Annotated in this window: 50 protein-coding genes (2 of these 50 only partly in view); 27 read left to right on the top strand and 23 right to left on the bottom strand. The window is 70.7% G+C overall.

The annotated features are described in order from the left end of the window. Positions 1-302 carry the start of a tyrosine--tRNA ligase gene (gene tyrS, locus LMH63_RS15915; protein WP_109678935.1) on the bottom strand. It extends 919 nt beyond the left edge of the window, so 302 of the gene's 1,221 nt are visible here — the first part of the coding sequence; it begins with the start codon at positions 300-302; its stop codon lies beyond the left edge, outside the window. Positions 303-531: 229 nt separating this feature from the next. Between tyrS and LMH63_RS15920 the strand changes: the two genes are divergently transcribed. Next, positions 532-2,142 (top strand): OapA family protein, encoded by a 1,611-nt coding sequence (locus tag LMH63_RS15920; protein WP_109678936.1) that lies wholly within the window; start codon positions 532-534, stop codon positions 2,140-2,142. 5 nt (positions 2,143-2,147) lie between these two features. Beyond that, complete coding sequence (locus LMH63_RS15925; RefSeq protein ID WP_109678937.1) at positions 2,148-3,248, top strand: anhydro-N-acetylmuramic acid kinase; 1,101 nt, start codon at positions 2,148-2,150, stop codon at positions 3,246-3,248. A gap of 144 nt (positions 3,249-3,392) precedes the next feature. Here LMH63_RS15925 and erpA read toward each other — a convergent pair whose 3' ends face one another. Beyond that, entirely contained in the window at positions 3,393-3,743 is a 351-nt protein-coding gene (gene erpA / locus LMH63_RS15930) for an iron-sulfur cluster insertion protein ErpA (RefSeq protein ID WP_109678938.1), read from the bottom strand. A 94-nt stretch (positions 3,744-3,837) separates the two neighbouring features. Further along, positions 3,838-4,869: an N-acetyl-gamma-glutamyl-phosphate reductase gene (gene argC / locus LMH63_RS15935; protein ID WP_109678939.1), complete on the bottom strand. Its 1,032-nt coding sequence runs from the start codon at positions 4,867-4,869 to the stop codon at positions 3,838-3,840. A 234-nt stretch (positions 4,870-5,103) separates the two neighbouring features. On the opposite strand from argC, the gene LMH63_RS15940 reads away from it, so the two are divergent. From LMH63_RS15940 to ltrA, 5 genes are all read left to right on the top strand, one after another. Further along, the gene (locus LMH63_RS15940; protein WP_109678940.1) at positions 5,104-6,861 is read left to right on the top strand and encodes a chloride channel protein; all 1,758 of its coding nucleotides are present in this window, start codon (positions 5,104-5,106) and stop codon (positions 6,859-6,861) included. 118 nt (positions 6,862-6,979) lie between these two features. Further along, positions 6,980-7,495 carry a TlpA disulfide reductase family protein gene (locus LMH63_RS15945; protein ID WP_109678941.1) on the top strand — a complete coding sequence of 172 codons (516 nt, stop codon included), beginning with the start codon at positions 6,980-6,982 and terminating at the stop codon, positions 7,493-7,495. Positions 7,496-7,497: 2 nt separating this feature from the next. Further along, positions 7,498-7,917 carry a protoporphyrinogen oxidase HemJ gene (hemJ, locus tag LMH63_RS15950; RefSeq protein WP_109678945.1) on the top strand — a complete coding sequence of 140 codons (420 nt, stop codon included), beginning with the start codon at positions 7,498-7,500 and terminating at the stop codon, positions 7,915-7,917. A gap of 61 nt (positions 7,918-7,978) precedes the next feature. Then, entirely contained in the window at positions 7,979-8,416 is a 438-nt protein-coding gene (gene irrA, locus LMH63_RS15955) for an iron response transcriptional regulator IrrA (protein WP_199225674.1), read from the top strand. 685 nt (positions 8,417-9,101) lie between these two features. After that, the gene (gene ltrA, locus LMH63_RS15960) at positions 9,102-10,328 is read left to right on the top strand and encodes a group II intron reverse transcriptase/maturase (protein WP_229332588.1); all 1,227 of its coding nucleotides are present in this window, start codon (positions 9,102-9,104) and stop codon (positions 10,326-10,328) included. Positions 10,329-10,748: 420 nt separating this feature from the next. On the opposite strand, the gene bfr is transcribed toward ltrA, so the two are convergent. The 4 genes from bfr to LMH63_RS15980 form a co-directional block, all read right to left on the bottom strand. Further along, on the bottom strand, positions 10,749-11,237 hold the full coding sequence (gene bfr, locus LMH63_RS15965; RefSeq protein WP_109680325.1) for a bacterioferritin: 489 nt from the start codon (positions 11,235-11,237) through the stop codon (positions 10,749-10,751). A 174-nt stretch (positions 11,238-11,411) separates the two neighbouring features. After that, positions 11,412-11,618 (bottom strand): (2Fe-2S)-binding protein, encoded by a 207-nt coding sequence (locus LMH63_RS15970; protein WP_109680324.1) that lies wholly within the window; start codon positions 11,616-11,618, stop codon positions 11,412-11,414. A 204-nt stretch (positions 11,619-11,822) separates the two neighbouring features. Next, positions 11,823-14,090: a phosphoenolpyruvate--protein phosphotransferase gene (gene ptsP, locus LMH63_RS15975; RefSeq protein WP_109680323.1), complete on the bottom strand. Its 2,268-nt coding sequence runs from the start codon at positions 14,088-14,090 to the stop codon at positions 11,823-11,825. A 66-nt stretch (positions 14,091-14,156) separates the two neighbouring features. Then, positions 14,157-14,702 carry an RNA pyrophosphohydrolase gene (locus tag LMH63_RS15980; protein ID WP_109680322.1) on the bottom strand — a complete coding sequence of 182 codons (546 nt, stop codon included), beginning with the start codon at positions 14,700-14,702 and terminating at the stop codon, positions 14,157-14,159. Positions 14,703-14,802: 100 nt separating this feature from the next. On the opposite strand from LMH63_RS15980, the gene LMH63_RS15985 reads away from it, so the two are divergent. Together LMH63_RS15985 and LMH63_RS15990 are read left to right on the top strand one after the other, a co-directional pair. Next, positions 14,803-15,483, top strand: a complete 681-nt coding sequence (locus tag LMH63_RS15985) for a histidinol-phosphatase (protein ID WP_109680321.1) — start codon at positions 14,803-14,805, stop codon at positions 15,481-15,483. 164 nt (positions 15,484-15,647) lie between these two features. Next, positions 15,648-16,466, top strand: a complete 819-nt coding sequence (locus LMH63_RS15990; protein WP_109680320.1) for an alpha/beta fold hydrolase — start codon at positions 15,648-15,650, stop codon at positions 16,464-16,466. 20 nt (positions 16,467-16,486) lie between these two features. Here LMH63_RS15990 and ribA read toward each other — a convergent pair whose 3' ends face one another. The 3 genes from ribA to wrbA form a co-directional block, all read right to left on the bottom strand. Then, the gene (gene ribA / locus LMH63_RS15995) at positions 16,487-17,101 is read right to left on the bottom strand and encodes a GTP cyclohydrolase II (protein WP_255414648.1); all 615 of its coding nucleotides are present in this window, start codon (positions 17,099-17,101) and stop codon (positions 16,487-16,489) included. A 46-nt stretch (positions 17,102-17,147) separates the two neighbouring features. After that, on the bottom strand, positions 17,148-18,101 hold the full coding sequence (locus tag LMH63_RS16000; RefSeq protein WP_109680319.1) for a glutathione S-transferase family protein: 954 nt from the start codon (positions 18,099-18,101) through the stop codon (positions 17,148-17,150). A 143-nt stretch (positions 18,102-18,244) separates the two neighbouring features. After that, complete coding sequence (wrbA, locus tag LMH63_RS16005) at positions 18,245-18,847, bottom strand: NAD(P)H:quinone oxidoreductase (RefSeq protein WP_109680318.1); 603 nt, start codon at positions 18,845-18,847, stop codon at positions 18,245-18,247. A gap of 131 nt (positions 18,848-18,978) precedes the next feature. Between wrbA and LMH63_RS16010 the strand changes: the two genes are divergently transcribed. After that, positions 18,979-19,893 (top strand): LysR family transcriptional regulator, encoded by a 915-nt coding sequence (locus LMH63_RS16010; protein ID WP_109680317.1) that lies wholly within the window; start codon positions 18,979-18,981, stop codon positions 19,891-19,893. Between the two features lie 52 nt (positions 19,894-19,945). Here the strand turns inward: LMH63_RS16010 and LMH63_RS16015 are convergent, their stop codons facing one another. From LMH63_RS16015 to LMH63_RS16035, 5 genes are all read right to left on the bottom strand, one after another. Beyond that, positions 19,946-20,758 (bottom strand): nucleotidyl transferase AbiEii/AbiGii toxin family protein, encoded by an 813-nt coding sequence (locus LMH63_RS16015; RefSeq protein WP_199225768.1) that lies wholly within the window; start codon positions 20,756-20,758, stop codon positions 19,946-19,948. Beyond that, on the bottom strand, positions 20,755-21,558 hold the full coding sequence (locus LMH63_RS16020) for a type IV toxin-antitoxin system AbiEi family antitoxin (protein ID WP_199225767.1): 804 nt from the start codon (positions 21,556-21,558) through the stop codon (positions 20,755-20,757). Before LMH63_RS16020 ends, LMH63_RS16015 begins: the two co-directional genes overlap by 4 nt. Positions 21,559-21,625: 67 nt before the next feature. After that, positions 21,626-22,912, bottom strand: coding sequence for a glycosyltransferase (locus LMH63_RS16025; protein WP_109680315.1), 1,287 nt, complete (start codon positions 22,910-22,912; stop codon positions 21,626-21,628). Next, entirely contained in the window at positions 22,909-25,161 is a 2,253-nt protein-coding gene (locus tag LMH63_RS16030) for a glycoside hydrolase family 15 protein (RefSeq protein ID WP_229332625.1), read from the bottom strand. The genes LMH63_RS16025 and LMH63_RS16030 overlap by 4 nt, the downstream gene beginning before the upstream one ends. Positions 25,162-25,635: 474 nt before the next feature. Continuing rightward, positions 25,636-26,232 carry a nitroreductase family protein gene (locus LMH63_RS16035; RefSeq protein WP_109678666.1) on the bottom strand — a complete coding sequence of 199 codons (597 nt, stop codon included), beginning with the start codon at positions 26,230-26,232 and terminating at the stop codon, positions 25,636-25,638. Between the two features lie 188 nt (positions 26,233-26,420). Between LMH63_RS16035 and LMH63_RS16040 the strand changes: the two genes are divergently transcribed. From LMH63_RS16040 to folX, 3 genes are all read left to right on the top strand, one after another. Beyond that, positions 26,421-26,882: a hypothetical protein gene (locus LMH63_RS16040; protein ID WP_109678667.1), complete on the top strand. Its 462-nt coding sequence runs from the start codon at positions 26,421-26,423 to the stop codon at positions 26,880-26,882. 131 nt (positions 26,883-27,013) lie between these two features. Beyond that, on the top strand, positions 27,014-27,568 hold the full coding sequence (folE, locus tag LMH63_RS16045; protein WP_109678668.1) for a GTP cyclohydrolase I FolE: 555 nt from the start codon (positions 27,014-27,016) through the stop codon (positions 27,566-27,568). 7 nt (positions 27,569-27,575) lie between these two features. Continuing rightward, positions 27,576-27,959, top strand: a complete 384-nt coding sequence (gene folX, locus LMH63_RS16050; protein ID WP_229332626.1) for a dihydroneopterin triphosphate 2'-epimerase — start codon at positions 27,576-27,578, stop codon at positions 27,957-27,959. 16 nt (positions 27,960-27,975) lie between these two features. Here the strand turns inward: folX and LMH63_RS16055 are convergent, their stop codons facing one another. Further along, a complete protein-coding gene (locus LMH63_RS16055) occupies positions 27,976-28,611 on the bottom strand; it encodes a LysE family translocator (RefSeq protein ID WP_109678669.1) in 636 nt (211 codons plus the stop codon). A 41-nt stretch (positions 28,612-28,652) separates the two neighbouring features. Then, the gene (locus tag LMH63_RS16060) at positions 28,653-29,495 is read right to left on the bottom strand and encodes a universal stress protein (protein ID WP_109678670.1); all 843 of its coding nucleotides are present in this window, start codon (positions 29,493-29,495) and stop codon (positions 28,653-28,655) included. 144 nt (positions 29,496-29,639) lie between these two features. Between LMH63_RS16060 and LMH63_RS16065 the strand changes: the two genes are divergently transcribed. The 3 genes from LMH63_RS16065 (at position 29,640) to LMH63_RS16075 (ending at position 34,082) form a co-directional block, all read left to right on the top strand. After that, entirely contained in the window at positions 29,640-29,819 is a 180-nt protein-coding gene (locus LMH63_RS16065; RefSeq protein WP_109678671.1) for a PLDc N-terminal domain-containing protein, read from the top strand. Between the two features lie 112 nt (positions 29,820-29,931). Further along, positions 29,932-31,035, top strand: a complete 1,104-nt coding sequence (locus LMH63_RS16070) for an efflux RND transporter periplasmic adaptor subunit (RefSeq protein WP_109678672.1) — start codon at positions 29,932-29,934, stop codon at positions 31,033-31,035. Next, entirely contained in the window at positions 31,032-34,082 is a 3,051-nt protein-coding gene (locus tag LMH63_RS16075) for an efflux RND transporter permease subunit (RefSeq protein ID WP_109678673.1), read from the top strand. Before LMH63_RS16070 ends, LMH63_RS16075 begins: the two co-directional genes overlap by 4 nt. A 369-nt stretch (positions 34,083-34,451) precedes the next feature. On the opposite strand, the gene LMH63_RS16080 is transcribed toward LMH63_RS16075, so the two are convergent. Next, complete coding sequence (locus tag LMH63_RS16080; RefSeq protein ID WP_109678674.1) at positions 34,452-35,006, bottom strand: TAXI family TRAP transporter solute-binding subunit; 555 nt, start codon at positions 35,004-35,006, stop codon at positions 34,452-34,454. An 18-nt stretch (positions 35,007-35,024) separates the two neighbouring features. Beyond that, positions 35,025-36,272, bottom strand: a complete 1,248-nt coding sequence (locus tag LMH63_RS16085) for an acetamidase/formamidase family protein (RefSeq protein ID WP_109678675.1) — start codon at positions 36,270-36,272, stop codon at positions 35,025-35,027. A gap of 537 nt (positions 36,273-36,809) precedes the next feature. On the opposite strand from LMH63_RS16085, the gene LMH63_RS16090 reads away from it, so the two are divergent. The 9 genes from LMH63_RS16090 to LMH63_RS16130 all read left to right on the top strand — a co-directional run bounded on the left by LMH63_RS16090 (position 36,810) and on the right by LMH63_RS16130 (position 48,806). Continuing rightward, the gene (locus tag LMH63_RS16090) at positions 36,810-37,868 is read left to right on the top strand and encodes a GSU2403 family nucleotidyltransferase fold protein (protein ID WP_109678676.1); all 1,059 of its coding nucleotides are present in this window, start codon (positions 36,810-36,812) and stop codon (positions 37,866-37,868) included. Positions 37,869-38,190: 322 nt separating this feature from the next. After that, positions 38,191-39,159 carry a TRAP transporter substrate-binding protein gene (locus LMH63_RS16095; RefSeq protein ID WP_109678677.1) on the top strand — a complete coding sequence of 323 codons (969 nt, stop codon included), beginning with the start codon at positions 38,191-38,193 and terminating at the stop codon, positions 39,157-39,159. A 55-nt stretch (positions 39,160-39,214) separates the two neighbouring features. After that, on the top strand, positions 39,215-39,739 hold the full coding sequence (locus tag LMH63_RS16100; RefSeq protein ID WP_109678678.1) for a TRAP transporter small permease: 525 nt from the start codon (positions 39,215-39,217) through the stop codon (positions 39,737-39,739). Continuing rightward, entirely contained in the window at positions 39,736-41,040 is a 1,305-nt protein-coding gene (locus LMH63_RS16105; RefSeq protein WP_109678679.1) for a TRAP transporter large permease, read from the top strand. The genes LMH63_RS16100 and LMH63_RS16105 overlap by 4 nt, the downstream gene beginning before the upstream one ends. Continuing rightward, the gene (locus LMH63_RS16110) at positions 41,040-44,636 is read left to right on the top strand and encodes a hydantoinase B/oxoprolinase family protein (protein WP_109678680.1); all 3,597 of its coding nucleotides are present in this window, start codon (positions 41,040-41,042) and stop codon (positions 44,634-44,636) included. The genes LMH63_RS16105 and LMH63_RS16110 overlap by 1 nt, the downstream gene beginning before the upstream one ends. 512 nt (positions 44,637-45,148) lie before the next feature. After that, entirely contained in the window at positions 45,149-45,913 is a 765-nt protein-coding gene (locus LMH63_RS16115; protein WP_109678681.1) for a transporter substrate-binding domain-containing protein, read from the top strand. A 68-nt stretch (positions 45,914-45,981) separates the two neighbouring features. After that, positions 45,982-46,656 (top strand): amino acid ABC transporter permease, encoded by a 675-nt coding sequence (locus LMH63_RS16120; protein WP_109678682.1) that lies wholly within the window; start codon positions 45,982-45,984, stop codon positions 46,654-46,656. Positions 46,657-46,674: 18 nt separating this feature from the next. Next, positions 46,675-47,436 carry an amino acid ABC transporter ATP-binding protein gene (locus LMH63_RS16125; RefSeq protein WP_439654545.1) on the top strand — a complete coding sequence of 254 codons (762 nt, stop codon included), beginning with the start codon at positions 46,675-46,677 and terminating at the stop codon, positions 47,434-47,436. A gap of 407 nt (positions 47,437-47,843) precedes the next feature. Then, positions 47,844-48,806 carry an ATP-binding cassette domain-containing protein gene (locus LMH63_RS16130; protein ID WP_109678683.1) on the top strand — a complete coding sequence of 321 codons (963 nt, stop codon included), beginning with the start codon at positions 47,844-47,846 and terminating at the stop codon, positions 48,804-48,806. 141 nt (positions 48,807-48,947) lie between these two features. Here LMH63_RS16130 and LMH63_RS16135 read toward each other — a convergent pair whose 3' ends face one another. The 3 genes from LMH63_RS16135 to ampD form a co-directional block, all read right to left on the bottom strand. Beyond that, entirely contained in the window at positions 48,948-49,376 is a 429-nt protein-coding gene (locus LMH63_RS16135) for a DUF3617 domain-containing protein (protein WP_158280369.1), read from the bottom strand. 183 nt (positions 49,377-49,559) lie between these two features. Next, the gene (gene ampE, locus LMH63_RS16140) at positions 49,560-50,420 is read right to left on the bottom strand and encodes a regulatory signaling modulator protein AmpE (protein WP_109678685.1); all 861 of its coding nucleotides are present in this window, start codon (positions 50,418-50,420) and stop codon (positions 49,560-49,562) included. Beyond that, positions 50,417-51,007 (bottom strand): 1,6-anhydro-N-acetylmuramyl-L-alanine amidase AmpD, encoded by a 591-nt coding sequence (gene ampD / locus LMH63_RS16145; RefSeq protein ID WP_255414631.1) that lies wholly within the window; start codon positions 51,005-51,007, stop codon positions 50,417-50,419. Before ampD ends, ampE begins: the two co-directional genes overlap by 4 nt. Before the next feature lie 81 nt (positions 51,008-51,088). Between ampD and LMH63_RS16150 the strand changes: the two genes are divergently transcribed. Further along, positions 51,089-53,140, top strand: a complete 2,052-nt coding sequence (locus tag LMH63_RS16150) for a thioredoxin domain-containing protein (RefSeq protein ID WP_109678686.1) — start codon at positions 51,089-51,091, stop codon at positions 53,138-53,140. Positions 53,141-53,357: 217 nt separating this feature from the next. Here the strand turns inward: LMH63_RS16150 and LMH63_RS16155 are convergent, their stop codons facing one another. Then, entirely contained in the window at positions 53,358-56,597 is a 3,240-nt protein-coding gene (locus LMH63_RS16155) for a DEAD/DEAH box helicase (protein WP_229332627.1), read from the bottom strand. Positions 56,598-56,757: 160 nt separating this feature from the next. Between LMH63_RS16155 and LMH63_RS16160 the strand changes: the two genes are divergently transcribed. Continuing rightward, positions 56,758-56,938: the start of an ElyC/SanA/YdcF family protein gene (locus tag LMH63_RS16160; RefSeq protein WP_158280370.1), read on the top strand. The gene runs 602 nt beyond the window's last position; the window shows 181 of its 783 coding nt (coding positions 1-181); its start codon is at positions 56,758-56,760; its stop codon lies off the right edge, out of view.

Raw genomic sequence — 56,938 nt, forward strand, 5'->3', positions numbered from 1 at the left:
GCGTTGCGGGCGATGTCCTCGGGGGTGAGCGCGGGGCGGGTGGCGCTGCGGCCGCTCGGGTCGCCGATCATGCCGGTGAAGTCGCCGATCAGGAACAGCACGTGGTGGCCGAGATCCTGGAAGTGGCGCAGCTTGTTGATCAGCACGGTGTGCCCGAGGTGCAGATCCGGCGCGGTGGGGTCGAACCCGGCCTTGACGCGCAGGGGCCGGCCGGCCGCAAGGCGCTCCCGCAGCTCGTCCTCGCGGATGATCTCCTCCGCCCCTCGGCGCAGGATCGCCAGGGCGTCGTCGGTCGACGTCATTGCCAGTCATCCCTCCCGATTGCCGCACCGCCGGACGGGGCGCAAGGGCCGGGATTCTAGCGGAAACGTGGCGCGCCACACAGCACGGGGAGAAATGTCGCCTATCCTGAGAGGTTACGGGTAAGCCTTCAGACCGCGTGTCAGCAGATTGACCACCCCTGGGGTTGCGGCTAAGGTTCCGCCCTTGATCCGAAGGCTAGCGGGCACTGGCATGGCACGTCGCGCAGGCATGGCGAGAAGCGTTTTCAGCGAGCGGCCGCCCCGGCGTGGCAGGCTTCGGCGTGGCGCGCTCGTGCTCGGCATTGCGGCCGCGGCGGGCGGCATCGGGCTGTTCCTCGCGGGCGGCAATGCCCCGGAGGCCAACGCTCCGACGCCGGTGGCGGACTCGGGGCAGCGCCAGGAGGTCACGCTGACGCTACCCGGCCAGTCGCCCAGAGAGGCGCCGGCGCCCCGGCGCGACGGCGCCTCCGAAGCAGAAGCCGATACCCCGGCCCCCGCCCCCACGCGGCTGACGCCCGCGCCCGATGCACAGACCACTCCGGACGAGGGCCGCCTGGTTCCCGCCGCCGTGCGCGCCAGCGTGCCCGCGGCGGAGGACGGCGCCGCCAGCGCGGAGGCCGACGTCGCCAGCCCCGCGAACCACCCCGGCGAGGCCGTTCGCGCCGCCGCCGAGCAGGTGGAGGAGGCCCTGCTCGCCGCCGCGGAGCAGGCCGCCGGCAGCGACCTGCCGGGCGAGTGGCAGGCGCTCGAGGTGCGCTCCGGCGACAACCTCGCCGCCGTGTTCAAGCGTGCGGGGCTTGGCCCGCGGGACGTGCACGAAGTGGTCAATGCCGGCGGCCGCGCCGGTGAGCTGGTGCGACTGTTCCCCGGCGACACCGTCGAGCTGCGCCTGGACGAGGCCGGCACGCTGCACGGCGTGCGCTACGAGCTGAACGAGACCGAAACCCTGCTGGTGACCCGCAGCGCCGAGGACGAGTTCACCAGCGAAGTGCAGACGCGGGCGCTGGAGCGGCGCGTCGCCGAGGCCCACGGCAGCATCGACAGCTCCCTGTACATGGCCGGCCTCAACGCCGGGCTGGACGACCGGCTGATCATGGAGCTCGCCGGCATCTTCGGCTGGGACGTGGACTTCGCCCTGGACCTGCGCAAGGGCGACAGCTTCGTGGTCATCTACGAGGAGCTGTACCGGGACGGCGAGAAGCTGCGCAACGGCAACATCCTGGCGGCCGAATTCATCAACCGGGGCGAGCGCTACCGCGCCATCCGCTTCACCGAGCCGGACGGCGACAGCGACTACTACGCCCCGGACGGCCGCAGCATGCGCAAGGCCTTCCTGCGCACGCCGGTGAACTTCGCCCGGGTGAGCTCGAACTTCAACCCGAGCCGACTGCACCCGATCCACGGTACCCGCCGCCCGCACCTCGGTACGGACTACGCCGCGCCCCCGGGCACCCCGATCAAGGCCGCCGGCGATGGCAAGATCATCCACCGCGGTCGCAAGGGCGGGTACGGGCATACGGTGATCATCCAGCACGGCACCCGCTATACCACGCTCTACGCGCATATGCGCGGCTACCGGCAGGGCCTCTCGGTGGGTGACCGCGTGCAGCAGGGTGATGTCATCGGCTATGTCGGGAGCACCGGACTCTCCACCGGCCCGCACCTGCACTACGAGTTCCGCGTCGACGGCACCCACCGCAACCCGCGCACCGTGGACCTGCCGGAGGCCACACCCATCGCCGCCGAATACCGGGACGAATTCGAGACCCATAGCCGGGACTACATCGCCAGGCTCGACACCCTGAGCCGGACGCTGCTCGCCCAGATCGAAACGGACTGATCGGCATGCCCGGGGCGACCCGCGCCGTCGGCCTGATGTCCGGCACCAGCATGGACGGCGTCGACGCCGCCCTGGTGCGCCTTGCCGATGGCGCTCCACCCCGCCTCGAGGCCTTCCTGGCGGAGCCCTATCCCGAGACCCTCGCCGACCGCCTGCGCGCCGTGGATGCCGGCACGCCACTGGCCGAGGTGCTGGCGCTGGATGCCGAGCTGGCGGCGGTGTTCGCCGGGGCCGTGGGTGCCCTGCTGGCGTCTGCGGGTTGCAAGGCCGCGGAGGTCGACGTCATCGGCTGCCATGGCCAGACCGTCTGGCACGCCCCAAATGCAACGCCGCCGGTAACCTGCCAGCTCGGCGACCCGAGCCGCCTCGCCGAGGCCACCGGATGCACCGTGGTGGCCGATTTCCGCCAGCGGGACATGGCCGCCGGCGGCGAGGCTGCGCCGCTGGCGCCTCTCTTCCACGCAGCCCTGTTCGGGGGCGACGCCCCTCGCGCGGTGCTCAACCTCGGCGGCATCGGCAACCTCACCGTCCTCGGTGCCGGTGCCCGGGTGCGCCAGGGCTTTGACTGCGGCCCCGCCAATACGCTGCTGGACGCCTGGGCCCGCCGCCATCTGGGCCGACCCATGGACGAGGATGGCCACTGGGCGGCGGCGGGTCGCGTGGACGAGGCCCTGCTCGCGCGGCTGCTGGCCGACCCCTACTTCCAGCGCCCGCCTCCGCGCAGCACGGGGCCGGAGCATTTCAATCTGGGCTGGTTGGAACACCACCTTGCCGGCGGGGAGGCCCCCGCCGACGTGCAGGCGACCCTGGCCGAGCTCACTGCCCGCAGCGTGGCCGACGCCGTGAATCAGTGGGCGCCGGAGGCCGGAGAGGTGCTGGTCTGCGGTGGCGGGGCCAACAATGGCGAGCTGATGCGGCGGCTTGCTGCCGCCTTACCCGGCTGCCGGGTGGCGAGCACCGCCAGCGCCGGGGTGCCGCCGGAGGCGGTGGAAGCGGTCGGTTTCGCCTGGCTTGCGGGGGAAACGCTGGCGGGACGGGCGGTGGATCTGCGGCGCGTTACCGGCTCAAGGCATCCGGTAAGGCTCGGCGGCATTTACCCGGCTTAAATCCCCCTTCACGTAGGTCGTGCGCGGCGAATGCCGCGTGCGACATCGGGGTACACGGAGGACGGGAATGTCGCACGCCTGCGGCGCACGACCTACGGCGAGGCGCCCGTAGCACCGGCGCCCTCGCCGCGAATCCCGCGAACGTCAGACGCCGAAGGAGCTGCCGCAGCCGCAGGTGGTGGCCGCGTTGGGGTTGCGGATGACGAACTGGGCGCCCTCGATGCCCTCGACGTAGTCGATCTCCGCGCCCTCCAGGTAGGCGCCGCTCATGGGGTCGACAAGCAGCGTCACGCCGCCCTTCTCGATCACCGCGTCGCCGTCTTCCTGGTTCTCGTCGAACATGAAGCCGTACTGAAACCCGGAACAGCCGCCGCCGGTGATGTACACGCGCAGCTTGAGCTCCTCGTTCTGCTCCTCGTCCAGGAGCTGGCGCACCTTGGTGGCCGCGTTGTCGGTGAAGATCAGCAGCTCTTCCTGCTCGGCGACTTCGGTCATGGTCATTGCCTCCGGCAATGGGAATCGATAGCTACGCTGATTGTCCGCCTGCCTGGCCTGGGGGTCAATCTGGGGGCGGGTGACGCGTCGCACGTCACGGCAACACCGCCACGTGCTTCAGGCCTGCCGTCTCGTCCAGGCCGAACATCAGGTTCATGTTCTGCACGGCCTGGCCGGCGGCGCCCTTGACGAGGTTGTCCTCCACCGCGAGCACCAGCGCCATGTCGCCCCCCTGGGGGCGGTGGACGGCGATGCGGACCATGTTGCCGCCGCGGACGCTGCGGGTCTCCGGCTGGCTGCCGGGCGGCAGGACGTCCACGAAGGGCTCGGCGGCGTAGCGCTCCTCGTAGAGCCCCTGCAGGTCGGCGGCCGGATCGCGCAGGCGGGCGTAAAGGGTGGCGTGGATGCCGCGGATCATCGGCACCAGGTGCGGGACGAAGGTCAGCCCCACCTCGCGACCGGCGGCCTCGGCCAGGCCCTGGCGGATCTCCGGCAGGTGCCGGTGACCGGCGGCGCCGTAGGCGTGGAAGTTCTCGGCGGCCTCGCAGAGCAGGGTGTGCTGCTTCGGCTGCCGGCCGGCACCGCTGGCCCCGGACTTGGCGTCGGCGATCAGATGCTCGATGTCCACCAGGCCCGACTCCACCAGCGGCAGGAAACCGAGCTGCACCGCCGTGGGGTAGCAGCCGGGGTTGGCCACCAGGCGCGCATCGCGGATCGCCTCGCGGTGCATCTCCGGCAGGCCGTAGACGGACTCCGCGGCGAGTTCCGGGCAGCTGTGGGGCATGCCGTACCACTCGCTGAACACGGCGAGGTCCCGCAGGCGGAAGTCGGCGCCGAGGTCGATGACCCGGCAGCCCCGCTCGATCAGCTCCGGCGCCATGGCCATGCAGGTGCCGTTGGGCGTGGCGAAGAAGACGACGTCGCAGGCGCCGAGGCGCCCGGCGTCGGGCTCGGTGAAGCTGAGATCCAGCACGCCTCGTAGGTTGGGGAAGAGCTCGTCCACCCGCGTGCCCGCGTTGCCGCGGGAGGTGATGACCTCGAGGCGCACCTCCGGGTGGGCGGCCAGCAGCCGCAGCAGCTCCACCCCGGTGTAGCCGGTGCCACCGACGATGCCGGCCGTGATCATTGAACATGCTCCGTCTGGGACTGGACACCCATTGTACGCCGGTGGCCGGGGGCGGCGGGAGCGGGGAGCGTTCGCGGCGGCGCCGCTCCTGCAGGCGTTGCCTGGCAGCGCGGCAGAATCCCGCCTGTAGGAGGCGCGCCCTCGCGCCGAATATCCGGGCGGAATGGCTCGCGGCGGGGGCGCCGCGTCCAGGCTGCGGGACTGGGGGCCGCCGCCTCGCTATCATGCACGGCCATGCCGAGAAGAACGAATAATCCGCCGACCAGCCGCTGGCAGGCCTATCTCGAGCGTCAGCGCTTCCGGCTGTCCAACAGCGACGCGCTGCTGGTCCTCTCCCTGCTGGGAGCGGTGACGGGGCTGCTGGCGGGCCTGGTGATCATCGGCTTTCGCGGGCTGGTGGAGGGGATGGAGACGCTCCTCCTGCCCGGCGGGCAGCCGGAGAACTTCGAGGCCCTGCCGCCGCTCGCGCGGCTGGCGCTGGCGGTCACGGGCGCCTTTCTCATCGGGCTCTACCTGCGCTTCCTCGCCGGCGGCGACCAGCGCACCGGCGTCGCCTACGTCATGGAGCGCACCGCCTATCACCAGGGGCGGCTGCCGCTGCGCAACGCCGTTACCCAGTTCGTGGCCGGTGGGGCGGCGATCATCAGCGGCCAGTCCGTGGGTCGCGAGGGGCCGAGCGTGCATCTCGGTGCGGCGGCCGGCAGCCAGCTCGGCCAGCTCCTCGCCATGCCCAACAACAGCATGCGCACCCTGGTGGCCTGCGGCACCGCCGCCGCCATCGGCGCCTCCTTCAATACGCCGCTGGCCGGGGTCGCCTTCGCCATGGAGGTGGTGGTGATGGAGTACACCATCGCCGGCTTCCTCCCCGTGATCCTCGCGGCCGTGAGCGCCACGGCACTCACCCAGGCGGTGTACGGCGCCGACCCCGCCTTCACCATCCCCGCCCTGCAGATCCGGGGGCTGATCGAGATCCCCCACGTGATCGTCACCGGCGTGGTGCTGGGTGCGGTCGCTGCCGCCTTCAACCGGGCGCTGACCTGGTCCTCGCACCGGCTGGTGGACCGCTCCATCGTCCTGCGGACGACGCTGGGCGGGCTCGTGGTGGGCGTGGTGGCGCTGGCCGTGCCGGAGGTCATGGGCGTCGGTTACGACACCGTCGCCGCGGCGCTGCGCGGCGAGCTCGGACTGGGGCTGCTGCTGGCGATCGTGGTGGCGAAGCTGGTGGCCACCGCGTCGGTGCTCGGCCTCGGCGTGCCCGGCGGGCTGATCGGCCCCACCCTGGTGATCGGTGCCGCCGCTGGCGGCGCCCTGGGCATCGTGGCCGCGGCGCTCACCCCGGCCCCCATCGCCGGCCCCGCCTTCTACGCCCTCATCGGCATGGGCGCGATGATGAGCGCGAGCCTGCGCGCGCCGCTCGCCGCGCTCACTGCCATGCTCGAGCTCACCGCCAACCCCAACGTCATCCTCCCCGGCATGCTCGCCATCGTCGCGGCGACGGTGACCACCAGCGAGGTCTTCCGCACCGACTCCATCTTCCTCGCCTGGCTGCGGGAGAAGGGACTGGACCCGCGGCGCAACCCGCTGCTGCAGGCCTTCAGCCGGCTCGGCATCGTGCGGCTGATGGACCGGCGCCTGACCGTGCTGCCGCGGCGGCTCGAGCGCAGCGCACTGCTCGAAGCCCTGGACGAGGAGCCGCGCTGGCTGCTGCTGGAGGAGACCAGCGAGCGGCCCGTGGCGCTGGTGCCGGTGGCGGACGTGTTGAGCTACCTGGAGGAGAACCCGCGCGAGCAGGAGATCGATCTGCTGGCCATCCCGGCCCAGCGGCTGCAGCCCGCCGCGGTGGAGATCCGCGCCAGCCTGCGCGAGGCGCTGGAGGTCCTGCGGCGGGAACGCGCCGAGGCGCTGTATGTCGTACAGACCAACGCCCCCGGCCGACGGCGCTATTACGGCGTGCTCACCCGACGGGACATCGAGCGGGAGTATTTCGGGTAGGGCGCGGGACGCGCCGCTCGCAGCGGCTTCCTGCGCTTGGCCGGCAGGAAGCGCTGGCGGCGCTGTCAGTTGATAGACTGAGAGCGTGATCACGCACCGCGCGACGGAGGTCTGCGCCATGCCCCGCAAGGAGATCGTTACCGGTGTGCTCGCGCTGGCCATCGTGGCGGCGGTGGGCTATCTGTGGTTCGCCCCGCCGGCGCGGGAGCCGGCGCCGGCGGTGCGGATGGACATGCTCGAGGGCGGGCAGCTGGAGCTCGCCAGCCTGCAGGGCCAGCCGGTGCTGCTGCAGTTCTGGGCCACGACCTGCGTCACCTGTGTGGCGGAGATGCCGGAGCTTGTGCACTTGCACGAGGACTTCGCCGACCAGGGCCTGGCCATGGTGGGCGTGGCCATGCCCTACGACCCGCCGGAGCAGGTGCGCACGATGGTGGCGGAGAAGGGCCTGCCCTACCGCATCGCCCTGGACCGCAGCGGCGAGGTCACGCAGGCCTTCGGCGATGTCCGGCTCACGCCCACCACCGTGCTCATCGACCCCCAGGGCCGGGTGGTCTGGCAGCGGGTGGGTCTGCTCGACTTCGAGCGCCTGCGCGAGGAGATCCGCGGCATGCTGCCGGCCGGCGACACCGCCTGATGGTGCTCTGGGTCAAGGCATTCCACATCATCTTCGTGGTGACGTGGTTCGCGGCGCTGTTCTACCTGCCGCGGCTCTTCGTCTACCACGCCATGGCCGAGGACGAGACCGGGCGCGAGCGCTTCAAGGTGATGGAGCGCAAGCTCTACCGCGGCATCATGAACCCCAGCGCGGTGCTGGCGGTGGGACTCGGGGTCTGGCTGCTGTGGCTCGCGCCCTGGTGGCTGCAGGAGGGCTGGCTGCACGCGAAGATCGCCCTGGTGGCGCTGCTGGTGGGCTATCACCTCTACTGCGGGCGGCTGCTGCGGGCCTTTGCGGAAGAGCGCAACCGGCACGGCCACGTGTGGTATCGGGTGTTCAACGAGCTGCCCGTGCTGGTGTTGGTGGCGGTGGTGATCCTGGTTGTGGTAAAGCCCTTCTGATTGGCGAATGAACGTGCTACCTTAATCAGGACCAAGGTAGTCCGGTATGGAAAAGGCAAACATGCGCACTCAGCTGCACGAAGACCGACACGACGCCTACCTGCGGGATCTGCTGCAGCGCGCGGGCCTGCGTGCCACCAGGCAGCGGCTTGGGCTGGCGCAGCTTATCTTCGGGCAAGGCGAGCGCCACCTGACCGCAGAAGGCCTTTACAGCGAGGCGCTGGAGGCCGGGCTGCGCGTCTCTCAGACCACGGTCTACAACACCCTGCACCAGTTCACCGAGGCAGGGCTGCTGCGCCAGATCCTGGCCGACCCGCGGCGCATCTTCTTCGACACCAACGTGCATCCGCACCACCACTTCCTGGACGAGGATACCGGCCAGATGGCCGACATCCCGGCGGATGACGTGCGCGTCGCCCAGCTGCCCTCGCCGCCGGCGGGGACGAGCATCGAGGGCGTCGACGTCATCGTGCGGGTGCGCCGGGCTGCAGCATCCTGAGGCAGGCGGCCTGGTAGCACGGAAAAAGGCCCCCTTCGGGGCCTTTTTTGTTGTGCGCCGGGCACGGCGCGCCGGCGCCGTGACCGGCGCTGGATAACCGGTGAGCGAAAGCGAGCCGGGAAGTGGCCTGGGGGTGGAAGTCCCCTGCGGGCCCTGGTGACGGGAACCGCGAGCCGAACGGCAAGGGCATCATCGTGAGGTGCTGTCTGAAGGAAGCCTCAGGCGAATCTCCGACCCGACGAACAGGAACCGCATAGGAGGCGTGTCGTCGCGGGCGAGCAGGCAACGATCTGCGAACCCGATGTCACCCCGGAGCGGCGATACGTAGATGCGGCGGGTGTGGAGTGAAGGTCACGCGCCTTACCCCGGGAGGTCTGTCGGGCTGCTGTGAGCTACCGGCGCCGCGAGGTGCCGGGAAGGCCTGGCAGAAGTCAGCCGAGGCCATAGTAGTCGCCGGCACAGGGCGGCGAAGGGCCGAACGCGTGGAGCCGATCCGGCACTGGAGCGCTCGATGGCCGAAGCAGGCGTAGGCGAGGCGGCTGAGAGGTTGCCGCATCCCCGGAGGGCTGACGGCGGAACCGTCGGAGGTACGGGTGATGGACGCCAAGCGGCTGCGGCGCGCTCGAGACGAGCCGGGTCCGAGTCGACGGCGCTGCTGGAGGCGGCGCTGTGTCGCGAGAACCTGATGGCGGCCTACCGGCGGGTGGTGCGCAACCGGGGGGCCCCCGGCATCGACGGAGTGACCGTCGATGAGCTGTGGGCCTACTGCCAGGCGCACTGGTCGTCGATCCGCGAGCGGCTGCTGGAGGGGACGTACCGTCCCTCGCCGGTACGGGAGGTGAAGATCCCCAAGCCCGGGGGTGGCTCCCGGGCACTGGGCATCCCGACCGTGGTCGACCGGCTGATCCAGCAGGCGCTGGTGCAGGTGCTCACCCCGATCCTCGACCCGACGTTCTCGGGTGAGAGCTACGGCTTTCGCCCGGGGCGCAGTGCCCATCAGGCCGTTGAGCGTGCCCGCGGGCACGTGGCGGCGGGGCAGCGCTGGGTCGTGGACCTCGATCTGGCGCAGTTCTTCGACCGGGTCAATCACGACGTGCTGATGGCCCGGTTAGCGCGTCGGATCGAGGACCGGCGGGTGCTGCGCCTGATCCGGCGCTACCTGCAGGCCGGGGTGATGGCCGGTGGCGTGGTCTCGCCGCGGGCGGCGGGGACGCCGCAGGGCGGGCCGCTCTCGCCCCTGCTCTCGAACGTCCTGCTGGACGAGCTCGACCGGGAGCTGGAGCGGCGCGGCCACCGCTTCGTGCGTTACGCCGATGACGTCAGCGTCTACGTGCGCTCGCCCGAAGCGGGTGCGCGCGTGCTGGCATCGCTGGAGCGGTTCCTGTGGCGGCGGCTGCGCCTGGTGGTCAACCGTGAGAAGAGTGCGGTGGACCGCCCGTGGAAGCGCACGCTGCTCGGCTACAGCATGACCGCGCACCGTGAGCCGCGGCTGCGGGTGGCCCCCAGCTCGGTGCAGCGGCTCAAGGCCCGCCTGCGGGCCGCGCTGCGCCGCGGGCGGGGCCGCCACCTGCAGCGGGTGCTGGCGGCGCTGCAGCCGCTCATCCGGGGCTGGGTGGCCTACTTCCGCTTCGCCGAAGTCAAGGCGGCGTTCGAGGCGCTGGACCAGTGGCTCCGGCGCCGCCTGCGTTGCCTGCTGTGGCGGCAGTGGAAGCGCTGGCGCACCCGCGCCCGGCGGCTGATGCAGCACGGTGTCGAGCGCCTGCGAGCGTATCGCTCCGCCACCAACGGGCGTGGCCCGTGGTGGAACGCGGGGGCGGCCCACATGCACGTGGCCATCCCCGCGCGCTGGCTGCACCGTCAGGGTCTCGTGAGCTTCCTCGGCGAGCACCGTCGACTTGCGAGCGCTGCGTGAACCGCCGTATACGGCCCCGTACGTACGGTGGTGTGAGAGCCGGGGCGGGTGACCGCCCCGGCTACTCGATTTTCCGTGGCCCCGATTAGCAACGAAGTTCAGACACGCTGCAAGACAGTCCCTCCGCGGCGGAGGGCACCCACGGCGGCCGAGCGAGGCGGGGCAGGAGCGACCGGGACCGTAGGCGAGATGGACCTCGCCTACGAGCTTACAGGGACGTATTCACAGCGTGTCCCGGGCGCTCCTGCCCCGCCTCGCGCCCGGCACCATGTAGTGAGCATCCCCCCCTACGTCGCGGACTCCTGGTGCCCCAAGTGCTGAAGGTCGGGGGTGATCGAGCGAGGAGTTACGGCGCTTCGCGCCGTTTCGCGGTCGAACATCGCTCGCACTGCAGAGGGCGCTCTACCCCGTAGCGTCGGGCTACTCCTCCGACTCGTCCGCCGCCTTCATCTGAGTCTGCAGGTAGTTCTGCAGGCCGATGCGGTCGATGAGCTCGATCTGGGTCTCCAGCCAGTCCACGTGGCTTTCCTCGTCCTTGAGGATGCGCTCGAAGAGATCCCGGCTGCCGTAGTCCTGGACGTTCTCCGCGTGCTCGATGGCGGTGCGCAGGTGGGCGATGCCGTTGAGCTCGTACTTGAGGTCGCACTCGAGGACCTCCTTCACGTTCTCGCCGATCAGCAGCTTGCCGAGATCCTGCAGGTTGGGCAGACCCTCGAGGAACAGGATGCGCTGGATCAGCACATCGGCATGATGCATCTCGTCGATCGACTCGTCGTATTCCTTCTTGCCGAGCCTCTCCAGACCCCAGTTGTCCAGCATGCGCGCATGCAGGAAGTACTGGTTGATGGCAGTGAGCTCGTTGGTCAGCGCCTGGTTGAGATGCTCGATGACCTTGGCGTCGCCTTTCATTGTTCTGCCTCCCGTGCTGACGCAGTCGGTGCGACCATACTTCTTTGGAACGGTTTCAATATAGCACGGGAGAAAGGGTTCGTGGGTGCCCCCAGGCGCGGGGGGCTGGGTGACCGGGTGACTAGGTGATGAGGTGGTGGGGCTCGCGACGGATGCCGGCGGGAATCGGAGTGTTTACGCCGGGGTCGCCTGGGGCATGAGGGGGAACAGGCGCTCCTCGGCCTTGTACTCGGCGACGATGGCGCGGACGAATGGCCCGCAGCGGCCGCAGCCGGTGCAGCAGCCGAGCTCGCGGCGGAGGTCGCCCACGGAGCGGGCGCCATCATCGAGGGCGGCCCGGATCTGGGAATCGGTGACAGCCTTGCAGACGCAGACGTACATGCAGCCCCTCGCCCGTGGTGCAGCCGTTTCTCTGACGTGCCTGCCCACGCGTCCGGGGGGCACTGGCCTGCCGGCTTCACCAGCCCCGGGCACCGGCCCACGTGATGAATCCAGGCAGCTTGGCGGGGAGAGTACCCAGCCCGCGGCAGGGCGTCAATAACAATGATTCTTGTTTAGAACAGTTTCAAACTGGACCGCTCCGGTTCACTTTCCGGCGCGGATCAGGCCGCCGAGGCCGTGGGCCTCAAGCGTCTCGTTGGTCAGCCGTCGGACCTCGCTGGGGTACTCCATGCCGAGGGCGCGATCGAGCAGCCGCCGGGCGTCCCGGTACGGCACGGTGCGCACGGCCCACTTCACCCGCAGCAGCCCGGCGCTGCTCATGGACAGCCCGTCCATGCCCATGGCAAGCAGCAGCAGCGCGATGCCCGGGTCACCGGCCATGCCGCCACAGACCGTCACCGGCACCTCCATGCGCCGGCCCACCTCGGCGACCTCGTTCACCGCGCGCAGCACGGCCGGGTGCAGCTCGTCGTAGAGGGAGGCCACGCGGGAGTTGTTGCGGTCCACGGCGAGCAGGTACTGGGCGAGGTCGTTGCTGCCCACCGAGAGGAAGTCGAGCCGCCGGGCCAGGCTCTCCGCCTGGTAGACGGCGGCGGGCACCTCCACCATCGCGCCGAGCAGCGGCGCCGGCGCCTCCACGCCCTCCTCCGCCAGCTCGCGCCGGGCCCGCTCCACCAGGCGCCGCGCCTCCTCCACCTCCTCCAGGCGGCTGACCATGGGGAACATGATGCGCAGGTTCCCGAGCCCCTCGGAGGCACGCAGCATCGCCCGGATCTGGGTGAGGAAGATCTCCGGGTGGTCCAGCGTCATGCGGATGCCGCGCCAGCCAAGGAAGGGGTTGTCGTCGTGGATCGGGAAGTACGGCAGGGTCTTGTCGCCGCCGACGTCCAGGGTGCGCAGGGTGACCGGCAGCGGGGCGAAGGCCTCCAGCACCTCGCGGTAGAGCTGCGCCTGCTCCTCCTCGCCGGGGAAGCGGTCGCGGATCATGAACGGGAACTCGGTACGGTGCAGGCCGACGCCGTCGCAGCCCACCTCGCGCGAGGCGCCGATGTCGGCCACCAGGCCGGTGTTGACGTAGAGCTTGATGGCGACGCCGTCGGGGGTGATCGAGCGCTCGTGCTGCAGGCTCTTCAGCCCCGCCGAGAGCTCCGCCTCCTGGCGCAGCAGCCGCCGGTACTCCTTGCGCACCGCCTGGGGCGGGTCCACGTAGACGCGCCCCCGGTAGCCGTCCACCACCAGCTCCCGACCTTCCAGGCTGCGGACCTGCAGATCCGCCACGCCCATGACCGCCGGCACGCCCAGCGCCCGCGCCAGGATGGCGACATGGGAGTTGGCCGAGCCGGTGGCGGAGACCACGCCGGCGAGCCGCCCGAGGGGCACCTCGGCGAGCTGCGAGGCGCTCACCTCCTGGCCGACCAGCACCGCGTCCTGGGGAATCTCGCGGCGGTCCTCGTCCACCAGCAGCAGGCGCATGACCAGCCGTCGGCCGATGTCGCGGACGTCGCCGGCGCGCTCCCGCAGGTAGGGGTCCTCCATTTCCTCGAAGCGGCGCACCTGCTCGGCGATGGTCTGGCGCACCGCCCCCGCCGCCCAGTTGCCGGCCTTGATGCGGCGACAGGTCTGGCGCACCAGGCTGTCGCCCTCGAGCATGCGCAGGTAGACATCGAACAGCAGCTGCTCGCCCTCGGGCAGGGTGCCGTGCATGCGCCCCGCCAGCGCCTCGACGTCCTCCCGCACGGCCTGGACCGCGGCGAGGAACGCCGCCTCCTCGCGCTCCGGGTCGCTGACGGGGCGGTCCGGCACCTCGTCCAGGGCCGTCGGTGCATAGAGCACGAAGCCCCGCCCCATGCCCACGCCGGTGGCACCCGGCACGCCCACCAGCGGGCGCTCCCGGGTGGCCTCCGGGTGGCCGGCGAGCAGATCCAGACCGCCACTGGCCTTGGCGTGGGCCACGACGCCGGCGAGCTGTGCCGCCATGGTGACGAGGAAGGCGACATCGGCATCGCCGAAACGCTGGCGGCCCTGACGCTGGACCACGAGCACGCCGAGGCGCTGGCGGTAGTGGATGATGGGCACGCCGAGGAAGGAGTGGAAGCGCTCCTCGCCGGTTTCGGGGAAATAGCGGAAGCGGGGATGCTGGTCGGCGTTCTCAAGGTTGATGGGCTCCTCACGCTCGGCCACCAGCCCCACCAGGCCCTCCTCCAGGCGCAGCCGCACCCGGCCGACGGCATCCGGGTAGAGGCCGCGTGTCGCCATCAGGGTGAGATGCTGCTGGTCCTCCTCCAGCAGGTACACGGAGCAGACGTCGGCCTCGGTGGCGGCGGCGATGCGCTCGACGATGATGCGCAGCGCCTCGCCGAAATCCTCGGCGGCGCTCACCTCCTGGACGATGCGGTGGAGGGTCTCGAGCATGCGGCTAATCCTCGGCGTTGCGGCGGCCCTGGGGCGGTTCCGCGCCGTGCCCCCGACGGCGCCCGCCTACCCGCGCCGCCGTCGCCCGACCACCGGCGGCTGCCCGCGGCCGAGGCCGGCCGGCCGCCGCGGCGCGCCGTCCGGAAAGATGAGTGGGGCCAGCTGGCTCAACGCACGCTCGTAGACTCCGCGCTTGAAGAACACCACCTGACGCAACGGTTCCCAGTACGGCACCCAGGCCCAGTCGTCGAATTCCGGGCGCTCGCTCAGGTCCAGCCGCACCGCGGACTCCTCACCCACCAGCCGCAGCATGAACCAGACCTGCTTCTGGCCGATACACAGCGGCCGCTGGCGCCGGCGGACCAGGTGCCGCGGGAGCCGGTAGCGCAGCCAGCCCTCGGTGGCGCCGAGGATGGCGACATCGTCCTCCGCGAGGCCCACCTCCTCGCGGAGCTCGCGATACAGCGCCGCCTCCGGCGATTCATCGCGCCGCATGCCGCCCTGCGGAAACTGCCAGGCATCCTGACCGATTCGCCGGGCCCAGAACACCTGTCCGTGGTCGTTGGTCAGGATGATCCCGACGTTCGGTCGAAAACCATCCGAATCAATCACTTATGGCACCGAGCTTGTAATTTCGTTGCCAGCTATTCTTCCACATTGCAGAATCCCGCGGCAAACGCCCGACTCAGGGCGCCAACCAGCGGAGCCCCCCTTGCGCCTGGCCATATTCGACCTCGACAACACCCTGCTTGGCGGCGACAGCGATCACCTCTGGGGCCGCTTCCTGGCGGAGCTGGGGGTGGTGGACGGCGAGCGCTACGAGCGCGCCAACGAGCGCTATCTGCGCGAGTACGAGCGCGGTGAGCTCGACATCGACGAGTTCCTCGCCTTCGCCCTGCGGCCCCTGGCCGAGAACGCGCCCGAAGACCTCGAGGCCTGGCGCCGCCGATTCGTCGAGGAGCGCATCCGGCCACTGGTGCTCCCCGCCGCCCGCCAGCTGGTGGAGACGCACCGCGCCCGTGGCGACGTGCCGCTGATCATCACCGCCACCAACCGCTTCGTTACCGAGCCCATTGCGGCGCTGTTCGGCATCGAGGAGCTGCTGGCCACCGAGCCCGAGCACGCCAATGGCCGTTACACCGGCCGCCATCGCGGCACGCCCACCTTCCGCGAAGGCAAGATCCACGCCCTGGAGGCGTGGCTCGCCGAGCGTGACGAGCCCCTGGAGGCGAGCACCTTCTACAGCGACTCCCGCAACGATCTGCCACTGCTCGAGCGGGTGGACAGGCCGGTGGCCGTGGACCCGGACCCGGTCCTGGCGGAGACCGCCCGGCACCGCGGCTGGCCCCGCATCACCCTGCGGGCGGGGATCGACCCGCAGCCGCTGGACTGACGACGCCGGCATGGATGCCCAGCAACCCCCGCCAGACGCGCCGTCGCCGCGTACTGGCGTGTCGGCCCGCCAGGCCATGCCAGCCAGCGATGCACAGCCGACCGCGGCAGCCTCTAGCCCGCATATCTCACCGATTCACGGCTGCGGGTGCGGATCAGTGAGATATGCGGGCTAACGACCAGCGTCCGCGGCTCGTATTCGCCCATGCCAATGGCTTCCCTGCCGGCAGCTACCGGCGTTTCCTGGCTGCGCTGGAGACCGCCTTCCGGGTGGAGGCGCCGGAGCGGCTCGGCCACGACCCGGCCTACCCGGTGGGACTGGGCTGGCCGACGCTGGCCGAGGAGCTGCTGGAGCGCATCAGCGCCGGCGGCAGCGAGCGCACCTGGCTGGTGGGTCATTCGCTCGGCGGCGTCCTCGCCTTCCTCGCCGCCCTGCGCCAGCCGCGCCGGCTGCACGGCTTCGTGATGCTCGACCCGCCGCTGGTGTTCGGCTGGCGTGGGCCCGCGCTCGCCACGGCCCGGCGGCTCGGGCTCATCGACCGGCTCACCCCCGCCGGCCGCAGCCAGGGCCGGCGCAGCCGCTGGCCGGACGCGGCCAGCGCCGCCGCGCACTTCCGCAGCCGCGCGCTGTTCCGGGACTTCGACGCCGAGGCCATCGAGGACTACGTCGCCGCCGGCACGGTCGCGGACGGCGACGGCGTGCGCCTCGCCTACGACCCGGCGGTGGAGGTGGAGATCTTCCGCCAGCTGCCGGCCTGGCTGCACCGGGAACCGGCGCCGGTGCCCGTGCCCGGCGCCGTGCTGACGGCCCGGGGCTCCACCGTCACCCACCGGGGCGACCTCGCCCGCTTCCGCCGGCACCATGGGGTAGCGGTCCACGAGGTGCCGGGCGGTCACCTCTTCCCGCTGGAGCGTCCGGGAGAGGCGGCGGAGGCCGTGCAGGCGGCCGTCAGGGGGCTTCAGGGTCAGCGGCAGGCCGGCTGACGGGTTCATTGGCGCCTGGATCAGTCGGCGTCGAAGAAATGCCCGAACTTCGCCGCCTTGGTTTCCAGGTAGGCGTGGTTGTGCGGGTTGCGCCCGGCGAGGATGGGCAGGCGCTCGGTGACCGCGATGCCCTCGGCCTCGAGCCCGCTCACCTTCTGGGGATTGTTGGTGAGCAGCCGCAGCCTGCGGATACCGAGGGCCTCGAGCATGGCGGCAGCAACGCCGTAGTCCCGGGCGTCCGGGGCGAAGCCCAGGGCCTCGTTGGCCTCCACCGTGTCCGCGCCTTCCCTGTCCTGCAGGCCGTAGGCGCGGATCTTGTTCAGCAGGCCGATGCCCCGGCCCTCCTGGCGCAGGTACACCAGCACGCCCTCGCCGGCCTCGCCAATGCGTCGCAGCGCCGCCTCCAGCTGCGGCCCGCAGTCGCAGCGGCGGCTGAACAGGGCATCGCCGGTCAGGCACTCGGAGTGCACCCGCACCAGCGGCGCCTCGGCCTGTTCGGGCTGCCCCATCACCAGTGCCACATGCTCCTGGCCGATGGCGTCCTCGAAGCCGTGGATCACGAACTCGCCCCACTCGGTGGGCAGCCGGGCGGAACCGGCATGACGCGCACGGGGCGTGGCGGGCGGCATGGGCATGGCGGCGGCGACACCTGCTGCAGGCTGCGGGGAGCGCGTCACGATATCACGGCCCCCGCCCGTGCGGCGCCTCCAGGTCCAGCACCGGCCCCGCGGGGATGATCCGCGTGGGGTTGATCATGGGGTGGCTGGTGTAATAGTGGCGCTTGATGTGGTCGATGCTCACCGTCTCTGCCACGCCCGGCACCTGGTAGAGCTCGCGCAGGTAGCCGGCGAGGTGCGGGTAGTCGGCGATGCGGCGCAGGTTGCACTTGAAGTGGCCGACGTAGACGGCGTCGAAGCGCACCAGCGTGGTGAACAGCCGCCAGTCCGCCTCGGTGATGCGGTCACCGGCCAGGTAGCGCTGGCGCCCGAGACGCTCGTCGAGGCTGTCCAAGCAGTCGAACAGCTGCGTCACCGCCTCCTCGTAGGCATCCTGGGCAGTGGCGAAGCCTGCCTTGTAGACGCCGTTGTTGACGCGGTCGTAGACGTCGGCGTTGATGGCATCGATGGTCTCGCGCAGATCGGCCGGATAGTAGTCACGGCTCGCGTCGCCCCACTCGTCGAAGGCGCTGTTGAGCATGCGCACCAGATCCGCGGACTCGTTGTTGACGATGGTGCCCCGCTCCCGGTCCCACAGCGCCGGCACGGTCACCCGCCCGGTGTAGTCGGGCCGGGCCCTGACGTAGACCTGGTGCAGATACTCGCAGCCGTTGACGTGATCCTCGGTGGCCCCCGGATAGGACGCATCGAAGTGCCAGCCGTACTCGCCCATGTACGGATGCACCACGGAAACGCTGATGACATCCTCCAGCCCTTTCAGCTTGCGCAGGATCAGCGCCCGGTGCGCCCATGGGCAGGCGAGCGAGACATACAGGTGATACCGCCCCTTCTCCGGCGGAAACTTTCCACCCGGCTCGATCCAGTCCCGAAACACGGTCTTCGGACGCTCGAACCGCCCGCCGGTGCTCTCGGTGTCATACCACTGGTTGTGCCAGGTGCCGTTTATCAAAAGACCCATTGCGCCTCCCCTTGGTCGGCGAGCTCAATCGAGGAGTTCAAAGTCCAAAGTTCAAAGACTCCCTCCGCGCGCGGCGGAGTCGTAACCTCGCTTTGAACCTTGAACTTAGAACTGACAACGATCGCAACGAAGCCCGCCCGCCTTCAGCCGGCGAGCTTCGTTGCGATCTCCGCCACATGCCTCCCCTGGTACCGCGCAATGGCGAGCTCGTTTTCGCTCGGCTGGCGGCTGCCGTCGGGGCCGGCGAGGGTGGTGGCGCCGTAGGGGGTGCCGCCGGTGATCTCGTCCATGTTGGCGAGCTCCTGGCAGGCGTAGGGCACGCCCACGATCACCATGCCGTGGTGCATGAGCGTGGTGTGGATGGAGGTCAGGGTCGTCTCCTGGCCGCCGTGCTGGGTGGCGGTGCTGGTGAAGGCGCTGCCCACCTTGCCCACCAGCTTGCCCTGGGCCCAGAGGCCGCCGGTCTGGTCGAGGAAGTTGCGCAGCTGCCCGGCCATGTTGCCGAAGCGGGTGGGCGTGCCGAAGATCACGGCGTCGTAGTCGGCGAGCTCGTCGGGGCTCGCCACCGGGGCCTGCTGGTCGAGCTTGGCGCCGGCCTGGCGGGCGACGTCCTCGGGCATGGTGTCGGGAACGCGCTTGACGACGACCTCCGCGCCGGGCACCTGCCGGGCGCCCTCGGCGATGGCGTCCGCCAGCGTCTCGATGTGGCCGTACATGCTGTAGTAGAGAACGAGAATTCGGCTCATGGCGGGTCTCCCTTTGGGTTCGCGGACAACACGCAGACTAGGACCGCCGGCAGAAAGAAACAATCCCGATTAAAGGCAACTTATTGTTGCCGTATCGGATACGATAGTCGCGGGTTCGGGAGAGGCCTGCCATGGACCGTCTCGAGAGCATCGACGCCTTTCTGCAGGTGGCCGAGCACGGCAGCTTCACCGCCGCTGCAGAACGGCTGGGGGTGACGAAGTCGCGGGTGAGCAAGCAGGTGCAGGCGCTGGAGCGCCGCCTTGGCACGCGGCTGCTCCACCGCACCACCCGGCGGCTGACTCTCACCGAGGCCGGCGCCCGCTACTACGAGCGCTGCGCCCCGCTGCTCGAGGCCCTGGCGGAGGCGGAGCGCACCGTGGGCGACCTGCACGCCCTGCCCCAGGGCACCCTGCGGGTGAACGCGCCGGTCTCCTTCGGGCTGCAGCACCTCGGCCCGGTGCTGCCGGAGTTCCTGGCCCGCTACCCCTCGCTCAGCGTGGACATCACCCTCAATGACCGCTTCGTGGACCTAGTGCACGAGGGCTACGACGCCGCCGTGCGCATCGGCCAGCTGCAGGAGTCGAGCCTGATGGCCCGGCCCATCGCCCGTTGCGACGTCTGGCTGTGCGGTGCGCCTGCGTACCTGGCCCGGTATGGCCACCCGCGCCGGGTCGGCGAGCTCGCCGGGCACAACGCCCTCAGCTACAGCTACTCGCCGCTGGGGGACTACTGGCCGATCACCGACCCCGACGGCGGCGCGCATCGCGTGCCGGTGAGCGGCAACCTGCGCGCCAACAACGGCGAGCTGCTGCTCGCAGCCGCCGAGCAGGGGACGGGCCTGGTGATGCTGCCGGACTTCATCGCCGCGGAGAGCGTGGCCGCCGGGCGCCTGCAGCGCCTGCTGCCCGACCACGAGATCGCCCCGCTCAGCCTCAGCGCCGTCTACCCCTACACCCCCCGGGTGCCCGCCAAGGTGCGCGCGTTCGTGGACTTCCTCGTGGCCCGCTTCGGCGAGCGGCCGTGGCGGCTTACGCACCCCGATTGACATCGAGCGACGAAACCTTCCAGGTGCGCGCGATGGCGTGCGGTGGTCCGAACTATCCGCCCTGCCACGGCTCGCCGGGCAGCCGGCTGATCAGCGCCTCAGACACACTCTTCGCCATGGCGTCCAGGTTCCAGGTGCGGCCGCGGGCGAGCAACGGCCCGATATCGGCGACGAATCGGCGATCGCGCAGCTTCGCAGCGAGGTTCGCTTCGAATCCCGCCCGGCTCACGGTCTGACCGCCGTGCCCCATGTAGGCCCCGAAGCACTCGACGATTCGCTCCGGCGAGGCTTCGCCATCGGCTAGCGCGGTGGCCAGGTCGAACAGATCACGACCCTTGCGGCGCTGGTATAGCGCCCGCAGCTTCGTACCCAGCAGCTCGTCAAGCGCGTAGCTGCGTATCTCGCAGGCTCCCGCGAACCATCGAGAGGATACGCGGAACGGCACTGCCACAATCCCGTGGACCGTGAAGTGCTCCCGCGTATTGATCTCAACCTTGAGTTTCAGCCTGAGTGGTGTCGGGTCCTCGGACGCGAACCGGTACTCGAACGTGACACGGCCCTCGCTCTGTTTATAGCGAGGTGGGCTGAGCCATGGGTCGAGCACCTCGTGAAGCGCGCCCATGATCGGCCCGGCGGGCGCCGCCTGGACCTGCACCAGATCGATGTCCTCCGAGTAGCGCGCCGGGGGACGAATGAAGAGCTTGTAGAGCGCGGTGCCGCCCCGGAATGCCAGGGAACGACGGAGCACAGGGTGGGAGAAGATAGCCACCAGCGCCCTGCTGATGACCAGATCCTGTTCCACCTGGTGATTCTCAACCCACGGCGCCTCGCTACGCCATTCCGTGATGTAGTCCAGCGGGATCAAGACTCCGGTTCCACTTCCATATTAATCACCAGTTTCCAGCGGCGGTGCCGAGGCGCAGACGGCGCCTCGGCACCTGGCGCCAGCAGCGTGTAGTCACGCGCATTCGACACAACGAAGCGGCACAGTGGCTGCGCGGCCTCATCCGCTCCCCCCAGCTCCAGCAGATAGCCAAGGCGCTGTGCCCATGGCAGCGGCGCGGTTTCGGCCGCCTTGACCAGCAGCTCGGCATCGATCTCTTCTGCAAGCTCGGAAATGGTCATCGCGACCTGATCAAGCCCGCCGGCACGACCGGGATAGCCGGCAAGGTCGATGGCCGTCGCCTCCGGTGTCGACACCGCTATCGGGCCCCGTGGCGTGTTGAAAAGGCGAGTCGGTACGTCCCTCAAGCGCTTGCGCGCAAAAAAGGCGACGCGAACCGCGCCGCATTCAACCGGGCGCCGGTTGCTCTCAAGGAACACCTGGAATTCCTGCGGACGGTGGTGCGCCGCGCCGTAGTATTGCGCCGCACTCAGCAACCCAACGTAGTACCGCCGGCCTTCGCGCTCCATCAGCGCCGGGATGAATTGTTCCGCCGGTAGACAGCCGAGCCTGCGGTACTCGGGCGGGATGATCACGTAGAAGCCCCGGGCGGGCGAGGCGATGCCGTTCTTGGCGGCCAGCCGCCTGAGTGCGTTGCGGGCCGCTGGCGCAGACACCCCGAGCGCCTGTCGCAGCTGAGGAACCGTGAAATGGTACTGGCCGCGCTCAGCCAGGGCGTTGACGTAGTCAGCCAGATTACGATGGCGAGAATCCGATTCCACTGGCGCAGCGTAACGTCGTTCGTTACTCTGCGCCAGTAGAATCGGACCCTGGATGCAAGCAGACCGCCTAACGCGGCGCGCGACGATCGCGTTCCGGGCGTGAGAATGCCGCCCCGGCGGCCTGGGCCATGCCCTTGAGCAACTCCCATTCGGCGCGCACCAGCCGCAGGCTGGCGTGCCAGGCATCGCGCTCGGGGCCGGGCTCCGGGCCGGAGGCATCCAGGCGCTGGTAGACCGCCAGGGCCTGATCGGCGCAGGCCTCGAGGTCGTAGGCCGCCGCGGTGTCGGCGATGGCGGCGCGATAGCGCTCCCGGGCCTCGCCGTCGAGGGCCAGAAGCTCGGTCAGCGCCGCCGCAAAGGCGGCCTCGTCCTGCTCGCGCAGCAGGCGGCCGTTCTCACCGTCCCGCACCACCTCGCGGGCGCCGGGGGCGTCCAGCGCCACCACCGGCAGTCCGGCGGCCATGGCCTCGGCCAGCACCATGCCCTGGGTCTCGGTGAGCGAGGCGAAGGCGAAGACGTCCATGGCGTGATAGGCATCCGCCAGCTCCGGCATCACCCGCTTGCCGGCGAGGTGCAGGCGCTCGCCCACCCCGGCGGCGCGGAAGGCGCCGCGGATCTCCGGCTCCGCCGGACCGGCGCCCACCACGAGGCAGTGCACGTCGGGCTGCTGCGCGGCGACGGCAGCCATGGCGCGGGCCAGGAAGCCGAGATTCTTCTCCGCCGCGAGGCGGCCGACGTGGCCGATGACGCGGGCGCCCTCGGGAACGCCCAGCTGGCGACGGAATCCGGTGCCGTCGCCGCTCGCGAACTGCTCGCGCACCACACCGGTGGGCACCACGTCCACAGGGGTGGTTACCCCGCGCCGGTGCAGGGTCTCGGCGACGCTCTCGCTCGGCGCGAACACCTGGTCGCAGAGATTCGCGTAGCTCGTGGAGAGCTTGATCACGAACCGCTTCAGCGCCGGCGAGTCCCCGGGGACGTAATGGGTGTACTGCTCGTACATGGTGTGGTGGGTGAACACCAGCGGGCAGTCGCGGTGGGAGGCGACGCGGATGGCGGTCGCCCCCATCAGGAACGGGTGGTGGGAATGAACGATGTCCGGCCGGAAGTCGTCCAGGGCATCGTCCAGATAGCCCGGGACCGGCAGCACCACGGAGAAGTCGCTGCCGTTGAAGTTCTGGATCGCAGGGATGCGAACGACGTCCGTCTCGTCGTCGGGGATACCCGGGAACTCGGGGGCGACGACGAGCACCTTGTGCCCCCGGGCCCGGTAGGCGCGGCTGAAGGCGTCCACCGAGCGCGCCACCCCGCCCACGTGCGGGGTGTAGGTGTTGGTCATCATGACGATGTTCAATGCTCGCTCCCGGGCAGGGTCACGCTGCCCGCCTCCGGCCCGGCCGTCACCGGCGTGCGCCCGGCGGGGGCTACCACCACGGCCTCCGGCGGCCGCCGCCACTCCGCCTCCCAGGCGACGGTGGTGCCGCCCCCGGCGCTCGGGGTGAGGGTGACACGCACGCTGCCGAAGGGGGTGGGCGCCGGCCCGAAGGCCATCGGCTCGCCGCTCGCCAGCCAGCGCGGCGGCACGCCGCCGGCCAGCACCAGCTGCTCGCCCTCCTCCCGCAGAAAGGCATTACGCATGATAAGCACCCACTCGGCCGCCGCCCAGACGTGCTGGCCATCGCCCATGCAGCCGCCGCCGGTGCGGGGGTGGATCGCCTCCGGCCACTGCCCGGTGGGGCTGGCCAGGCGTGCCACCGCGTCCATGAGCTCGAAGCAGCGGTCGTCCCCGGCCCGCATCAGCACCTGCGCCATGTGCAGTGTCAGGTAGGCGTTGACGCCGGAGTGGATCATGTCCTGGAAGAACCCGCCGTGCACCCGGCAGCGCTCCAGCAGGTACTCCACGGTGCCGAGCAGACGCGGGTCGTCGGCGGCGGTGCGCTGCAGCGGATAGCCCACGGCCAGCGAGCCCACCGCGCCGGCATCCAGGCGCCGGTAGGGCGAGGCCGGCATGGCGGCGCGGCCGAGGCGGCGCTCGTCGTTCTCCAGGGCCCGGCGCAGGCAGCGCTGCAGATCGTCCGCCTCGGCACGCATCCAGCGGGCATCCTCGCCGCGCCCGGCGGCTTCCATCACGTCCGCCGCCGTGCGCAGCCCGCCCTCGGCCCAGAAATCGTCCCAGTAGTAGTAGTCGTTCGGCCCCAGATGCTCGGCGCTGAAGCCCGCCGGCAGCAGCCCCGCGTGGGGGGCGCTGGTGTCGCTGTCGGTACGCTTGCGCGCCACCCAGTGGGCACCGCGGCGGATGGCGCGCAGCCAGGTCTCATCCAGCGCCTCGCCGGTGAGCTCGGTGAAGCGCGCGGCGATCCACAGCGCCTGGCCGTTGGAATCCCACTCGCCCTCCTGGCTGTGGAAATAGCCCGTGGCGCGCGTCTGGCGCTCGGGGAAGCGCAGCAGCGCGCGGCGGGCGGGCGTGGTCAGGCCGGCGGCGAGCAGGGCGTGGATAATGAAGGCGGCATCCCGGAACCAGAAGCGCTTGTACGTGTACGGCCCGGGATAGACGTCCGCCACCGAGTGCAGCACCAGCGTGCGCATAGCGGCGTCGTAGAGGAAGCGATAGCCGGCATCCGGGACCTCCAGCGCGGCGGTGCCCGCAAGCGCCTCGCCCCAGCTCCCGGCGGCATCCGCCGGCAGCGGCTCCGCCTCCGGCCCGGGCAGCGGCACCCGTACCCGCAGCCGACGCTCGCCACCGGCAGAGATCCGGAACAGCGCCGCGCCGGTGACGAGCCCCGTCTCGCAGTCCTCGCCACCGGCGCCGTCGGGCTCGTGCAGGTGGATGGCGACGTCGCCGTGCTCGTAGTCGGAGGCATAGTGGGCCTCCGGTGTCTCCTCGAAGCGCACGGCCCGGTGCCCGTCCACCTCCCAGACGTCGCCCGTCCGCCGCAGGCGGTGGATGAAGGCAATCCCCTCGGGGTTGTAGGGCCGCAGCGCCACGGCCAGCATCGCCGGGTGCGGCGCGCTCGCGCGGTAGTCGATGACGAGCTCGCTCCCGTTGCCCTCGCTGACGACGCGGGCGCGCTGCTGGAGCTCGATACCGTCCCGGCTGCTGCGGGAGACCACCGCCACCCCGTCGTCCGTCTCCAGCCACTGCTGCGAATCCGACGTCCGCGACGGGTACAGCGGCTCGCCGTCGTCCGGCAGCACCCAGCCGTCCAGGGACCAGCCGTCATACCAGGGGGTCACCAGCCCCCGCGGGTCGACGATGGGCAGCTCGGTGCAGTCGGGCCGCCCGACGGCGGTCCAGTTGCGGTGGGTGAGGTTCACATGGGTGATGCTGAACGCCCGCGGGAGGAAGGCCTCGCTGTGGGGGTCGAACTGCTGCTCGATCCAGTAGGGCCAGACCCAGTCGAGGTTGTGCTGGATTACCCGGGTGTTGATGAGCCCCCGGGCGTGGAACACCATCCCGGCCCGCAGCAGCTCGATGGGCTCCGCCACCTCGGAGGGCTGGCCGAACCGCCGCAGCCGGGCCATCAGGGCCAGCGGATCCAGAAACCCGTGGGACCGCGCCGCGCGGCGCAACAACCACTTCCAGGGCAGCCACTTCAGGGGCACTGACACCTCCTCAATTGATCTATTTCGCACGGGAGGCGCTTCGACGGGGAGACCGAAGGCGGTGGGTCGGCGCGGGACACGGCGTGAATACATCCATGTAGCCTCCACTGCGGCATCCATGCCGCAGAGGGTCCCGCGCCGACCCACCGCCTCCGGTCAACCATGTATCCAACGCCCAACGCGCGTTTCGACGGTTGCCTGATTCCAATTTGCCGAGAACAAGCCGGCGACACCCGATATCTGGCCAACGGGTCCCACCGTGGCCGAAGCCTTCCTGCACCACCTGTCGGCGCGGCGGAGGGGTACGGCGCGGGCAGTGCGAGTCGGGGTGGGAGCGAGCGGGACCGTAGGCGAGAGGGACCTCGCCTACGAGCTTACAGGGATGTATTCACAGCGTGTCCCGCTCGCTCCCACCCCGACTCGCACCGGGCACGGCCAACAAACCACGCTCGGCGCCGCGGCCCCGATCTCCCCTCAAGGCAACTCCACCAGCACCGACTCCAACGGCCGCCGCGTCGAATCCGGGGACTCGTCCGGGTAGCCGTACCAGACGAGCCCGACCACCCGCTCCGCCTCCGGATCCATCCAGACCAGATCGTGGAAGCGCGGGTCGCGCGTCACCTCGCCGGTGGTCCACTTTGTCCCGACGCCTGCGCTCCACAGATGGAGCGCGAAGTTCTGCACGGCGCAGGCGCAGGCGGCGTAGTCCTCCTCGGCGCGCAGCGGGTCGCTGCTGCGCTCGCAGGTGACGAGCAGCCAGCCGGGAATCGCCGCCCAGCGCTCGCGCTTGGCCGCGCCGGCGGCGGGACCCGCTTTCGCGGTGACGAGCTCGGCGTTGAGCTCGACGATGGCCGCCTGGGCCTGCGGGCCGAGCAGGCGGAAGCGCCAGGGCTCGGTGAGATGGTGGTTCGGCGCCCAGCAAGCCGCCTCCAGCGCATCCAGAACCCGCTCCCGCGGCACCGGCTCCGGGCGGAAGCGGGCGATGCTGCGGCGGCCGCGGAGCAGCGCGCCAACGGCGTCCGGGCTCGGCGGGGCGGGAGGCGCGCGATGGTCGGCGGGTTCGATGGCCATGGACATCCTCGATCGGGTTCGCGGCTGCGGTGAAGGGTACCAGCGCCGGGGCGGGATGGTCCGCAACAACCGCGCAGCGCGCCGCCGGCACGTGCGCCCTGCACTGGCGCCGACGCCGGCGAAAGCGCTACGGTAAGGATCGTTGCCGGCACCACCGCCGCACCCGACCAGCGCAGGTTCCGTGCGCCATGCACCGTGACAGCTATCATCATCTCGAGATCCACGATCTCCCGCCCGGCGGGCTCGACGGGCCGTGGGCCGCGGAGCGCCTGGCCAACGCCCGTGCGGCCCTGCTGCACCGCCTCGACCTCACCAGCGCCCGGCTGCGGGCGCGGGGGCTGCATCTGCGCCTGGAGCCCGAGGCCAGCCCGGAGCACCTGCCGGCGCTGCCGGCGGAAAGCCAGCTGGGCGTCACGCTGTACCTGGACGAGGTCAGCGAGCGGCTGGTGGTGAGCGAGGTGCTGTATCTGGTGGAGTCCCTCTGGCGGCCGTTCTGGCAGGGGCGCACCCTGATCCATGTCGAGGACGAGGACCGCCGGCCGGGGCTGCCCGCCGAACTGCAGCGCCGAGCCGCCGCCTGGCTGCGGCTCGAGCGCGGCACGGTGGAGGTCGGCGTGCCGGTTTCCATCCCCGCGCGCCAGCACCCCTGAGCCGACCGCGAGCAGGGCACCGCCGCTGGCTCGGTCGTGCAGCCCCAACGTACCTCCATGACGGACAGGTGACACCTTTGTACAAGGTGTGTACAGTCGCGCTGGAATAGGGATCGTGCTGGAGCACTGCCATGGATCACGACCTGGATTACCACTTCGAGCAGATTATCCGCGGCATCGGCGAGGACGTCGGCCGCGAGGGGCTGGTGAAGACGCCGGAGCGCGCAGCCCGCGCCTTCGAGTATCTGACCCAGGGCTACCAGCAGTCCCTCTCGGAGCTGGTCAACGGCGCGCTGTTCGAGTCCGACAGTGACGAGATGGTGATCGTCCGCGACATCGAGTTCTATTCGCTGTGCGAGCACCACATGCTGCCGTTCATCGGGCGCGCGCAGGTGGGTTACATCCCCAACGGGCGGGTGCTGGGCCTGTCCAAGATCGCGCGGATCGTCGACATGTACGCCCGCCGTCTGCAGATCCAGGAGAAGCTCACGCGGGACGTGGCCGAGGCGGTGCTCGAGGTGACCGGCGCCAAGGGGGTGGCGGTGCAGATGGACGCCCGGCACCTGTGCATGATGATGCGCGGGGTGAACAAGCAGAACTCGGAGATGAGCACCTCGGTGATGCTCGGCAGCTTCCGCACCTCGCAGTCCACCCGCAACGAGTTCCTCCAGCTCATCCGCCGCTGAGGTCGCCGTGGCCGACGATCGCCTGCACCGCGACCTCTCGCGGATCCGCATCAAGAACCTGCGCCTGCGCACCTATGTCGGCTTCAACGACGAGGAGCAGGAAAAGCGCCAGGATGTGGTGATCAACATCCGCATCGACTACGACGCCCTGGCCGCGGCGCAGGCCGACTCGGTGGAGCGGGCGCTGGACTACAAGACCATCACCAAGCAGGTGATCGCCCACGTCGAGAACAACCGCTTCCTGCTGCTGGAGAAGCTGGTGAACGACGTCCTGGAGCTGGTGCTGGCCCACCCGCCAGTGCGCCACGTCGAGGTGGAGGTGGACAAGCCCCACGCCCTGCGCTTCTCGGATTCGGTTTCGCTCACCATGTCGGCGAGCCGCGAGGGGTAGCGGGAAGTTATGCGGGCTAGGGGCTCTCCAGCCCCAGCACCCGGATGGCCGTGGTCAGGGCAAGCAGCACCAGCAGCGCCCCGGTGGCCCGCTCGATCCACGCCGCGTGGCGCCGCAGCCAGCGCCCCGGGGCCGCACCCGAGAGGCCGAGGGCCACGAGCGCGTACCAGGTACCGTCGATGACCGTGGCGGTCACCGAAAGCAGGGCAACCTCCGCGAGCCCCATCCCCGGGCGGACGAACTGGCTGAACAGGGCCAGGAAGAACACGGCGATCTTGGGGTTGAGCAGGGCGATCGCAAGGCCGTCCCGCGCTGCGCTTTTGAGGCTCGCCCCGGTGGCGGGCGCCCCGGCCTCGAAGCGGCCGCCGCCCGTGGCGCGCAGGGCGCTGGCGCCGAGCCACAGCAGGTAGGCGGCGCCGGCGAGTGCCAGCCCGCGGTAGACGAACCCGGTCTCGGCGATGAGCGCGGCGAGCCCGAGGGCGGTGGCGATGGCGTACAGGCCCACGCCGAGGGCATGGGCGACCGCCACGCAGAACCCGTGGGCACCTGAGTGCGCCACGGTGTGGCGCACCACCACGGCCAGGCTCGGCCCGGGGGACATTGCCCCGAGCACGCACACCGCCACCAGCGACAGCCACCCCGTCAGCGTCATGGCGCGGAGTATACGGGCGTGGCACGCGCGACCGGCAGCCCTCAGTGCGCCATGAGCACCGGCACCGTCATCTGCTCCAGCACGCCCCGGGTGGTGCCGCCCATCACCAGCTCGCGCAGGCGCGGGCGTCCGTAGGCGCCCATCACCAGCAGATCCGCGCCCTGCTCGGCGGTGAGCGAGAGCAGCGCGTCCGCCACCGGCACGTCGCGCATCACCAGGCGGTCGGCCTCCACCGCGACGCCGTGACGGGCGAGATGGGTGGCGATATCCGCGCCCGGGAGCTCGCCGTGGTCGCCACGACGGCGATCGTGCCCCTCCACCACGGCAAGGTGCACCACCTCGGCCTCGCGCAGCAGCGGCAGCGCGTCGGCCACGGCGCGGGCCGCCTCGCGGCCGGCATTCCAGGCAATGACCACGCGCCGGCCCACCGGCACCGGCTGCCAGGCGTAGGGCACCGCCAGCACGGGGCGCCCGGCAAGCACCGCCAGGTGGCCCGCCAGGTCGTCCGGCACGAGTCCGTGGGGCTCGTCCGGGTCGTACTGGCCGACCACCAGCAGATCGGCATAGCGGGCGTGGCGGGCGAGGATGTCCGCCACGGAGAGATCGAGGCGCATGTCCTCCACGGCGCGCCACTCCGCGGACAGACCCCGGCGATCGGTCTCGGCGCGGAAGGCCTCGCCGAGGCGGGCGTTGCGCACCTGCCAGCTGCGCCGATAGCCCTCCAGCGCCTCTGGCGGCAGAAACTCGGCGCGGGCGGCCATGGGCTCGCTGACGGCGATGCCGGTGAGATGGGCCGAGAAACGCTCGGCAAGCTCGGCGGCGACGCCGATGCGCTCGTTGGTGTTGTGGCCTTCCTCGAGATAGACCAGGACGTCCTTCAGCATGACGGCCCCTCCGTTCGGGTTCACTGTCAGCATGGCAGTCTGCGGGCACGCCATCCTGACCACGGTCAATCGCGCGGCCCTGCGTGCAGTGCAGCAATGATTCCGTTAGGCTCTCGCCGACTGGCCAGTGGGGGAGCTCAGCGCATGGGCATTGAAATCGGCGGCCTGCTCGGGCTGCTACTGCTCGTCGCCAACGTCTACGCTATTATCCGCACGGCCGGCAGCCATGCCGGCGCGCTGGCGAAGGCGGTCTGGATCGTGGCAATCCTGATCCTCCCGGTGTTCGGCCTCCTCGCCTGGCTGCTGTTCGGCCCGAAGGGCTGAGTACGCTCGGGGAGCGGCGCCCGTCGCCGCTGCCATCGGCGTGAAACTCCGCCCTGGGCATACTGTCCTCAGTAAGTTCGACAGGCCTCCGTCCAGCTAGGGATTTCTCCGCATGCGCACCTTTATCCGTCTCCTGGTTGCCCTGCTGCTGCTCGGCGGCATCTTCGGGGGCATCTTCGGCTGGAAGTATTACCAGCAGATGCAGGGTGCCGGTGGCGGGCCTTCCGGGCTGCCCACCGCCAGCGTCGCCGCCACCGAGGTGGCGAGCGAGGAGTGGCAGGGGCGGCGCACCGCCGTGGGCAGCCTCTCGGCGGTGGACACGGTAGCCGTGAGCACCGAGGTGGCCGGGGTCATCGAGAGCATCAGCTTCGATTCCGGCCAGGCCGTCGAGGCCGGCGATCTGCTGGTCCAGCTCGACGCCGAGGTGGACCGGGCCGAGCTCGAGGGCCTCCGCGCCCAGGCGGAGCTTGCCCGCATCGAGTTCGAGCGCGCCGAGAACCTCCTGCCGCGGCGGGCCATCTCCCAGTCCGAGTTCGACCAGGCCCGCGCTCAGCTCGACAACGCCACCGCCGCAGTGCGCACCCAGCAGGCGCGCATCCGCCAGAAGGCCATCCGCGCGCCGTTCACCGGCCTGCTCGGCATTCGCGGAGTGAGCGTCGGCGAGTACCTCTCGCCGGGTACGCCCATCGTGGAGCTGCGGCAGCTGGCGCCGATCTACGCCGACTTCTCCCTCCCCGAGCGCTTCCTGCCGGAGCTCGAGCCGGGGCGCACGGTGGAGGTGGAGGTCAACGCCTACGACGAGGTGTTCCGCGGCGAGATCACCGCCATCGACAGCGGCGTCGACGTGGGCACCCGCTCCATCTCGGTGCGGGCGACCCTGGACAACGACGACCGCCGCCTGCGTCCGGGCATGTTCGCCCAGGTCGCGGTGCTGGCCCCGGAGCGCCGCGAGGTCATGACGATCCCGCGCACGGCGGTGAGCTTCAACACCTACGGCGACTTCACCTACCGCATCAACGAGACCGGCGACGGCCTGGTGGCCGAACGGGTGCAGATCCGCACCGGCGAGAGCCGCAACGGCTACGTCGAGGTGCTGGAGGGCCTGGAGCAGGGCGAGCGCGTGGTGGCCGCCGGCCTGGTGCGGGTGCGCGACGGCCAGCCGGTGGAGATCGACGAGACGGTGGCGCTTGACCACTCGGAGATCAGCGGCCGATGAGGTTCACCGACGTCTTCATCCGGCGCCCGGTGCTGGCGACGGTGATCAGCCTGCTGATCCTGCTGGTGGGCGTGCGCTCCCTGGACCTGCTGGAGGTGCGCCAGTACCCGTCCACGGAGAACACGGTGGTCACCGTCACCACCACCTTTCCCGGCGCGGACAGCGAGCTGATCCAGGGCTTCATCACCCAGCCGCTGCAGCAGGCCATCGCCGAGGCCGGGGGCATCGACTACATCACCTCGGAGAGCATCCAGGGACAGTCCACCATAGAAGTCCACATGGAGCTCAACTACGACGCCAACGCGGCGGTGGCGGAGATCCAGGCCAAGGTGGCGAGCCAGCGCAACGTGCTGCCGGCGGATGCCGAGGACCCGGTGATCGAGTCCAGCACCGGCGATCAGACGGCGCTGATGTATCTCGCCATCTACAGCGAGACGGTATCGATCCCGCAGATCACGGATTTCGTCAACCGCGTCGCCCAGCCGCAGATCCAGGCCCTGCCCGGCGTGGCCAAGGCCCGGGTGTTCGGCCGCCCGCCGGCGATGCGCATCTGGCTGGATCCCGAGCGGATGGCCTCGCTGAACGTGAGCGCCGGCGAGGTGCGCGAGGTCCTGCAGGCGAACAACTACCAGGCCGGCGTCGGCAGCACCAAGGGCAAGTACGTGCAGGTGTCGCTCACCGCGACCACGGACGTCAGCAACCCGGACGACTTCCGGCGCCTGGTGGTGCGCGAGGAGAACGGCACCGTCATCCGCCTGGAGGACATCGCCGCCACCGAATTCGGCGCCCAGACCTACGACTCCGCCGCCTGGTACAAGGGCCAGCCGGCGGTGTTCATCGCCGTCGAGCAGGCCCCGGGGGCCAACCCGCTGGACGTGGCCGACGCCGTGAGCAACGCGCTGCCGGAGCTCCGCCGCCAGCTGCCGGAAGGCATGAGCGCCGCCCTGCCCTACGACGCCAGCGAGTTCATCGAGGACTCCATCGCCGAGGTGTTCAAGACCATCGGCGAGGCGGTGCTGATCGTGATCTTCGTGATCTACCTGTGCCTCGGCTCGATCCGTGCGGCCATCGTGCCGGCGCTGGCGGTGCCGCTGTCGCTGGTGGGCGCCGGGTTCATCATGCTCGCCCTCGGCTACTCGCTGAACCTGCTCACGCTGCTCTCCATGGTGCTCGCCATCGGCCTGGTGGTGGACGACGCCATCATCGTGGTGGAGAACATCCACCGCCACATCGAGGAGGGGCACTCACGCATCCAGGCGGCGATCACGGGCGCGCGGGAGCTGGCCGTGCCGATCATCGCCATGACCACCACGCTGCTCGCGGTGTACGCACCCATCGGCTTCATGGGCGGGCTGGTGGGCACGCTGTTCACCGAGTTCGCGTTCACCCTGGCCGGGGCGGTGCTCATCTCCGGCGTGGTGGCGCTGACCTTCTCGCCCATGGTCTCGGCGCGGGTGCTCAAGCCCCACGGCAGCTCGGGGCGCTTCGAGCAGCGGGTGGAGCGGTTCTTCAACGGCCTTGCCCGCGGCTACAAGCGCAGCCTGCGCAGCCTGCTGGACACGGTGCCGGTGCTCATCCTGTTCGGCGTGGCGGTGCTGGTGTCGAACTACTTCATGTTCACCACCAGCCAGAACGAGCTCGCCCCCACCGAGGACCAGAGCATCATCTTCTTCCAGGGCAGCGCCCCGCGCACCGCGACCCTGGACTATCTGGAGCACTTCGCAAGCCGCTATCAGGACGCCGCCGAGTCCATCGACGAGTACAACGAGAGCTTCATGATCCTCGGCGGGCTCTCGCCGGACACGGTGTTCGGCGGCCTCAAGCTCGTGCCCACCGCCGAGCGGGAGCGCTCGCAGATGGCGGTACAGCCGGAGATGTCACAGAAGTTCAGCGCCAACCCCGGCTTCGACACCGCCGTCTTCCCGCGGCCGAGCCTGCCGGGCTCCGGCGGCGGCCTGCCGATCCAGTTCGTCATCACCACCTCGGCGAGCTACGAGGAGCTGGACGAGGTGGCCGGGCAGCTCGCCCAGCGGGCGCAGCAGAGCGGCAACTTCATCTTCCTGAACAAGTCCGTGGAGTTCGACCGGCCGGTGACCACCGTGCAGGTGGACCGGGACAAGGCCGCGGACCTCGGCATCAGCATGGCGCGGGTGGGCCAGACCCTCTCCGGCATGCTCAGCGGCGGCTATGTGAACCGCTTCAACCTGGACGGCCGCAGCTATCAGGTGATCCCGCAGGTGGACCGGCCGTTCCGGCTCGATGCCGGGATGCTGGAGGACTACTACGTCGAGACCGGCGCCGGCGAGCCGGTGCCGCTGTCCGCCCTGGTCACCCTGGAGCGGGACGTGGAGCCGAGCGCGCGCAACCAGTTCCAGCAGCTCAACTCGCTGACGCTGGAGGGCGTGATGGCGCCCGGGGTGCCCATGGGCGATGCCCTCGGCTATCTGGAGCGGCAGGCGGAGGCGCTCTTCCCCTCCACCTTCGGCTACGACTTCACCGGCCAGTCGCGCCAGTTCGCCAACCAGGGCAGCGCGCTGATCGTGACCTTCTTCCTGTCGATTCTGGTCATCTACCTGGTGCTGGCCGCGCAGTTCGAGAGCTGGCGGGATCCGGCGATCATCCTGGTGTCGGTGCCGCTGTCCATCGCCGGGGCCATGGCCTTCATCACCCTCGGCTTCGCGACGGTGAACATCTATACCCAGGTGGGGCTGATCACGCTGATCGGCGTGGTGGCGAAGAACGGCATCCTGATCGTGGAGTTCGCCAACAACCTGCAGATCAGCCAGGGCTACTCCAAGCGCGAGGCCGTGGAGGAGGCCGCCGCCATCCGCCTGCGGCCGATCATCATGACCTCCATCGCCCTGATCGTGGCCATGGTGCCGCTGCTCATCGCCAGCGGCCCGGGCGCCGTGAGCCGCTTCCACATCGGCCTCACCATCGCCACCGGCCTCGGCATCGGCACCCTGTTCACCCTGTTCGTGCTGCCGGCGTTCTACCTGCTGCTGGCCCGCGACCACGCAGCGGCCCAGCGAGCCGCCGAGGCCTGAGCTCCGGCGCCGGAGCTCTTTCCGGCGCTGGGTTGAACACCACGACACAACGGGCACAACGGGTACACAACGCAAGAAGGGATTGAGCAGCAGGGCGAAGAGCAGGCACGGAACGGCATAACCGCACCGGAACCTCGGTGGTGTCCCTCAGCCTGAACGGCCTCTGTGCCTGCACGGCAGGCCCTGCAAGGTCTTCTCGTTGTGAACCGTTGTGCCCGTTGTGTCGTTGTGTTGAAGCGGGGGGCGACGAAATCGGGGTGGAACGTCGGCACACGGCCCGCCGAGGACCCCGAAGCGGCTACACGTCCGATTCCTGCCGCGGGTAGTGGATCAGCGCGCAGAGCGTCCTGACGCTGTTATACATAACGTCTACTCAACCCGCTCGGGCGGCGGCTCACCCCGGGCGTAGGCGAGCGCGCCGGCATGCACGGGCACCGGCGGGTCGCGGTGCGCGGCCGCCGGCTCGCCGCCCAGCTCGCGGGCGTGCCCCGCGAGCGCCTCGACCACGAGATAGGCCTGCCAGCCCGGGAAGTCCGGACGGGTGATCAGCCAGTGCGGCCCGAAGCGGAACAACGCCCGCAGCTCGGTACGGCCGAAGGACTCGAAGCCGTCCCGCCCATCCCGGAGTGCCTCGGCATCAGTGCCGGAGAGCAGCACGACCTGCAGCTGATCGGTAGCAATCAGGCTGGCGAGGCGCCAGGCATTCGGTGCCCGGGTGACTCGTGCGCGGCTTTCGGGGAGCTCGCGCGCGAGCACCTCGGCGAGCCGCTGCCCGAGGGGATAGGTGGGCTCATCGACCCGGTGGCTGCCGATGAGCAGGTGCTTGCGGCGGTACACCTGCCACTGCCGGTACGGCGTATGCCCGAGCAGGGGCAGAACTGCCGGCAGCAGCAGGGCAAGCCGCAACAGGTCGCGCCTTCGCATCGAACCACTCCCGCGGCGCTAGCGATCCTCGAACACGCCGAGGTCGAGTACTGCAGAAACCGTGTAGTTCGGCACGTCCACGACCTGCCCGATCACCAGGTCCACGGCCACACTGGAGAGAATGTAGGCCTGCTCCGCGCTCAGGCCGTGCTCGCGGACGATGTAGTCGATCATGTCCAGCAGGGCGTTGCGCGCGGCGAGGGTGAGATCCTCGTTGAGGTTCTGCAGGTCCGGGATCACCGTACCGCTGAGGTACTCGTGAGACGGCGGCACCGTGCCGGACTCCTTCAGCGGATAGCCAACGGTGGCGTAGAAATCCGCGGGGGCGATGGTCTTCAGCTGGTCGTCGCCGTGGAACTGCGGGGCCGGAGTCTCCGCGGCGCGCCCACGCAGGATCTCCGTGCGCACGGTCACCCTGGCGCCCATCTCGATGGCGGTCCCCGAGACCTCGCCGTCCCCCTGCGCGTAGTGCACGTCGCCCACGAACAGCCCGCAGCCGTCGATGAAGCAGGGGAGCAGCAGTGTCGTGCCCACCTGCATCTGCTGCACGTCCATGTTGCCGCCGTTCTCGCGCGGCGGAATGGTGCGCAGGCAGGCATCCGCGTGCGGCGCGTCGGGACCGCAGACATCCGCGGGGATGGCCCCGATCGGCTGCGGCGCGAGCGCCACCCCGCCGGCATCCGCCAGCGCGGCCTCGCGCTCCCGCCAGGCACGCACCTCCGCCTCGCCCGGAAGCACCCCCACCGACCCCATGAACGCCGCCATCGGCACGCGCACGCCCGGCATCTGGTCGGAGGTCGCGGCATTGCCGTCGAGCTTCCAGTTCACCAGGAAGGGCTCGGTGAAGCGGTCACGCAGGAAGCCGAAGCCGGGCACGATCACGGTGTATCCGTACTGGTCCGGTTCGATGTCGACGAGCGTCACCGCCAGCACATCGCCCTGCCGTGCGCCCTCGATATGTACCGGCCCGGTCATCGGGTGCACCAGGTTCAGGTCGAGGGCGGCCAGGTCGTCCGCGTTCGAGTCCAGGGTGAGGTCGGTGTCGAGCGCGTCCCGGGTCTCGAAGACGACGTAGTCGCCGGGCGCCGCGCGCGCCACCGGCTCGATGGCGGGGTGATAGCGGTTGAAGCAATGCGGGTCGTCTGCGCAGTGCTCACCCTGCTTCTCCACCAGCACCCGGCTCTGCCAGGTGACATCGGTCGTGTCGGCGAGAGCCGGGAGGGCAAGCAGGCCGCACGCGGCGGCGACGAATATCGAACGGACCATGGCAGCAACCTCTTGACACGGGGAACGGGGCATGGCCCGCTCCAGCCGCAATACCCGAAGCGTAGTCGGCGCCGGCACGTTGTCCACGCGGGGGCCCAGTGGGCCTCCGCGACCTGAGCTCCGGCGCCGGCGCTGGCGCTTTTTCCGGCGCTGGGTTGAACACAACGACACCACTGGCACAACGGTTCACAACGCAAGAAGGGATTGAGCAGCGGGGCGAAGAGCACGCACGGAACGGCATAACCACACCGGAACCTCGGTGGTGTCCCTCAGCCTGAACGGCCTTTGTGCCTGCACGGCAGCACCTGCAAGCTCTTCTCGTTGTGAACCGTTGTGCCCGTTGTGTTGTTGTGTTGATAGCGGGGCGGCCAGGTCGGCGGGGACGGCAAAACCTCGACAAGCCGCCACTGGTGCCGTCTTGCATGCCTGCTTCTGGCAGGCATCGCCGTTTTATCGACGGGGAATATCAGCGCGCAGACTGTCCTGAAAGCTGTTATACGTAATGTCGCGTGAATTTGCGTATAACGGCAACCACCCATGACGCCCGAGCCGCTGTCACTTACCGCCCGCACCCTGTACGCGGAGCTCCGGGAGCAGACGCTGGCCATCGGCGCCACCGAGAACCTGGCGGAGACGCCCGGCACCGTGGTGCCGAAGACCGTGCGCGGGAACCGGTACCTCTATTACCAGTACCGGGATCTCTCCGGTCAGACACGGCAGGCCTACCTCGGCCCGGACGACAAGCGAACGCGCCGGTGGGTCGATCAGCTGCGCGAGCGTGCCCACGACCGGGCGGAGGACCTGCAGCGGCTGAACGAGCTGCGCGCCGCGTTCCTGGCAGCGGGAGGCGTCCCCATGGACTCGGCACCGCTGCGGGTACTGAAAGCCTTCGCCGACGCCGGCCTGCTGCAGCCCGGCCCGGGGAGCGCGGTGCTGGTCGGCACGCACGCCTTCAACGCGCTGGGGAACCTGCTGGGCGTTCGCTGGCGCACCCACATGCGCACGCAGGATCTCGACCTGGCCGGCGAGGCGGACATCGACATCGCCCTGCGGCGCCCGCGCACGAGCGCACCGGACGTGCTCGAGCAGCTCGGCATGGGGTTCATTCCCGTGCCCACACTCGATCCGCGCTCCCCCTCCACCTCGTTCCGCGTCCGCGGACGCGAGCTGCGGGTCGATCTGCTCGCGCCGCAAGTCGGAAAAGCGACGGGCAGCGCAGTCCGCGTGCCGGCGCTCAACGCGCCGGCGCAGCCGGTGCGCTTCCTCGACTACCTGCTGGAAGGGGCCATCCCCGCGGCGATCGCGGGACGGCGTGCGCTGGTGCTGGCGAACGTGCCGCTGCCGGAGCGCTTCGCGCTGCACAAGCTGCTGGTGTCCGAGTCCCGCCCCCCCGCCTTCTCCAGCAAGGCCGGGAAGGATCGCATTCAGGCGCTGCAGCTCCTCCAGGTTCTGATCGAGGAGGCGCCCGACGACCTTCGCGAGGCGAAGATCCGGCTCGTCGAGCGCGGTGCCGGATGGAGCGACCGCCTGCATCGCGCGCTGGCCAGGAGCGAGCGCGAGGCCCCCGAAGTTGTTCGCGTGATCGAGGGCATCTAATGGCATCGACAGCAGCCCCGAGGAACCTCCTCCGGCGCTGGGTTGAACACAACGACACCACGGGCACAACGATGCACAACGCAAGAGGGGATTGAGCAGCAGGGCGAAGAGCACGCACGGAACGGCATAACCACACCGGAACCTCGGTGGTGTCCCTCAGCCTGAACGGCCTCTGTGCCTGCACGGCAGGCCCTGCAAGGTCTTCTCGTTGTGAACCGTTGTGTCGTTGTGTTGATAGCGGGGCCCCGAATCGGCGGTTTCGGCAGAACACGGACAAGCGGCCATAATGGACAGCACGTGACACGCGAATGGGGAGACAGTCATGCGCCGCTTGCTCAGCATCGCCCTCGCCGCCGGCCTCGCGGCCTCCGGCACCAGTGCCGCGCAGAGCTGGAACATGGCCACGCCCTACCCGGACGCCACCTTCCACACCCAGAACGTCAGGGATTTCGTCGCCGACATCGAGGACGCCACCGATGGCGCCCTGAGCGTGACGGTGCACAGCGCCGGGTCGCTGATCAGGCACCCGCAGATCAAGCGCGGGGTGCGCACGGGCCAGGTGCAGATGGGCGAGGTGTTCATCTCCCTGCTCGGCAGCGAGGACCCGGTCTACGCCGTGGACTCGATCCCGTTCCTCGCCACCAGCTACGAGGATGCCGAGCGCCTCTGGGAGGCCTCCCGGGAGCCGATCGAGAGCCGGCTCGAGGCGGACGGGCTGATGCTCCTCTACGCCGTGCCCTGGCCGGCCCAGGGGCTGTACACCTCGCGCGAGGTGGACAGCGTCGAGGACCTGGAGGGGCTGCGGTTTCGTGCGTACAACGCCGCGACCTCGCGGCTCGCCGAGCTCACCGGCATGGAGGCGACCCAGGTAGAGGTGCCGGAGATCCCGCAGGCCTTCTCCACCGGCATCGTCGAGGCCATGATCACCTCGCCCACCACGGGCGTGAACAGCAAGGCCTGGGACTTCGTCGACCGCTTCTATGACATCCAGGCCTGGCTGCCGAAGAACATGGTGATCGTCAACCGTGAGGCCTTTGAGTCGCTGGGCGAGGCCGAGCAGGCGGCGGTACTCGAGGCGGCCGCCGCGGCCGAGGAGAGGGGCTGGCGGATGAGCCGCGAGGAGGCCGAGGCCCAGAAGGCCGCCCTGGCGGAGAACGGCATGGAGGTGGTCACGCCCTCGGACACCCTCCGGGAGCAGCTCGCCGAGATCGGCCGCACCATGACCGAGGAGTGGCTCGAGGACACCGGCGCCGACGGCGAGGCCATCATCGAGGCCTACCGGGCCGACTGACCCCCGAAACCGAAGCACCCGCCGCACCGTTGGTGCGGCGGCCGGGAGCCGGCGCATGCGCATCGTGCTCGACGGACTCTATCGCCTCGCCGGCGTGCTGGCGGCGCTCTGCATGGCCGGGATCGCCCTGGTGGTGCTGGCGCAGATCGCCGGGCGCGGGCTCGGCTTCCGGGTGCCGGAGGCGAACGAGATCGCCGGCTACCTGGTGGCGGGCTCCGCCTTCCTCGGCCTGGCGCCGACCCTGCAGGCCGGCACCCACATCCGCGTGAACCTGGCGCTGCAGGTGCTGCCGCCGGCGCTGCGGCGCTGGGTGGAGGTCTGGTGCCTGCTGCTGGCGCTGGCCGTGGTCGGCTATGCGACCTGGTGGGCGCTGGATCTGGTGATCGGCTCCTTCGAGTTCGACGACCGCTCGCCCGGCGAGCTCGCGATCCCGCTCTGGATCCCGCAGTGCGCGCTACCGCTGGGGCTCGGCATGTGCGCCGTCGCGCTGCTGGACAATCTCCAGGCCGCGCTGCGCGGCCAGCCCCCCGCCTACGTCGAGGCCGAGTCCGCGGCTGACCTGCCGGGTTGGAACCGATGAGCGCGGTGGCCATGGGCCTCATCCTGGCCGCGGTGCTCATCGCCCTGCTCGCCAGCGGCATCTGGGTGGCGGTGGCGCTGTTCGCGGTGGGGCTGTTCGCCATGGAGGCCTTCACCACCTCGCCCACCGGGCTCGCCCTCGGGACGTCGCTCTGGGGCGCGATCGCGAGCTGGTCGCTGGCGCCGCTGCCGCTGTTCGTGTGGATGGGCGAGATCCTGTTCCGCTCGCGGCTCTCGGAGGACATGTACGCCGGGCTCGCGCCCTGGCTCGGGCGGCTGCCGGGGCGGCTGCTGCACGTCAACGTGCTCGGCTGCGGGGTGTTCGCCGCGGTCTCCGGCTCCTCGGCGGCCACCGCGGCCACCATCGGCCGCATGTCCATCCCCCAGCTGCGGGAGCGCGGCTATCCGGACCGCATGATCATCGGCACCCTCGCCGGCTCCGGCACGCTCGGGCTGCTCATCCCGCCCTCGATCATCCTCATCGTCTACGGCATCAGCGCCGAGCTCTCCATCGCCCGGCTGTTCATCGCCGGGATACTGCCGGGGCTGATGCTGGTGGGCCTGTTCATGGGCTACGTGGCGCTATGGGCGCTGCTGCACCCGGGGCGGATGCCACCGGCGGAGCCCCGGCTGCCGCTGGGCGAGCGGCTGTGGCACGCGCGCCGGCTGATCCCGGTGCTGGCGCTGGTGGTGGGGGTGATCGGCTCGATCTACGTGGGGGTGGCGACCCCTACGGAAGCCGCGGCCCTCGGCGTCGCCGGCGCGCTGCTGCTGTCTGCGGGCACCCGGTCGCTCACCTGGGCGAGCTTCCGCGACGGGCTGATGGGCGCAACCCGCACCTCGTGCATGATCGTGTTCATCCTCGCCGGCGCGGCCTTCCTGACCACGGCCATGGGCTACACCGGGGTGCCACGGCTGCTCGCCGAGTGGATCGCCGCCCTCGACCTCTCGCCGCTGGCCCTGCTGGCCGCGCTCGCGGTGTTCTTCATCGTCATGGGCTGCTTTCTGGACGGCATCTCGGTGGTGGTGCTCACCACCTCGGTGGTGCTGCCCATGGTCCAGGCCGCCGGCATCGACCTGCTCTGGTTCGGCATCTTCCTGGTGGTGATCGTGGAGATGGCGCAGATCACACCGCCGGTGGGGTTCAACCTGTTCGTGCTCCAGGGGCTCGCCGGCCGTAACATCTTCCAGATCGCCTGGGCGTCACTGCCGTTCTTCCTGGTGCTGCTGCTCGCCGTGGTGATCCTGGTGGTGTTCCCGGAGCTCGCCACCTGGCTTCCGGACCGGATGGGAGGGCGCTGATGGGCGGCTGGCAGTTCTGGATCGACCGCGGCGGCACGTTCACCGACGTCATCGGCCGCAGCCCCGAGGGGGAGCTCGTCACCCGCAAGGTGCTCTCGGAGAACCCGGAGCGCTACCGCGACGCCGCCCTGCAGGGAATCCGCGAGGTGCTGGGGCTGGCTCCGGAGGATCCGATCCCCGCCGAGGCGCTCGAGCACGTGAAGATGGGCACCACCGTCGCCACCAATGCCCTGCTGGAGCGCAAGGGCGAGCCCACGGCGCTGGTGATCACGCGGGGCTTCGGCGACGCCCTGCGCATCGGCTACCAGTCCCGCCCGGACATCTTCGCCCGCCACATCGAGCTCCCCGAGCTGCTCTACCGCGAGGTGATCGAGGCCGACGAGCGGGTCACCGCCGAGGGCGAGGTGCTGACGCCGCTGGACGAGACGGCGCTGGTGCAGGACCTGGAGGCCGCCCGTGCGGCGGGCTGCACCGCCTGCGCCATCTGCCTGGTGCATGGCTACCGCTACCCGGAGCACGAGCAGCGAGCCGCCGCCATCGCCGAGCGCATCGGCTTTGGCCAGGTCTCCATCTCCCATCGGGTGAGCCCGCTGATGCGGCTGGTGGGCCGGGGCGACACCACGGTGGTGGATGCCTACCTCTCGCCCATCCTGCGCCGCTATGCCGAGCAGGTGGCGGCGGCCCTCGGCGACACCCGGCTGCTGTTCATGAAGTCCGACGGCGGGCTCGCCGAGCAGCGCTTCTTCGAGGGCAAGGATGCCATCCTCTCGGGGCCCGCCGGGGGCATCGTCGCCTGCGCCCGCACCGGGCAGATGGCGGGCTGCGAGCGCATCATCGGCTTCGACATGGGCGGCACCTCCACCGACGTCTCCCACTTTGCCGGCGAGCTCGAGCGCAGCTTCGAGACGGTGATCGCCGGGGTGCGCATGCGCGTGCCCATGCTGCAGATCCACACCGTCGCCGCCGGCGGCGGCTCCATCTGCCACTTCGATGGCAGCCGCTACCGGGTCGGCCCGGACTCCGCCGGCGCCGACCCCGGCCCGGCCTGTTACCGCCGCGGCGGCCCGCTCACCGTGACCGACTGCAATGTCATGCTCGGGCGCCTGCAGCCGGACTTCTTCCCGCGGGTATTCGGACCCGGCGCCGACGAGCCGCTGGACGTCGCCGCCGTGGAGCGCGGCTTCGCCGAGCTCGCCGCGGAGATCCGCGCCGCCACCGGCGACGACCGGCCGCCGGAGGCGGTGGCCGAGGGCTTCCTGCAGATCGCCGTCGCCAACATGGCCAATGCCATCAAGGAGATATCCGTCCAGCGCGGGCACGACGTCACCACCTATACCCTCAACTGCTTCGGCGGCGCCGCCGGCCAGCACGCCTGCCGGGTGGCGGACGCCCTCGGCATGAGCCAGGTGCTGATCCACCCGCTGGGCGGCGTGCTCTCCGCCTACGGCATGGGACTCGCCGACCTCACCGCGGTGCGCGAGCTGCCGGTGGACGAGCGCCTGGATGACGGGCTGCTGGAGCGGCTCGCGCCGGACCTGGAGACGCTGGCCGAGGAGGCCCGCGCGGAGCTGAGGGCCCAGGGCTGCCCGCCGGAGCGCATGCGCCTGCAGCGCCGCCTGCACCTCAAGTACGAGGGCACGGACACGCCGCTGGAGATCGATCTCGCCGACGCCGGCGGCATGCGGGAGGCCTTCGAGCGTGCCCACCGGCGCCAGTTCGGCTTCCTCATGCCGGGCAAGCCGCTGGTGGCCGGCGCCGCCACGGTGGAGGTGATCGGCGAGGGCGAGGCGGCGGCCGAGGAGCCCGAGCAGGCTCCGAGCAATGCGCCGCTCCCCGCCCCCCTGGCCCGGGTGCAGGCCTGGTTCGACGGCGACTACCGGGCCACCCCGGTCTACGAGCGCGAGGCGCTGGCACCCGGCCACGCCGTGGACGGCCCCGCCATCCTGCGCGACCCGGTGGCCACCCTGGTGCTGGAGCCCGGCTGGCGCGGCGAGATCACCCCGCGCGGGCACCTCATGCTGCGCCGGACAGCGGCGCGCCCGCAGCGCGAGGCGGTGGGCACCCGGGTGGATCCGGTCATGCTCGAGGTGTTCAACAACCTGTTCATGTCCGTCGCCGAGCAGATGGGCGTCACCCTGCAGAAGACGGCCTACTCCGCGAACATCAAGGAGCGGCTCGACTTCTCCTGCGCGGTGTTCGACCCGGACGCGAACCTCGTCGCCAACGCCCCCCACGTGCCGGTGCACCTCGGCTCCATGGGCGAGAGCGTGCGCGCCATCGTCCGCCGCCGCGCCGACAGCATGCGCCCGGGGGACGTCTTCATGCTCAACGACCCCTACCACGGCGGCACCCACCTGCCGGACATCACCGTGGTGACGCCGGTCTTCGACGACGCCGGCGAGCGCATCGTCTTCTACATCGCGAGCCGCGCCCACCATGCCGATGTCGGCGGCACCACGCCGGGCTCCATGCCCCCGGACAGCCGCCGCATCGACGAGGAGGGGGTGCTGATCGACAACTTCCACCTGGTGGCCGACGGCGAGCTGCGGGAGGCCGCCGTGCGCGAGCTGTTCGCCGCCGGCGACCGGCCGGCCCGGGACATCGAGCAGAACCTGAGCGACCTGCGGGCGCAGATCGCCGCCAATGAGAAGGGCATCGCCGAGCTGCGCCGGATGATCGGCCAGTTCGGCCTCGAGGTGGTGCACGCCTACATGGGCCACGTGCAGGACAACGCCGAGGAGCAGGTGCGCCGGGTGCTGGACGCCCTCGCCGACGGCGAGGCGGGCATGCAGCTCGACAACGGCGCGGAGATCCGTGTGGCGGTGCGAGTCGACCGCGACGCCCGCACGGCGACGGTGGACTTCACCGGCACCAGCGCAGAGCAGGCGGGCAACTTCAACGCCCCGGTGGCGGTGACCCGGGCCGCGGTGCTGTACGTCCTGCGCACGCTGGTGGCCGACCGCATCCCCCTCAACGACGGCTGCCTGAAGCCCGTGCAGCTGGTGATCCCCGAGGGCTCGCTGCTCAACCCCCATCCCCCCGCCGCGGTGGTGGCGGGCAATGTGGAGGTGAGCCAGGTGGTCACCGATGCCCTCTACGCCGCCATGGACGCCATGGCGGCCTCCCAGGGCACCATGAACAACTTCACCTTCGGCAACGCCCGCTACCAGCATTACGAGACCCTCTGCGGCGGCACCGGCGCCGGCCCGGGCTTCCACGGCGCGAGCGCGGTGCAGTCACACATGACCAACAGCCGGCTCACCGACCCCGAGGTGCTGGAGTGGCGCTTTCCCGTGCTGCTGGAGGGCTTCGCCATCCGCCGCGGCTCCGGCGGCGCGGGCCGCTGGCACGGTGGCGACGGCGCGGTGCGCCGCCTGCGCTTCCGCGAGCCGATGACCGCGGCGATCCTCTCCAACCGCCGCCGGATCGCCCCACCCGGCCTCGCCGGCGGCGCCGACGGCACCCCCGGCCGGCAATGGATCGAGCGCGCCGACGGCCGCCACGAGCCCCTCTCCGGCACCGACCGCCGAGAGGTGGAGCCCGGCGATGTGTTCGTGATCGAGACGCCCGGGGGCGGCGGCTACGGAGAGCCCTGAAGCCACCCTGCTCCGCCGACATCACCGCAGGTCGTGCGCGGCGCAGCCGTATGCGACGTTCCCTCTCGCATAGGCCCGTGAGACGTCACACGCCGCGGGGCCGCGCACGACCCACCACGATCAACGGATGGCGCGTTGCCTTCGGAATTCGCGGCGAGGGCGCCGTTCTCGGCGACAACGCCCGCCCACGATCCAACGAGGCTGATCCGCGACGCCCCGGCGCATCTACCCCGGTGCCGGGGCAGACACCGTGTGCCTCCCGACGGGGCACGCCGTGGATCCATCCCTGGAGGCTCCACTGCGACATCCCCGTCGCAGAGGGTCCCATCGGGCGGCACACGAGGCCTGCCCGTCGGCGTCGGGTGCACACCGCCGCGGACCAGGCTTACGCAGGGTTTTCCCGCCCCGCCGCGAAACAGGCTTTGAGCAGCACCACGAAACGCGCTAGGGTCAAAGAAAAGGTTCATGCCCCGAACCCGGGGCGCCAATGGCACAGACCAAGGAGAACAGCCATGCTACGCAAGCACGTTACCGTCGTCTCCGCCGCGCTGGCGGCGGCGCTCACCGCCGGCTCCCTGCAGGCCCAGGAGACCCTGCAGGCGGTCACCGATCCGAGCTTCGTCCCCTTCGAGATGCGTGACCGGGAAACCGGCGAGATGGTCGGCTTCGACATGGACATCCTCGCCGAGGTGGCCGAGCGCGCCGGCTTCGAGTACGAGCTCGAGACCATGGACTTCCAGGGCATCATTCCCGCCCTGCAGACGCGCAACAAGGACATCGCCATCGCCGGCATCACCATCACCGAAGAGCGTGAAGAGGTGGTGGACTTCTCCGACCCCTACTACGACTCCGGCCTGCGCCTGCTGGTGATGGCCAACAACGACGACATCCAGACCGTGGAGGACCTGGCCGGTCACAGCGTCGGCACCAAGACCGGCAGCACCAGCCACGACTTCCTGCGCAACCGGCTGGAGGCCGAGGACGTCACCATCGAGCCCTATCCGGGCAGCGCCGACATGTACCAGGCGCTGCTGGGCGGAGCCGTGGATGCCGTCCTGTACGACGCCCCGAACGTGGGCTACTTCGCCCAGACCCGGGGCGATGGCCGGGTGAAGACGGTCGGCCCGCTCTACGAGGGCCAGCAGTACGGTCTGGCGCTGGTCGAGGGCAGCGACTGGGTGGAGCCCGTCAACGAGGCGCTGGCCTCGATGAAGGAAGACGGCACCTACGACGAGATCTACGAGAAGTGGTTCGGCGAGGCGCCGGACAGCAACTGAGCCTGCCCCACGGCCCGGGGCGCCCGCGCGGAGGCGCGGGCGCCCCTTGCTTATCGAGGAGCCACTAAGTGGATCTCGAATTCCAGTTCGACTGGGCGGCCACCATCGACGCCCTGCCCTATCTGCTGACGGGCCTGCCCTGGACGGTGGCCATCGCCGGCGGCGGGCTCTTTATCGGTTTCTTTATCGGGATCTTCTTCGGGCTGCTCAGCATCGGCCCGGTGAAGGCGCTGCGCGCGCCGGCCATCGCCTACATCGAGATCTTCCGGGGCACGCCGGTGCTGGTGCAGGTGCTGTTCATCTTCTACGGCATGCCGCAGATCCTGGGCGGGCCGATCGACAAGATCACGGCGAGCGTCGCCGCTATCGCCCTGAACGCGGGTGCCTACATCTCCGAGATCGTCCGCGGCGGCGTGCAGTCCATCGACCGCGGGCAGCGCGAGGCGGGGCAGTCCCTCGGGCTCTCACGCGGCCAGACCTTCTACTACGTGATCTGGCCCCAGGCCCTGCGACGGATGATTCCGCCGCTGGGCAACCAGGCCATCATCAGCCTCAAGGACACCTCGCTGTTCTCGGTGATCGGCGTCGGCGAGCTGGTGCGCCAGGGCCAGATCTACATCGCCGATACCTTCTCGGCGCTGGAAACCTACTTCATGGTGGCGCTGCTGTATCTCGCCATCACCTTCAGCCTCGCCATGCTGCTGCGGCTCTACGAGCGCCGCGGCTTCGGCAGCCTGAACTGACACGCCCGGGGGAGCCGCGTGAGCAAGAGCAACGGCGAGACCATCGTCCACATGGAGGACGTCAACAAGTACTTCGGCGACCTCCACGTCCTGCAGAACGTGAACATGGCAGTGCGGACCGGCGAGGTGGTGGTGGTGATCGGGGCGAGCGGCTCCGGCAAGTCCACCCTCATCCGCTGCCTCAACGGCCTGGAGCCCTTCCAGAGGGGGCGGATCGAGGTGGACGGCAACGAGCTGAAGCCGAACGAGCGCAACGGCCAGGCCCTCACCCGCATCCGGCGCCAGGTGGGCATGGTCTTCCAGCAGTTCAATCTCTTCCCCCACCGCACCGTGATCGAGAACCTCACCCTCGCCCCGACCAAGGTGAAGGGCCTCTCCGAGGCCGAGGCGGACCGCAAGGGCCGGCAACTGCTCGAGCGCGTGGAGATCGCCGATCAGGCGGAGAAGTACCCGACCCAGCTCTCCGGTGGCCAGCAGCAGCGCGTGGCCATCGCCCGTGCGCTCGCCATGGACCCGCGGCTGATGCTCTTCGACGAGCCCACCTCGGCGCTGGACCCGGAGATGATCGGCGAGGTGCTGGACGTCATGCGCGAGCTGGCGAAGGAAGGCATGACCATGATCGTGGTCACCCACGAGATGGGGTTCGCCCGCGAGGTGGCGGACCGGGTGATCTACATCGACCACGGCCGCATCGTCGAGGAAGGCCCGCCGGAGCGGATCTTCGACCAGCCGGAGCACGACCGGACGAAGGATTTCCTGTCCCGCATCCTCCACCACTGATGTGGTGGAGGATGCGGGAGTTCAAGGTTCAAAGTTGCAAGTTCAAAGTCTCCTGCAGTCAGGCTCCCGACTGGTAATCAGGGCTCTCCCAAGCTGGCGGAACAGCCATCTCGGATCCTGAGTGGCAACGAGTTTCGCCTGCGCCGTGAGCCCGTATCGCCGCGGCGGTGGGTACCCACGGCGGCCGAGCGAGGCGGAGCAGGAGCGCCCGGGACCGTAGGCGAGAGGGACCTCGCCTACGAGCCCCCAGGGATGGGTTCACGGCGTGTCCCGGGCGCTCCTGCCCCGCCTCGCGCCCGGCACGGCTGCTACGGCGTCCCTACGCCGCGGGTTCCTGGCGGTGAAATAGCTGAAGGTCGTTGCCGGTCAGGGGAAACTTTGCACTCGAAACTGCAGCCCTAAACGGCATGGACGCAGCAACCACTGAGCACGCGACTAACGATCAAGCAACCGGCACCGCGGCGGCGGCCTGGGCCGCTGGGCTTACCCGCCGCTACAACGGTGTCAGCGTCGTTGACGCCATCGACCTCGAGGTGCGGCGGGGGGAGTGCTTTGCGCTGCTCGGGCCGAACGGGGCCGGCAAGACCACTACGCTGCGGATGCTGCTCGGGCTGACCCCGCCGAGCGACGGAGAGATCCGGGTGCTGGGCGAGCCCATCCCGCTGCGGGCCCGGGAGATGCGCCAGCGCGCCGGGATCGTGCCGCAGTTCGACAACCTCGACCCCGACTTCACCGTCCGCGAGAACCTGATCACCTACGGCACCTATTTCGGTCTGCCCCGGGCACACATCGAGGCGCGGATGGACACGCTGCTCGGCTTCGCGGAGCTGCGGGAGCGCGCGCACTCACCGATCCAGGCCCTCTCCGGCGGCATGAAGCGCCGGCTCACCCTCGCCCGGGCGCTGGTCAACGACCCGGAGCTGCTGGTGCTGGACGAGCCCACCACGGGGCTCGACCCCCAGGCCCGCCAGCACATCTGGGAGCGCCTGCACCACCTGCGCCGGGAGGGCCGCACGCTGCTGCTCACCACCCACTACATGGAGGAGGCCGAGCGCCTCTGCGACCGCGCCGCGATCATCGACGGCGGCCGCATCGTCGCCTGCGACAGCCCGACGCGGCTCATCGAGACCCACATCGAGCCCCACGTGGTGGAGCTGCGCGGCGATCTGGCCCTGACCTGGAGCGGTCGCGAGCGGGACACCACGGACCTGCGGGTGGAGAACGTGGGCGAGACGGTGCTGGTCTACGGCCCCGAGCGGGAGCCGCTGCTGCGAAGGGTGGAGGCCGAGATCGGCCCGCGGTACCTCTACCGGCCGGCGAGCCTGGAGGACGTGTTCCTGAAGCTCACCGGGCGGGAGTTAAGGGACTGACGCCCCCGGCGGGCGCGCTGCCGATCGCCCGCGCCATCCGGGCAGATTCACCTGGGAAAGCGTCGGGTAGCGCCCTGGGGCGCTTCCCGACCTACAGATGCCGGCACCCATCGGATAACTGCCCGCGAGCCTGCGAGGCCTTCAGCAGTCTCCGACGCGCTCGCCGGTGATCTCCATGCGGATCTGCATCTCCTGCCCGCCGGCGCTCATCGCCCCCGAGTAGCTGCCGCGCATGCGGTCGCCCATGAACTCCATCTCGCCGTCCATGGTCATCTCGCCACCGCCGCCGGTGTCGCAGCTCATGGTGTAGCGCATGGACGAGGCGCTCTGCTCCAGGTTGGTCACCTCGCAGTTGCCCTGCGGGTCCTCCAGCATGGCCTGGAGGCCGCTGTCGATCTGCTCGCGGGTCACGCACTGCGTGCTCTCGGAGGACTGGTCCGGCATACCGCCGCCGAAGCTCATGCGGTTCTCCATCCGCCACTCGCCCGGTTCCAGGTCGGGGCTCTGGGCGCCGGCCACACCCGCCGCCAGGGCGCCGATCAGGCCGAAGATCATGGTGGTTCGCAGCATCTCTGCCTCCTCACGGATTGTGGCGGTGGCCCACAGCATGGAACGGAACGGCGCCGATGTCGCGTGCGACAGCCAGGTGTAGGTCGGCAAGCGCGCCAGCGCTCGCCGACAGACGGGCGCAGAGCGGCCGACCACCGATTCGCCTGACGGCGTGTCGGTTAGCGCCTGCCGGCGCTTCCCGACCTACAGAAAACCGGCGAGGACGCCCACCGCCACGCCTGCGAGCCAGACGTACAGCGCCCTGCGCATCAGGCGGCCGGCATCCTGCACCGCGGCGGCGGTGAGGTCCCGCTCGCCGCCGGTGGGCGGGATGCCGAGGGCGCCGAGGGCGGCGGCGCCGAGGCGCCGGTCGTCCTCGGCGACGGCGCCGCTCCAGGCCCGGCGGACGGCGGCGAAGTCACCGGCCAGCGCCAGCGCCAGGGCGAGCAGGCGATTGGGCAGCCAGTCCGCGAAGGCGACGGCCTGGCCCGCCGCGGCGCAGTAGCCGGGGCCGGCGTTGTCGTGGCAGTCCCCGAAGGCGCGGGAGAGCACCAGCAGGCGGTAGCCGAAGGCGCCTATCAGCCCCAGCAGCAGGAACCAGAACACCGGCGCGAATACCCGCGTGCGGGCGCGCAGAGCCAGGGCGACCACCGCTGCCTCGGGCAGGGCCTCGTCATCCGCGGGCGCCGGCTGGCCACCCTGTAACCCGGCCAGGGCGGCGCGGGCACCGGCCGTGTCCCCTGCCCGCAGGGCGGCGAGAAAGCGCCGCAGCTCCGTCTCCAGCGGCTCGCCGCCGCCAAAGGCGAAACACAGCGCCAGCACCCCGAGGGCCAGCCCGCCGAGGCCGAACAGCAGATCGTAGACCAGCCACTGCACGACGAGGACGGCCAGCAGGGGGCCCATCAGCAGCAGCGCGAGCCCGCCGCCGTGGTTCCACAGCCCGAGCGGCTGCAGGCGCGCCCGCAGCCAGCGGCCGTAGCGGTAGAAGCCCCGGGCGCTGCGCCAGCCGCCCGGGGGCAGGCGGCCGTTCAGCCAGAGGGCGGCCAGCAGCGCCAGCAGGTTCATGCGCCCGCCTCCGGCAGCGCCTGGGTCTGCGGCCGGGGCACGCCAAGCGTGCGCTGCAGGCGCGCCCAGTCGAAACCAGGACCGGGGTCGGTCTTGCGATGGGGCGCGACGTGGCAGTGGCCCACCACGTGCTCCCGGGTGATCGCGGGGTAGGCCCGCATCAGCGCCGGCAGCACGGCCTCCAGCGCGGCGTACTGGGCCTCGGCGTAGGGGCGCTCGTCGTCGCCCTCCAGCTCGATACCGATGGAGAAATCATTGCAGCGGGCGCGGCCGCGGAAGGCGGAATCTCCTGCATGCCAGGCACGCTCGGCGAAGGGCACGAACTGCACCAGGGCGCCATCCCGGCGGATGAACAGATGCGCCGAAACCCGCAGCCCGGCGATGGCCGCGAAATAGGGATGCGCGGCCGGGTCCAGCCGGTTGGTGAACAGCTGCTCCACCTCGGGCCCGCCGAACACCCCCGGCGGCAGGCTGATGCCATGCAGCACCACGAGCTCCGGCGCGCAGCCAGGCGGGCGCGCGTCGCGATTCGGCGAGGGCACGAACCGTGCGCCCTCGAGCATGGCGTCATCCTCTGTGACCTGCACCCTGCAGCTCCCGCTCGCCTGCTGCGCCGGCGCGCAATGATACCATTCGCCTTTGCCGCCAGCGTCCGCCGGAGGCCGCCCATGGCCGAGCCCGTCCTCGAGCGCAACCGCCTCGCCGACGCCACCAGCCCCTACCTGCGACAGCACGCGGACAACCCCGTGCACTGGCAGCCCTGGGACGAGCCGGCCCTCGAGGCCGCCCGCGAGAGCGGTCGCCCGATCCTGCTCTCCATCGGCTACTCGGCCTGCCACTGGTGCCACGTCATGGCCCACGAGTCCTTCGAGGACCCGGAGACCGCGGCGGTCATGAACCGCTACTTCGTGAACATCAAGGTGGACCGGGAGGAGCGCCCGGATCTGGACCGCATCTACCAGCTCGCCCACCAGCTCCTGGCCGGCCGCCCCGGCGGCTGGCCGCTGACGGTGTTCCTGACGCCCGACCAGCTGCCCTTCTTCAGCGGCACCTATTTCCCCCGGCGGCCGCTGCAGGGCATGCCCGCCTTCACCGAGGTGCTGGCGCGGGTGCACGGCGCCTGGCAGGAACAGCGCGCACAGATCGAGGACCAGAACGCCCGCCTGAAGGACGCACTGCGCCAGCTCGAAGGCCCGCCCCCGGGCACGGCCCTGCCTGGCCCCGAGCTGCTGCAGGCGGCCCGGGACCACCTGGCGGAGACCTTCGACAGCGCCTTCGGCGGCTTCGGCGAGGCGCCCAAGTTCCCGCAGCCCGCCCTGTTGCGGCGGCTGCTGCGCCACTACGCCCGCAGCGTGCGTCATGGCCAGCCAGACCGGGAGGCGCTGCACATGGCCTGCCACAGCCTGCGCCGCATGGCGCTCGGCGGGCTCTACGACCAGGTCGGCGGCGGCTTCGCCCGCTATTCCACCGACGCCTACTGGATGATCCCCCACTTCGAGAAGATGCTTTCGGACAACGCCCTGCTGCTCGCCACCGTCACCGACGCCTGGCGCGCCACCGGCGACGGCTTCTACCGCCGCATCGCCGAGGAGACGGCCGAGTGGGTGCGCCGGGAGATGACGCTGCCGGAGGGCGGCTTCGCCACGGCGCTGGATGCGGACAGCGAGGGCGGCGAGGGCGCCTTCTACCTGTGGACGCCGGACCAGGTGCGCGAGGTGCTGCCGCGGGAGCAGGCGGAGCTGGTGATCCTGCGCTTCGGGCTCGACGAGCGCCCCAACTTCGAGGGCCGCTGGCATCTGCACGTGCACATGAGCTTCTCCGAGCTCGCCAAGCGCCTGCAGCGCCCGCGGGAGGAGCTGGTGGCGAGCTGGGCGGAAGCCCGCCAGGCCCTGCTCGCTGCCCGCGACGCCCGGCCCCGCCCGGCCCGGGACGACAAGGCGCTCACCGCCTGGAACGCCCTCATGATCCGCGGCCTGGCCCGGGCGGGGCGCTTCCTGGAGCGGCCGGCGCTGGTGGATGCGGCCGAGGCCGCCGAGGGCTTCCTGCGGGAGAACCTCTGGCGCGACGGCCGGCTGCTGGCGAGCTGGCGTGGCGGCACGGCGACCCTGCCCGCCTACCTGGACGATCATGCCTTCCTGCTCGCGGCACTGCTGGAGCTGCAGCAGACGCGCTGGTCCGACGCCCGCCTCGCCTGGGCCCGCGAGCTGGCGGAGCTGCTGCTGGCGCGCTTCGAGGATGCCGACCACGGCGGCTTCCGCTTCACCGCCGATGACCACGAGGCGCTCATCCAGCGCCCGCGCCCCTTCGCCGACGACGCCCTGCCCGCGGGCAACGCGGTGGCGGCCCAGGCGCTGGGGCGCCTCGGGCACCTGCTCGCAGAGCCGCGTTACCTCGAGGCCGCAGAGCGCACCGTGCGCGCCGGCGCCGTGGCCATGGGCGAGCAGCCGGCGGGGCACTGCGCCCTGATGGACGCCCTGGAGGAGCAGCTGGAACCGCCGGAGCTTGTGGTGCTGCGCCCGGACGGTGATCCGGCGCCCTGGCGGGAGATCGCCGACGCCGGCTACCAGCCGCAGCGGATGGTGTTCGCGCCGGGGGCCGGGGCAGCAATCGGACCGGTACCCGCCAGCGGCCACGGCGCCTGGGTCTGCCGCGGGACGCACTGCCTGCCGCCCGCCGCCTCGCCCACGGAGCTGGCGGACCGGCTGGCCGACCGGGTGTAGGAGAAACGAAGCTGGCGCGGCCTGTAGGAGCGGCGCCCCCGCCGCGAATCTCCGGGCGCCAGCCGGCAGGTCGTGCACCGCCGAAGGCGGTGTGCGACATCCCGAACCCCGTGCGGAAACGTCGCACCTGGCTGCGCCGCGCACGACCTACGGCTCTGCGCACGCTATTGCGGCCGGAGACCGATCCCGCGCCGGCTGCGGCGTACTCGCACCCGGCCTACCGCAACGGCGCGAACAGCTGCTCCACGTCCGCCATCTCCAGCGCCGCCGTGCTGCCCTGCTCGCCACCCAGCAGCGCATCGCCCAGCTCGGCCTTGCGCTGCTGCAGGGCCATGATCTTCTCCTCCACGGTGTTCCGCGTCAGCAGGTGGTAGACGAACACGGGCTGCGCCTGGCCGATGCGGTGGGCGCGGTCGGTGGCCTGGCGCATGACCGCCGGGTTCCACCAGGGGTCGTAGTGGATCACGGTATCGGCGGCAGTGAGGTTGAGCCCGGTGCCACCGGCCTTGAGGCTTACCAGGAACAGCGGCACCGCGCCGGACTGGAAGCGCGCCACCTGCGCCTCGCGGTCCCGCGTCTGGCCGGTGAGCATGGCGTAGTCGATGCCGGTGCCGGCCAGCGCCTGCTCGATGAGGGCGAGCATGGAGGTGAACTGGGAGAACAGCAGCACCCGGCGCCCCTCCTCGATGAGCTCCGGGAGCAGATCCATCAGCAGCTCGAGCTTGGCCGAGCGCTCGACGCCGCGGGCGGCGTCCATCTTCAGCAGGCGCGGGTCGCAGCACACCTGGCGCAGCTTCAGCAGCGCGTCCAGCACCACCACCTGGCTCTGGCCGAGCCCGCGGCGGGCGATCTCCTGGCGCACGCGCTGGTCCATCGCCACCCGCACGGTCTCGTAAAGGTCCCGCTGGGCGCCGGTGAGCTCGGCGTGGCGCTGCATCTCGGTCTTGGGCGGCAGCTCGCGGGCGATGGCCTGCTTGGTCCGCCGCAGCAGGAAGGGGCTGATGCGCTGCCGCAGGCCGCGCTGGCGGCCGCTGTCGCCGTCCCGCTCCACGGGGCGGCGGAAGACGCGGTTGAAGCTGTCCTGGTCCCCCAGCAGACCGGGCAGGACGAAGTCGAACTGGGTCCAGAGCTCGCCGAGGTGGTTCTCGAGCGGCGTGCCGGTGAGGCACAGGCGCTGCCGGGCGCGTAGCTGGCGCACCGCACGGGCGGCCTTGGCGCGGGGGTTCTTCACCGCCTGGGCCTCGTCCAGCACGCAGAGATGCCAGGGCTGGGCGGCGAGGGCCTCGACGTCCCGGTGGGCCAGGGCATAGGTGGTGAGCACCAGGTCATAGGCGCCGAGGGGCTCGCGCCGGCGATGGCGGTCGCTGCCGTGCAGGCGCAGCACCCGCAGCCCGGGGGCGAAGCGCTCGGCCTCGCGCTCCCAGTTGAACAGCAGGCTGGTGGGGGCCACCACCAGGCTCGGGTCGGCGGCCCGGCCGGCCTCCTTCTCGCGGAGCAGATGCGCCAGCACCTGGATGGTCTTGCCAAGGCCCATGTCGTCGGCGAGCACGCCGCCGAGCCCCTGCGCGGCGAGGGCCTGCAGCCAGCCGAGGCCCTCACGCTGGTAGCCGCGGAGCGCCCCCTGCAAGCCGGCAGGGGCCTCCGCCGGCTCAATCCGCCCCAGGGCGGCGATGCGCTGGCCGAGCTCGCGCAGGGCCTCGTCGCCCTCCCAGCGCAGAGGCGCGCCGGCCTCCAAGGCCTCCAGCGCCCCCGCCCGCAGCGCCGGCAGGCGCAGGCGGCCGTCCTCGGCGTCGGCCTGCGGGTCGTAGAGCTCGCTCAGGGTGCGGAGGATGGGCACGAAGCGGGCCGCCGGCACCGGCAGCAGGCGGCCGTCGCCGAGGTCCAGCAGCAGGCTCGCCTCGGGGTCGACGGCGTCCAGATGGCGCTGGGACATGGCCTGGGGCTGGCGGCGAATGAGCTGCATCAGCAGCGGCAGCAGCGAGTGCCGCTCCCCCTCCACCTCAACGCCCAGCTCCAGCTCGAACCAGGCGTTGCCGGACTCCGCGTCCAGGTCGGCGTACCAGTCATCCGGCTCCACCAGCCGCCAGGGGAAGGCGGCAGTGGTCTCCACCCGCCAGCCCGCGGCCTCGAGCTCCGGCACGGCCCGGGTGATGACCTCGAGCCAGTCCGTACCGCGGCCGGGGACGTAGCGCCCCGCCTCCACCGAGGGCGGCTCCGTAAGGCCGAAGCCGCGCAGGCGCTCGGCGGCCGCCTGCTCGGCCGCCCGGTCCCGCAGCACCTCTACCAGGGCGCCCTCGCTCACCTGGCGGGCGCGTTCCTGCTGGCCGCCGGGGGGCAGGGTCACGCCATCATAGTCGAAGGCGAGCCGCGCCACCGGCTCCGGCTCGTCGAAGCCATCGCCCCAGTACTCGTCGCTGACCAGCCGATCCTGCTCCAGCACCAGGCAGGGCACCGGGGTGACATCCTTTATCTCCCGACGCGGCGGGGGCTCCGGGAGCGGCACGACGTCACCGAGACGCCGCAGCGCACCGGCGACATCGGCCACCTCCGCCGCCGCCACCGGCGGCGCCGCCAGCAGGGTCGAGGCCGTCCGCGCCGGCAGACCCAGCTCCAGCGGCCCGGCTTCGCCGCTGGCCGTCGCCACATACCAGGGCGGCTCCCCGCGCAGCGCGACGAGGGGCTCGTCGTCTTCGCCCGCCGCGTCCGCTACCAGGCGCTGGGAGCCATCCTCCAGGACCTGCCAGCGCAGGGCACCACGGCGGGTCGGGCCGGGACTGAGCACAGTGCCTCCGGCGCTGCCCCAGTGCGCGCGGCCGAGCTCGGCAAGCTCGCGCAGCACCACCGGCACCTGTACCGGGTCTACCGGCCCTTTGCCATTCGGCAGCAGCGGCAGCACCCGCCGGTCCCCCGGGGTGAGGAAGCGGGCGCCGGTGGCCCCGTCTCCGGCATAGGGGGACAGCCGTCCGAGGGAGCCGTCCTTGCGCCGGCGCCCCTTCCAGACGGAGACCTCCAGCGCCGCCCCGGGCCGCACGTCGAGCACGTAGAGCAGGGTCTCCGCCGGCCTGCGCGCCTCATCCTGCGCCTCCAGCGTTGCGCCGATATCCTGCAGCCACAACCGCGTCGCCGGCGAGACGCCGTTGTGCGTGCCTTCGCGGGGCGCCTCCAGAAAGCGGATGAGCGCGGCGATGCCGTGCTTGCAGTCGCCGCCCAGGGGGCAGCTGCAGTCGATGGTCACCGGCCGGCGCGAGGGCGGCGGATTGATGCGCACGTGCACCCGGTAGACATTACGCCCGGAGCCGTGGACCCGGGCGAAGAAGCCGTCCCCCGCCGGGTCGATGTCCAGCACCCGGTCCTCCTCGGCATAGCGCAGCCCGCGCTCGAGATACTGCGGGTCGAAATCCGCCCAGATGACGTGCTCGCCGTAATCGTTCAGCCAGCGCTGCAATGCGTCGGACACCCGACTCCCCTGCGGTTGCGGTCGCCAATCAAACTTTTCAGGGTACCGCGAACCGGCGAAGGAAGGGAGCGGGGCCCAGCCACGGAAGTTCATGCCCCTGCCCCCAAGAGTCGGTTATCGTGCCGAGGCGCTCCATGGAACTGCGGCCGGCGGCAACTGCATGACCTTTTTTCTCACCAAGATCCTCGGCGCGGTGCTGATGCCGCTGCCGCTGATTCTGCTCGGCCTGGTGCTGGGGCTGGGTCTGGCGGCGCTCACGCGGTGGCGTCGCTGCGGACTCGCCATCACGGCCGCCGGGACGCTCGCTCTCGCGCTGCTCTCCTGGTGGCCGGTGGCAGACC

The sequence above is a fragment of the Spiribacter halobius genome, from assembly GCF_020883455.1.
Classification (GTDB): domain Bacteria; phylum Pseudomonadota; class Gammaproteobacteria; order Nitrococcales; family Nitrococcaceae; genus Sediminicurvatus; species Sediminicurvatus halobius.

What these genes read in the sequence shown, in the direction of transcription:
- LMH63_RS16055 (WP_109678669.1), bottom strand. Translation starts at nt 28,611, where the DNA reads ATGACGCTGACGGGGTGGCTGTCGCTGGTGGCGGTGTGCGTGCTCGGG.
- LMH63_RS15920 (WP_109678936.1), top strand. Translation starts at nt 532, where the DNA reads ATGGCGAGAAGCGTTTTCAGCGAGCGGCCGCCCCGGCGTGGCAGGCTT.
- LMH63_RS16060 (WP_109678670.1), bottom strand. Translation starts at nt 29,495, where the DNA reads ATGCTGAAGGACGTCCTGGTCTATCTCGAGGAAGGCCACAACACCAAC.
- LMH63_RS15990 (WP_109680320.1), top strand. Translation starts at nt 15,648, where the DNA reads ATGCGGGCTAACGACCAGCGTCCGCGGCTCGTATTCGCCCATGCCAAT.
- LMH63_RS16100 (WP_109678678.1), top strand. Translation starts at nt 39,215, where the DNA reads ATGCGCATCGTGCTCGACGGACTCTATCGCCTCGCCGGCGTGCTGGCG.
- erpA (WP_109678938.1), bottom strand. Translation starts at nt 3,743, where the DNA reads ATGACCGAAGTCGCCGAGCAGGAAGAGCTGCTGATCTTCACCGACAAC.
- LMH63_RS16105 (WP_109678679.1), top strand. Translation starts at nt 39,736, where the DNA reads ATGAGCGCGGTGGCCATGGGCCTCATCCTGGCCGCGGTGCTCATCGCC.
- argC (WP_109678939.1), bottom strand. Translation starts at nt 4,869, where the DNA reads ATGATCACGGCCGGCATCGTCGGTGGCACCGGCTACACCGGGGTGGAG.
- wrbA (WP_109680318.1), bottom strand. Translation starts at nt 18,847, where the DNA reads ATGAGCCGAATTCTCGTTCTCTACTACAGCATGTACGGCCACATCGAG.
- LMH63_RS15970 (WP_109680324.1), bottom strand. Translation starts at nt 11,618, where the DNA reads ATGTACGTCTGCGTCTGCAAGGCTGTCACCGATTCCCAGATCCGGGCC.
- LMH63_RS16135 (WP_158280369.1), bottom strand. Translation starts at nt 49,376, where the DNA reads ATGCTGCGAACCACCATGATCTTCGGCCTGATCGGCGCCCTGGCGGCG.
- LMH63_RS16115 (WP_109678681.1), top strand. Translation starts at nt 45,149, where the DNA reads ATGCTACGCAAGCACGTTACCGTCGTCTCCGCCGCGCTGGCGGCGGCG.
- LMH63_RS16080 (WP_109678674.1), bottom strand. Translation starts at nt 35,006, where the DNA reads ATGCGAAGGCGCGACCTGTTGCGGCTTGCCCTGCTGCTGCCGGCAGTT.
- LMH63_RS16000 (WP_109680319.1), bottom strand. Translation starts at nt 18,101, where the DNA reads ATGGGTCTTTTGATAAACGGCACCTGGCACAACCAGTGGTATGACACC.
- LMH63_RS15945 (WP_109678941.1), top strand. Translation starts at nt 6,980, where the DNA reads ATGCCCCGCAAGGAGATCGTTACCGGTGTGCTCGCGCTGGCCATCGTG.
- irrA (WP_199225674.1), top strand. Translation starts at nt 7,979, where the DNA reads ATGCGCACTCAGCTGCACGAAGACCGACACGACGCCTACCTGCGGGAT.
- LMH63_RS16075 (WP_109678673.1), top strand. Translation starts at nt 31,032, where the DNA reads ATGAGGTTCACCGACGTCTTCATCCGGCGCCCGGTGCTGGCGACGGTG.
- ltrA (WP_229332588.1), top strand. Translation starts at nt 9,102, where the DNA reads ATGGCGGCCTACCGGCGGGTGGTGCGCAACCGGGGGGCCCCCGGCATC.
- LMH63_RS16130 (WP_109678683.1), top strand. Translation starts at nt 47,844, where the DNA reads ATGGACGCAGCAACCACTGAGCACGCGACTAACGATCAAGCAACCGGC.
- ribA (WP_255414648.1), bottom strand. Translation starts at nt 17,101, where the DNA reads ATGCCCATGCCGCCCGCCACGCCCCGTGCGCGTCATGCCGGTTCCGCC.
- LMH63_RS16070 (WP_109678672.1), top strand. Translation starts at nt 29,932, where the DNA reads ATGCGCACCTTTATCCGTCTCCTGGTTGCCCTGCTGCTGCTCGGCGGC.
- LMH63_RS16090 (WP_109678676.1), top strand. Translation starts at nt 36,810, where the DNA reads ATGACGCCCGAGCCGCTGTCACTTACCGCCCGCACCCTGTACGCGGAG.
- LMH63_RS15940 (WP_109678940.1), top strand. Translation starts at nt 5,104, where the DNA reads ATGCCGAGAAGAACGAATAATCCGCCGACCAGCCGCTGGCAGGCCTAT.
- bfr (WP_109680325.1), bottom strand. Translation starts at nt 11,237, where the DNA reads ATGAAAGGCGACGCCAAGGTCATCGAGCATCTCAACCAGGCGCTGACC.
- LMH63_RS15925 (WP_109678937.1), top strand. Translation starts at nt 2,148, where the DNA reads ATGCCCGGGGCGACCCGCGCCGTCGGCCTGATGTCCGGCACCAGCATG.
- LMH63_RS16110 (WP_109678680.1), top strand. Translation starts at nt 41,040, where the DNA reads ATGGGCGGCTGGCAGTTCTGGATCGACCGCGGCGGCACGTTCACCGAC.
- LMH63_RS16150 (WP_109678686.1), top strand. Translation starts at nt 51,089, where the DNA reads ATGGCCGAGCCCGTCCTCGAGCGCAACCGCCTCGCCGACGCCACCAGC.
- LMH63_RS16035 (WP_109678666.1), bottom strand. Translation starts at nt 26,232, where the DNA reads ATGGCCATCGAACCCGCCGACCATCGCGCGCCTCCCGCCCCGCCGAGC.
- ampE (WP_109678685.1), bottom strand. Translation starts at nt 50,420, where the DNA reads ATGAACCTGCTGGCGCTGCTGGCCGCCCTCTGGCTGAACGGCCGCCTG.
- ptsP (WP_109680323.1), bottom strand. Translation starts at nt 14,090, where the DNA reads ATGCTCGAGACCCTCCACCGCATCGTCCAGGAGGTGAGCGCCGCCGAG.
- LMH63_RS16065 (WP_109678671.1), top strand. Translation starts at nt 29,640, where the DNA reads ATGGGCATTGAAATCGGCGGCCTGCTCGGGCTGCTACTGCTCGTCGCC.
- LMH63_RS16040 (WP_109678667.1), top strand. Translation starts at nt 26,421, where the DNA reads ATGCACCGTGACAGCTATCATCATCTCGAGATCCACGATCTCCCGCCC.
- folE (WP_109678668.1), top strand. Translation starts at nt 27,014, where the DNA reads ATGGATCACGACCTGGATTACCACTTCGAGCAGATTATCCGCGGCATC.
- LMH63_RS16085 (WP_109678675.1), bottom strand. Translation starts at nt 36,272, where the DNA reads ATGGTCCGTTCGATATTCGTCGCCGCCGCGTGCGGCCTGCTTGCCCTC.
- LMH63_RS16010 (WP_109680317.1), top strand. Translation starts at nt 18,979, where the DNA reads ATGGACCGTCTCGAGAGCATCGACGCCTTTCTGCAGGTGGCCGAGCAC.
- LMH63_RS16095 (WP_109678677.1), top strand. Translation starts at nt 38,191, where the DNA reads ATGCGCCGCTTGCTCAGCATCGCCCTCGCCGCCGGCCTCGCGGCCTCC.